General features: G+C 58.9%; 55 protein-coding genes and 1 pseudogene (2 of these 56 running past the window's edge). 24 read left to right on the top strand and 32 right to left on the bottom strand.

Translation table 11 applies throughout. The features are described 5' to 3' along the window. The 3 genes from FHT78_RS10805 to FHT78_RS10795 all read right to left on the bottom strand — a co-directional run. A protein-coding gene (locus FHT78_RS10805; protein ID WP_183743297.1) for a BadF/BadG/BcrA/BcrD ATPase family protein crosses the window boundary here: on the bottom strand, positions 1–784 show its 5' portion. The gene continues 179 nt to the left of window position 1, outside the view; the window shows 784 of its 963 coding nt (coding positions 1–784); its start codon is at positions 782–784; its stop codon lies beyond the left edge, outside the window. Beyond that, positions 781–1,575: a DeoR/GlpR family DNA-binding transcription regulator gene (locus FHT78_RS10800; RefSeq protein ID WP_183743295.1), complete on the bottom strand. Its 795-nt coding sequence runs from the start codon at positions 1,573–1,575 to the stop codon at positions 781–783. The genes FHT78_RS10805 and FHT78_RS10800 overlap by 4 nt, the downstream gene beginning before the upstream one ends. A 197-nt stretch (positions 1,576–1,772) precedes the next feature. Then, complete coding sequence (locus FHT78_RS10795; protein WP_113146033.1) at positions 1,773–3,089, bottom strand: alpha-glucosidase/alpha-galactosidase; 1,317 nt, start codon at positions 3,087–3,089, stop codon at positions 1,773–1,775. A 102-nt stretch (positions 3,090–3,191) separates the two neighbouring features. Here FHT78_RS10795 and FHT78_RS10790 point away from each other — a divergent pair, with 102 nt between their 5' ends. From FHT78_RS10790 to FHT78_RS10765, 6 genes are all read left to right on the top strand, one after another. Next, the gene (locus FHT78_RS10790; protein WP_183743293.1) at positions 3,192–4,046 is read left to right on the top strand and encodes a helix-turn-helix domain-containing protein; all 855 of its coding nucleotides are present in this window, start codon (positions 3,192–3,194) and stop codon (positions 4,044–4,046) included. Positions 4,047–4,239: 193 nt separating this feature from the next. Beyond that, a complete protein-coding gene (locus FHT78_RS10785) occupies positions 4,240–4,998 on the top strand; it encodes a FadR/GntR family transcriptional regulator (protein ID WP_183743291.1) in 759 nt (252 codons plus the stop codon). 23 nt (positions 4,999–5,021) lie between these two features. Further along, a complete protein-coding gene (locus FHT78_RS10780) occupies positions 5,022–5,996 on the top strand; it encodes a sialic acid TRAP transporter substrate-binding protein SiaP (protein ID WP_183743289.1) in 975 nt (324 codons plus the stop codon). Between the two features lie 61 nt (positions 5,997–6,057). Further along, positions 6,058–6,630 carry a TRAP transporter small permease gene (locus FHT78_RS10775; RefSeq protein ID WP_183743287.1) on the top strand — a complete coding sequence of 191 codons (573 nt, stop codon included), beginning with the start codon at positions 6,058–6,060 and terminating at the stop codon, positions 6,628–6,630. 4 nt (positions 6,631–6,634) lie between these two features. Continuing rightward, the gene (locus FHT78_RS10770) at positions 6,635–8,041 is read left to right on the top strand and encodes a TRAP transporter large permease (protein WP_183743285.1); all 1,407 of its coding nucleotides are present in this window, start codon (positions 6,635–6,637) and stop codon (positions 8,039–8,041) included. A gap of 9 nt (positions 8,042–8,050) precedes the next feature. Next, positions 8,051–9,085: an L-idonate 5-dehydrogenase gene (locus tag FHT78_RS10765; protein ID WP_183743283.1), complete on the top strand. Its 1,035-nt coding sequence runs from the start codon at positions 8,051–8,053 to the stop codon at positions 9,083–9,085. 4 nt (positions 9,086–9,089) lie between these two features. Here the strand turns inward: FHT78_RS10765 and FHT78_RS10760 are convergent, their stop codons facing one another. The 5 genes from FHT78_RS10760 to FHT78_RS10740 all read right to left on the bottom strand — a co-directional run bounded on the left by FHT78_RS10760 (position 9,090) and on the right by FHT78_RS10740 (position 13,902). Beyond that, complete coding sequence (locus tag FHT78_RS10760) at positions 9,090–9,851, bottom strand: SDR family oxidoreductase (RefSeq protein WP_183743281.1); 762 nt, start codon at positions 9,849–9,851, stop codon at positions 9,090–9,092. Between the two features lie 13 nt (positions 9,852–9,864). After that, positions 9,865–10,677: an ABC transporter permease gene (locus tag FHT78_RS10755; protein ID WP_183743279.1), complete on the bottom strand. Its 813-nt coding sequence runs from the start codon at positions 10,675–10,677 to the stop codon at positions 9,865–9,867. Beyond that, positions 10,677–11,543, bottom strand: a complete 867-nt coding sequence (locus FHT78_RS10750; protein ID WP_183743278.1) for an ABC transporter permease — start codon at positions 11,541–11,543, stop codon at positions 10,677–10,679. The genes FHT78_RS10755 and FHT78_RS10750 overlap by 1 nt, the downstream gene beginning before the upstream one ends. A gap of 81 nt (positions 11,544–11,624) precedes the next feature. Then, complete coding sequence (locus FHT78_RS10745; protein ID WP_183743276.1) at positions 11,625–12,788, bottom strand: spermidine/putrescine ABC transporter substrate-binding protein; 1,164 nt, start codon at positions 12,786–12,788, stop codon at positions 11,625–11,627. 22 nt (positions 12,789–12,810) lie between these two features. Then, on the bottom strand, positions 12,811–13,902 hold the full coding sequence (locus FHT78_RS10740) for an ABC transporter ATP-binding protein (protein ID WP_183743274.1): 1,092 nt from the start codon (positions 13,900–13,902) through the stop codon (positions 12,811–12,813). 192 nt (positions 13,903–14,094) lie between these two features. Between FHT78_RS10740 and FHT78_RS10735 the strand changes: the two genes are divergently transcribed. Continuing rightward, a complete protein-coding gene (locus FHT78_RS10735; protein WP_183743272.1) occupies positions 14,095–14,898 on the top strand; it encodes a helix-turn-helix transcriptional regulator in 804 nt (267 codons plus the stop codon). Positions 14,899–14,925: 27 nt separating this feature from the next. On the opposite strand, the gene FHT78_RS10730 is transcribed toward FHT78_RS10735, so the two are convergent. Then, positions 14,926–15,951, bottom strand: coding sequence for a fatty acid desaturase (locus FHT78_RS10730; RefSeq protein ID WP_183743270.1), 1,026 nt, complete (start codon positions 15,949–15,951; stop codon positions 14,926–14,928). Continuing rightward, positions 15,948–16,148, bottom strand: coding sequence for a DUF4167 domain-containing protein (locus FHT78_RS10725; protein WP_183743268.1), 201 nt, complete (start codon positions 16,146–16,148; stop codon positions 15,948–15,950). Before FHT78_RS10725 ends, FHT78_RS10730 begins: the two co-directional genes overlap by 4 nt. A gap of 461 nt (positions 16,149–16,609) precedes the next feature. Here FHT78_RS10725 and FHT78_RS10720 point away from each other — a divergent pair, with 461 nt between their 5' ends. From FHT78_RS10720 to FHT78_RS10710, 3 genes are all read left to right on the top strand, one after another. After that, the gene (locus tag FHT78_RS10720) at positions 16,610–17,530 is read left to right on the top strand and encodes an MYG1 family protein (protein ID WP_183743266.1); all 921 of its coding nucleotides are present in this window, start codon (positions 16,610–16,612) and stop codon (positions 17,528–17,530) included. 241 nt (positions 17,531–17,771) lie between these two features. Next, positions 17,772–18,197: a DUF309 domain-containing protein gene (locus FHT78_RS10715; RefSeq protein ID WP_246715229.1), complete on the top strand. Its 426-nt coding sequence runs from the start codon at positions 17,772–17,774 to the stop codon at positions 18,195–18,197. A gap of 33 nt (positions 18,198–18,230) precedes the next feature. Beyond that, on the top strand, positions 18,231–18,617 hold the full coding sequence (locus FHT78_RS10710; RefSeq protein WP_183743264.1) for a hypothetical protein: 387 nt from the start codon (positions 18,231–18,233) through the stop codon (positions 18,615–18,617). A 49-nt stretch (positions 18,618–18,666) separates the two neighbouring features. On the opposite strand, the gene FHT78_RS10705 is transcribed toward FHT78_RS10710, so the two are convergent. The 3 genes from FHT78_RS10705 to FHT78_RS10695 all read right to left on the bottom strand — a co-directional run bounded on the left by FHT78_RS10705 (position 18,667) and on the right by FHT78_RS10695 (position 20,345). Further along, entirely contained in the window at positions 18,667–19,044 is a 378-nt protein-coding gene (locus tag FHT78_RS10705) for a hypothetical protein (protein WP_183743262.1), read from the bottom strand. A gap of 264 nt (positions 19,045–19,308) precedes the next feature. Then, positions 19,309–19,818 carry an Hsp20/alpha crystallin family protein gene (locus FHT78_RS10700; protein WP_183743260.1) on the bottom strand — a complete coding sequence of 170 codons (510 nt, stop codon included), beginning with the start codon at positions 19,816–19,818 and terminating at the stop codon, positions 19,309–19,311. 50 nt (positions 19,819–19,868) lie between these two features. After that, on the bottom strand, positions 19,869–20,345 hold the full coding sequence (locus FHT78_RS10695; protein ID WP_183743519.1) for an Hsp20 family protein: 477 nt from the start codon (positions 20,343–20,345) through the stop codon (positions 19,869–19,871). Positions 20,346–20,559: 214 nt separating this feature from the next. On the opposite strand from FHT78_RS10695, the gene FHT78_RS10690 reads away from it, so the two are divergent. Continuing rightward, positions 20,560–20,781, top strand: a complete 222-nt coding sequence (locus FHT78_RS10690) for a hypothetical protein (protein ID WP_183743258.1) — start codon at positions 20,560–20,562, stop codon at positions 20,779–20,781. Positions 20,782–20,819: 38 nt separating this feature from the next. Here FHT78_RS10690 and FHT78_RS10685 read toward each other — a convergent pair whose 3' ends face one another. From FHT78_RS10685 to groES, 4 genes are all read right to left on the bottom strand, one after another. Continuing rightward, positions 20,820–23,024 (bottom strand): amylo-alpha-1,6-glucosidase, encoded by a 2,205-nt coding sequence (locus FHT78_RS10685; protein WP_183743256.1) that lies wholly within the window; start codon positions 23,022–23,024, stop codon positions 20,820–20,822. 21 nt (positions 23,025–23,045) lie between these two features. Continuing rightward, entirely contained in the window at positions 23,046–24,140 is a 1,095-nt protein-coding gene (locus FHT78_RS10680) for a glycosyltransferase family 4 protein (RefSeq protein ID WP_183743254.1), read from the bottom strand. Positions 24,141–24,643: 503 nt separating this feature from the next. Continuing rightward, complete coding sequence (gene groL / locus FHT78_RS10675; RefSeq protein ID WP_183743252.1) at positions 24,644–26,272, bottom strand: chaperonin GroEL; 1,629 nt, start codon at positions 26,270–26,272, stop codon at positions 24,644–24,646. Between the two features lie 51 nt (positions 26,273–26,323). Then, the gene (groES, locus tag FHT78_RS10670) at positions 26,324–26,638 is read right to left on the bottom strand and encodes a co-chaperone GroES (protein ID WP_183743250.1); all 315 of its coding nucleotides are present in this window, start codon (positions 26,636–26,638) and stop codon (positions 26,324–26,326) included. 281 nt (positions 26,639–26,919) lie between these two features. Here groES and FHT78_RS10665 point away from each other — a divergent pair, with 281 nt between their 5' ends. Together FHT78_RS10665 and FHT78_RS10660 are read left to right on the top strand one after the other, a co-directional pair. Then, entirely contained in the window at positions 26,920–27,192 is a 273-nt protein-coding gene (locus FHT78_RS10665) for an usg protein (RefSeq protein WP_183743248.1), read from the top strand. A 97-nt stretch (positions 27,193–27,289) separates the two neighbouring features. After that, on the top strand, positions 27,290–27,580 hold the full coding sequence (locus FHT78_RS10660) for a hypothetical protein (protein WP_183743246.1): 291 nt from the start codon (positions 27,290–27,292) through the stop codon (positions 27,578–27,580). A 76-nt stretch (positions 27,581–27,656) separates the two neighbouring features. Here FHT78_RS10660 and FHT78_RS10655 read toward each other — a convergent pair whose 3' ends face one another. After that, positions 27,657–28,496, bottom strand: a complete 840-nt coding sequence (locus tag FHT78_RS10655; protein WP_183743243.1) for an oxidoreductase — start codon at positions 28,494–28,496, stop codon at positions 27,657–27,659. A 212-nt stretch (positions 28,497–28,708) separates the two neighbouring features. Here FHT78_RS10655 and FHT78_RS10650 point away from each other — a divergent pair, with 212 nt between their 5' ends. Continuing rightward, positions 28,709–29,590 carry an AraC family transcriptional regulator gene (locus tag FHT78_RS10650; protein WP_183743241.1) on the top strand — a complete coding sequence of 294 codons (882 nt, stop codon included), beginning with the start codon at positions 28,709–28,711 and terminating at the stop codon, positions 29,588–29,590. Positions 29,591–29,783: 193 nt separating this feature from the next. Here the strand turns inward: FHT78_RS10650 and FHT78_RS10645 are convergent, their stop codons facing one another. From FHT78_RS10645 to FHT78_RS10630, 5 genes and pseudogenes are all read right to left on the bottom strand, one after another. Then, the gene (locus FHT78_RS10645) at positions 29,784–30,755 is read right to left on the bottom strand and encodes a GDP-L-fucose synthase (protein ID WP_183743239.1); all 972 of its coding nucleotides are present in this window, start codon (positions 30,753–30,755) and stop codon (positions 29,784–29,786) included. Beyond that, complete coding sequence (gmd, locus tag FHT78_RS10640) at positions 30,748–31,851, bottom strand: GDP-mannose 4,6-dehydratase (RefSeq protein WP_183743237.1); 1,104 nt, start codon at positions 31,849–31,851, stop codon at positions 30,748–30,750. The genes FHT78_RS10645 and gmd overlap by 8 nt, the downstream gene beginning before the upstream one ends. A gap of 180 nt (positions 31,852–32,031) precedes the next feature. After that, a complete protein-coding gene (locus FHT78_RS10635; protein WP_246715251.1) occupies positions 32,032–34,311 on the bottom strand; it encodes a polysaccharide biosynthesis tyrosine autokinase in 2,280 nt (759 codons plus the stop codon). A gap of 120 nt (positions 34,312–34,431) precedes the next feature. Beyond that, positions 34,432–34,896: pseudogene (locus FHT78_RS29325) on the bottom strand (O-antigen ligase family protein); the annotation flags it as partial. Positions 34,897–35,470: 574 nt separating this feature from the next. Continuing rightward, positions 35,471–36,589 (bottom strand): glycosyltransferase family 2 protein, encoded by a 1,119-nt coding sequence (locus FHT78_RS10630; RefSeq protein WP_246715228.1) that lies wholly within the window; start codon positions 36,587–36,589, stop codon positions 35,471–35,473. A gap of 549 nt (positions 36,590–37,138) precedes the next feature. Between FHT78_RS10630 and FHT78_RS10625 the strand changes: the two genes are divergently transcribed. Further along, positions 37,139–38,722: a hypothetical protein gene (locus tag FHT78_RS10625; protein ID WP_183743231.1), complete on the top strand. Its 1,584-nt coding sequence runs from the start codon at positions 37,139–37,141 to the stop codon at positions 38,720–38,722. A 55-nt stretch (positions 38,723–38,777) separates the two neighbouring features. On the opposite strand, the gene FHT78_RS29635 is transcribed toward FHT78_RS10625, so the two are convergent. The 8 genes from FHT78_RS29635 to FHT78_RS10595 all read right to left on the bottom strand — a co-directional run bounded on the left by FHT78_RS29635 (position 38,778) and on the right by FHT78_RS10595 (position 46,514). Beyond that, positions 38,778–38,912: a hypothetical protein gene (locus FHT78_RS29635; protein WP_281412842.1), complete on the bottom strand. Its 135-nt coding sequence runs from the start codon at positions 38,910–38,912 to the stop codon at positions 38,778–38,780. Next, positions 38,909–39,199 carry a hypothetical protein gene (locus tag FHT78_RS10620; RefSeq protein WP_183743229.1) on the bottom strand — a complete coding sequence of 97 codons (291 nt, stop codon included), beginning with the start codon at positions 39,197–39,199 and terminating at the stop codon, positions 38,909–38,911. Before FHT78_RS10620 ends, FHT78_RS29635 begins: the two co-directional genes overlap by 4 nt. Before the next feature lie 35 nt (positions 39,200–39,234). Beyond that, a complete protein-coding gene (locus FHT78_RS29630; protein ID WP_281412840.1) occupies positions 39,235–39,357 on the bottom strand; it encodes a hypothetical protein in 123 nt (40 codons plus the stop codon). Between the two features lie 124 nt (positions 39,358–39,481). Then, positions 39,482–41,692, bottom strand: coding sequence for a polysaccharide biosynthesis tyrosine autokinase (locus FHT78_RS10615; RefSeq protein ID WP_183743227.1), 2,211 nt, complete (start codon positions 41,690–41,692; stop codon positions 39,482–39,484). Next, positions 41,689–42,831, bottom strand: coding sequence for a glycosyltransferase family 4 protein (locus tag FHT78_RS10610; protein ID WP_183743225.1), 1,143 nt, complete (start codon positions 42,829–42,831; stop codon positions 41,689–41,691). The genes FHT78_RS10615 and FHT78_RS10610 overlap by 4 nt, the downstream gene beginning before the upstream one ends. Continuing rightward, a complete protein-coding gene (locus tag FHT78_RS10605) occupies positions 42,825–43,925 on the bottom strand; it encodes a glycosyltransferase family 4 protein (protein ID WP_183743223.1) in 1,101 nt (366 codons plus the stop codon). The genes FHT78_RS10610 and FHT78_RS10605 overlap by 7 nt, the downstream gene beginning before the upstream one ends. Next, positions 43,922–44,872: a glycosyltransferase gene (locus FHT78_RS10600; RefSeq protein WP_183743221.1), complete on the bottom strand. Its 951-nt coding sequence runs from the start codon at positions 44,870–44,872 to the stop codon at positions 43,922–43,924. Before FHT78_RS10600 ends, FHT78_RS10605 begins: the two co-directional genes overlap by 4 nt. A gap of 649 nt (positions 44,873–45,521) precedes the next feature. After that, the gene (locus FHT78_RS10595) at positions 45,522–46,514 is read right to left on the bottom strand and encodes a phytanoyl-CoA dioxygenase family protein (protein WP_246715227.1); all 993 of its coding nucleotides are present in this window, start codon (positions 46,512–46,514) and stop codon (positions 45,522–45,524) included. Between the two features lie 206 nt (positions 46,515–46,720). Here FHT78_RS10595 and FHT78_RS10590 point away from each other — a divergent pair, with 206 nt between their 5' ends. The 5 genes from FHT78_RS10590 to FHT78_RS10570 all read left to right on the top strand — a co-directional run bounded on the left by FHT78_RS10590 (position 46,721) and on the right by FHT78_RS10570 (position 52,311). Further along, positions 46,721–47,578 (top strand): WecB/TagA/CpsF family glycosyltransferase, encoded by an 858-nt coding sequence (locus FHT78_RS10590; RefSeq protein ID WP_183743219.1) that lies wholly within the window; start codon positions 46,721–46,723, stop codon positions 47,576–47,578. A gap of 15 nt (positions 47,579–47,593) precedes the next feature. After that, positions 47,594–49,087 carry a sugar transferase gene (locus FHT78_RS10585; RefSeq protein ID WP_183743217.1) on the top strand — a complete coding sequence of 498 codons (1,494 nt, stop codon included), beginning with the start codon at positions 47,594–47,596 and terminating at the stop codon, positions 49,085–49,087. A gap of 44 nt (positions 49,088–49,131) precedes the next feature. Then, a complete protein-coding gene (locus FHT78_RS10580; protein ID WP_183743515.1) occupies positions 49,132–50,184 on the top strand; it encodes a UDP-glucuronic acid decarboxylase family protein in 1,053 nt (350 codons plus the stop codon). Positions 50,185–50,277: 93 nt separating this feature from the next. Then, positions 50,278–51,225, top strand: coding sequence for a glycosyltransferase family 8 protein (locus FHT78_RS10575; RefSeq protein WP_348644727.1), 948 nt, complete (start codon positions 50,278–50,280; stop codon positions 51,223–51,225). Positions 51,226–51,318: 93 nt separating this feature from the next. Continuing rightward, positions 51,319–52,311 carry a glycosyltransferase gene (locus FHT78_RS10570; protein ID WP_183743511.1) on the top strand — a complete coding sequence of 331 codons (993 nt, stop codon included), beginning with the start codon at positions 51,319–51,321 and terminating at the stop codon, positions 52,309–52,311. A 247-nt stretch (positions 52,312–52,558) separates the two neighbouring features. On the opposite strand, the gene FHT78_RS10565 is transcribed toward FHT78_RS10570, so the two are convergent. Further along, positions 52,559–53,347, bottom strand: a complete 789-nt coding sequence (locus tag FHT78_RS10565) for a response regulator transcription factor (protein ID WP_183743215.1) — start codon at positions 53,345–53,347, stop codon at positions 52,559–52,561. Positions 53,348–53,902: 555 nt separating this feature from the next. Here FHT78_RS10565 and FHT78_RS10560 point away from each other — a divergent pair. The 4 genes in view from FHT78_RS10560 to FHT78_RS10545 are tightly spaced (each overlapping or abutting the next) and all read left to right on the top strand, a layout consistent with a single transcriptional unit that may run on beyond the window. Further along, positions 53,903–54,409, top strand: coding sequence for an acyltransferase (locus tag FHT78_RS10560; RefSeq protein ID WP_183743213.1), 507 nt, complete (start codon positions 53,903–53,905; stop codon positions 54,407–54,409). Continuing rightward, complete coding sequence (locus FHT78_RS10555) at positions 54,406–55,443, top strand: Gfo/Idh/MocA family oxidoreductase (RefSeq protein ID WP_183743211.1); 1,038 nt, start codon at positions 54,406–54,408, stop codon at positions 55,441–55,443. Before FHT78_RS10560 ends, FHT78_RS10555 begins: the two co-directional genes overlap by 4 nt. Next, on the top strand, positions 55,440–56,543 hold the full coding sequence (locus FHT78_RS10550; RefSeq protein WP_183743209.1) for a DegT/DnrJ/EryC1/StrS family aminotransferase: 1,104 nt from the start codon (positions 55,440–55,442) through the stop codon (positions 56,541–56,543). The genes FHT78_RS10555 and FHT78_RS10550 overlap by 4 nt, the downstream gene beginning before the upstream one ends. After that, positions 56,533–56,626: the beginning of an acyltransferase gene (locus FHT78_RS10545; protein WP_183743207.1), read on the top strand. It continues 626 nt past the right edge of the window; 94 of the gene's 720 nt are visible here — the first part of the coding sequence; the start codon lies at positions 56,533–56,535; its stop codon lies off the right edge, out of view. Before FHT78_RS10550 ends, FHT78_RS10545 begins: the two co-directional genes overlap by 11 nt.

Below are 56,626 nucleotides of genomic sequence, written 5' to 3'. Positions count from 1 at the left end.
GGCTGGAAAAGGTGCCGCCCGCATAGGTCCAGTCGGTTCCGCTCTCGCAATGGCCTGATATCGCCCGGTGGTGCTTGGCAAGCTCGTCGGCCGCCTTTTCGATCAGGCCAATCGCCCCTTCGTCACCCTGCTGGGCAATTCGGTCGACGAGGATCGAGAGCGCGGCAATACCGGCGCGCGGCCTTGCGAGCCCGTCGATCCAGCTGCCGAGCGCATTGATCGGATCGGAAATGTCGAGCTTGAGGTGATCATAAATCGCCTCTGCCAGCACAGTCGGTTTGGCACGCCCATCAAGGCTCTGGCTGATGAGATGCAATGCTGCGCGGCCGATCCAGTAGCTGCTGCCCTCGTCGCCGATCACATCGCCCCAACCGCCGACGCGTGCGGAGGCACCTGTGCCGTTGCGTGCCCAGGACATGGAACCGGTCCCCGACAGGACGAGTATGCCCGGGCGCCCGGCAAATGCGCCGAGATGGGCGGCGTCAACATCGTTGAGGACAGTTCTGCGGATATCCGGGAAGGCTTCATCGATGCATCGCTTCTGGAGAGCGGAAAGATGCGCAACTTCACCATAAGCAGGCAAGGCAGCGCCAACGGCGGCCAGTCCCGGCTCATTGCGGAAAGGTTCGATATACTTCTCCAGTTCCCGCCGCCAGTCCGGGTTGTCCATCGGATTGACGCCGCCGCCAAGCGCGGTGCGCAGAATCCTGCCGTCTTTGTCGGCCAGAGTGACGAGCATCTTGCTGCCGCCGCCGTCGATGCCAAGGATCAGCTCGTCGCTCATTCTTTTGCTCCGAGCTCGGCATAGGTTGCATCGACACCGAAATTGGCGAGTTCGGAGCGCCATTGAGGCGTCAGGCCCTTGTCGGTGATGAGTTTTGCCGCATTCAGCGGCGCGACCTTGTAAGTCGCCATCGTCCCGAATTTCGAGGAATCAGCGAGAACATAACCATCGGCAGAGCGGGCGAGCATGCGCCTGTTCAAGCTGGCTTCCGCGCTGTCGACACTATAGATCGCCCCATCCGGGCTGATGGCGCTGGCACCCAGAAAGAGCTGATCGAACCAGATCGTTTCCAGCATTGCTTCAGCCTGCGGGCCGACGAGAGAGGCATTTTCACTGCGCAGATGGCCGCCGAGAAGCACGACTTCGAGATGCGGAATGTTCAGGAATTCCTGAGCGACGATCAGGCCGTTGGTGAAGATGCGCAGTGGCATCGGATTGATGCGGATCAGGCGGGCGAGCTGAAGCACCGTCGTGCCGGCATCGAGGAAAATCGCCGTGCGCGGCAGAAGCTTTTCATAGGCCGCGTTCGCGATCGCGCGCTTGGCCGAAAGATGACGCTTTTCACGCTCCTGGAAGGCCAGTTCGACCGAGGACCCTTCGGCGATGCGGGCTCCGCCGTGCACCCTGTCGATCGCGCCGTCCTGCTCAAGAACCTGCAGGTCGCGCCGGACTGTTGCGAGCGAAGCGCCGACCGCATCGGCCAGATCCTGAATGGTCGAAAAGCCGTTCGCATAGAGATGGCTGCGGATGGCATCGAGCCGGTCAGTTTTCACGCCGCCAGTCTGATTCACGGATCGCCCCCTGCTGTTTATCCTTTATTTGCGTCAACGTTCCCACTCAATACGATCAATGTCAATCAAGATTCTGATCGTTTGTGATCTTTTTGCGGACCGCGACGGGGATTTAAAAGACAAACAAAAGCACGCCCTCCCGAGGGATGGCGTGCTTCTTGACGACTAGCATTCTGGTGGTCGCGGCTCTGACGGCCTCAGTGGTATTTCGGCAGCAGATCGCCGTGTGCTTCGATCAGGTCGTCAACCAGGCCCCAGATCTCATCCGGCGACAGTTCTGCCGATGTATGCGGATCAAGCAGCGCGGCCTGATAGATGCGATCGCGCTTGCCTGTCAGCGCCGCTTCCACGGTCAGTTCCTGAACCGAGACACTGAGCTTCATGACCGCGGCAAGCTGCGAGGGAATTCTGCCGATGCGGGTCGGCTGGATACCGTTCCGGTCCACATGGCAGGGCACTTCCACGATACATTCGGGCGGCAGGTTCTCGATCAGGCCATTGTTGGGAACGTTGCCGTAGATCAGTGCGGGGTTACCTGTGACGGCAGCGTTGATGATGCCTGCGGCATATTCATTGCTGCGGCAGACCTCGATCGGCTTGTCGCCTTCGAGATCGCGGCGCAGGGCATGCCATTCGGAAATCTGCCGCTCACAGCGGCTTATATATTCGTCGAGCGGGATGTTGAGCTTGTCGATGAGCTCGGGACGGCGGTCCTTGATGTACCAGGACGTATATTCGGAGAAATGCTCGCTGGATTCCGTGACGAAATGGCCGAGCCGCTTCAGCACATCGAAACGCACCCGGTCGTCGTCCGGCACGCGTCCCTCGCCGGTGAGGGCCTTCAGGCGGGGATAGAGATCTTCGCGCCGGCCATCGGCATGCAGCTTCTCGTATTTCAGGAAGAAGGCGACGTGGTTGATGCCAGCCGAGATGTAATTGATGTCTGCAATGTCTTCGCGAAGGCAGGCGGCGAGATGAGCGGCGGTATGTTGCACGCTATGGCAAAGGCCGACCGTACGGATACTGGGTGCCAGCTCCTTGATCGCCCAGCAATTGATTGCCATCGGGTTCACATATTGCATCAGCAGCGCGTCGGGGCAGACCTCTTCCATGTCGCGGCAGATCGCCTCCAGCACAGGAATGGTGCGAAGTCCGCGGAAGATCCCGCCGATGCCGAGCGTATCGGCAATGGTCTGCCGCAGCCCGTATCGCTTCGGTACGTCGAAATCCGTGACAGTCGCAGGCTTGTAGCCGCCGACCTGCATCATCAGGATGACGAAATCCGATCCGCGCAGTGCCTCGCGACGATCGAGGGTTGCCTCGACTTTGACTTTCGTCAGGTCGAGCGCCTCGCAGATGCGTCGCGCCACGATCTCCGACGTCTTCAGCCGCTCCGGGTCGATATCAAAGAGGCTGATCACATAATCACTGCCCGAGGGTGTGGAGAGCACATCCCCCAGAATGTTCTGCGCAAAAACGGTGCTGCCCGCACCCACGAGGCAAATCTTCGGCATTTCGATCTCCGCAATTAAAACCGTCATACTGGTGCCTCTTCCAAATCAGAATTTCTTCCTGTTATTGGAGGGAGTATTCCCGGATCGAAGCGCAGGAAGGACATGACGGACGATCATTTCAGCAGGAGCGGCGAGTGGGCGGGATCGCCGCGGAGTTTCCTGATCGAGCGCCACACGGCCGATGCCATGAGTGCAGCGCATTGGCACGACCATGTCGAGATCAACCTGCTTCTCGATGGCGCCATGACCTATCTCTTCAATGGCCGGCAGGAGCGGGTCGAGGCCGGGCGTCTTGTCCTCTTCTGGGCGGCCATTCCCCATCAAACAATCCTGGTGACGCCGGAGGCGCCGCTCATCTGCGTCTACCTTCCGCTCGTCGATTTTCTCGCGCTCTCCATCGACAAGAAGGCGAGACAGGCGATCATGCAGGGTGCCTTCGTCGTCGAGCCCCGCCGCCGCGAGACGACGCCGGCCACGGTCTCTGCCTGGGTCGAGGAGTGGGACAGGGGCGATCCCGTCCGGCGTCAGCTGATCGCCGACGAGGCCAAGCTCAGGGTGCGCAGGCTCATCCTTGATCACGCCGATGATCGAGGCTCGTCCGCTACAGCCGCTGCGACCCCGGTAAGTCCCGCCATCCGCCACTCAGAGGTACTGACCGACCTGATCAACCGGCATTTTTCCGAACCGCTCAACCTGGTGGATCTTGGAAGACGTGCCAATGTGCATCCAACCACGGCCAACCGGGCGTTTCGAGATGTGCTTGGCATTTCCGTGATGGAATATCTGACACGATATCGCCTCGCGCGAGCGATGCAGCGACTGGCCGAGACGGAGGACTCGATCCTGGAGATTGCCCTCGACTGCGGCTTCGGCTCCAGCAGCCGGTTTTACGACATCTTCAAACAGCGAACCGGCACGACACCGCGACAGTTCCGTCTGTCGCTCGGTAAGCCGTAGCGTGGATCCTGATCGGAGCGCGGTCGAGGAATGGCAAATCCGGGCACGATCTGCTTCCTCCTATCAATTGAGCAGCCTGGTCTGAGTGCATGCGTCCGATTGACGCACAACTTTCCCGATGATAGTTTGAGGTTAATTGGTCAGGCCAGTTGACCAGTTGTGCGCTTGAGGAGAAGCGCGCCGGGAGGCCACAATGTTTTCGGCAGTTGAATCACGCCGCCTCTACAGGCAGGTGGCAGACCAGATTCGTCTGATGATCATCCGAGGCGAACTCGCTGTCGGCCACAGGCTGCCGGCTGAGCGCGACCTTGCGGAGCGGCTTTCGGTTTCGCGCCCCACGCTTCGCGAAGCGCTCATCGTGCTGGAAGTCGAGGGTTACATCAATATCCGCATGGGCTCCGGCATCTATGTCACACGCAAATCTGCGGCCGAAGCGATCAGTAACTACCGTGAACCGGTAGAAGGGCCCTTCGAACTGCTGCAAGCCCGCGCGATCATCGAGTGCGCGATCTCAGAGGAAGCTGCAAGGAACGCTGGTCCACAGGACATTGCCCTTCTCGACAAGGCGCTGAACGCGATGAGCGGCGTGGTTGAGGACGCGCGCGCCGTTCTTGTCGCCGACCGCGCCTTTCATACCGGCATTGCGGCAATCGTCGGCAACGCGACCTTGCTCCGTGTCACCGGCGAATTGTTTGACATGCGCATGACGCCGTATTTCGAAAAGCTTGCCAGCCATTTCGAAGGACCGGTGTCATGGCGCACCGCGCTGGAAGAACACCGGGTTATCCGCGACGCGATCGCCGCTGGTGATACGGCAGGAGCGAAGGCCGCCATGCGCACGCATCTGACGAATTCGCAGAAGAGATTTTCCGAAAGCTTCGGGGAGGAGTTTTCGGGCGAGGAGGGGCGCGGCCATCCGGCCGGGCCAAACAAGGGAAACGCAGGCATTTAACGAAATCTCAGGAGGAGAGAGCGATGAAGCTGAAACTGACGACGATACTCTGCACCGCCGCCGCAATCATGGCGACGACGGCAATCGCCCATGCTCAGACCGCGCTGAAATGGGCGCATGTCTACGAGACCTCGGAACCGTTCCATACGGATTCCGTCTGGGCCGCCGAAGAGATCAACAAGCGCACCAACGGCCGCTACAAGATCGAGGTCTATCCGGCTTCGCAGCTCGGCAAGGAAGCCGATATCAATCAGGGCCTGAAACTCGGGACGGTCGACATCATCATCTCCGGTTCGAGCTTTGCTGCCCGCGACTACAAGCCGATCGGCGTGACCTACTTCCCTTATATTTTCCGCAATCCTGAACACCTGATCGCCTACACGAAGAGCGACGTCTTCAAGCGCCTCGCCAAGGGCTATGAGGACAAGACCGGCAACCATATCGCCGCCGTCAGCTATTACGGGACGCGCCACACAACGTCCAACAAGCCGATTGCCAAATGCGCCGATATGCAAGGCCTGAAGATCCGGGTGCCTGATGTTCCTGCCTATCTAGCCATGCCGCGGGCCTGCGGCGCCAACACCACGCCGATCGCCTTTGCGGAAGTCTATCTGGCGCTCCAGAACGGCACGGTCGAAGCTCAGGAAAACCCGCTGACGACGATCGAGGCCAAGAAGTTCTACGAAGTCCAGAAGAACATCAGCCTGACCGGTCACATCGTCGATCACCTGAATACGGTGATCTCGAAGACGCTCTGGGCCAGCCTTTCCGATGAAGACAAGAAGATCTTCGGCGACGTCATGCAGGAAGCCGCTGAGCGCACGACCAAAACCATTGAGGGCAAGGAAAATGGCCTGATCGCCACCTTCAAGGAGAAGGGCCTGAGCGTCACTGAAGTCGACAAGGCCGATTTCGAAAAGGCGGTGATGGAAAAGGTCAAGTTCGAGGACTTCGGCTACGATAAAGCAGATTGGGAAGCGATCCGCGCCATCCAATAAAAGCCCAAGGGCGCGCGGGAACGCTGCGCGTCCTTCTTCCGCAACCGGAACAAGGCCGATCATGTCGCAAGAAACGCATACTCCAATCACTGCCGAGGAAATCGGCCACGAGTTCGAAGGGCATGCGCCCACCGCCAATGTCTCGGATTACGCCATCGAGGACTGGATAACGCTGATCGTCTTCTGGTTGATGGCCGGTTGCGTCTTCCTGCAGTTCTTCACCCGCTATGTTCTAAACAATAGCTATGCCTGGACCGAAGAGATCGCCGTCAACTGCCTGATCGGCGTCGTTTTTCTTGGCGCCGTCATGTGCGTGCGCACATCGCGCCACATCCAGGTGGACGTCTTCTACCATTACATGCCGGCAGGCCTTGCGCGCCTTCTCGCGACCTTCGTCGATATCGTCCGCATCGGCTTCTTTGCCTATGGTTGCTATCTGATGTGGCGTTATGTTCAGATCGTTGCCGACGAGCAGATGGTCACCGTCGATCTGCCACGCAACATCGTGTTCTACAGCGTGCTTGCGGCCTTCGTGCTGATGCTGATCCGCGCGGTGATCGTCTTCATCGCCAATATGCGCCGCGGCTATTCCGTTCTGGAGCGCCCCGAAGAATTCCACGCCGTCGAAGGATGACCTGATGCTGCTCTTGCTTGGTTCATTTCTGCTGCTGATGCTGATCGGCGTGCCCGTCGCAATCTCGATGGCCGTCGCATCGGTTCTCTACATTGTCCTCTATGGCATTGCCCCTGACATCATCGTCGCCCAGCGCATGATCGCGGGTGTCGAAAGCTTCCCGCTACTCGCTGTTCCTTTCTTCATCCTTGCCGGCAATCTGATGAATTCTGCCGGAGTGACCGGCCGCATCTATTCCTTCGCCGTCGCGCTCGTCGGCTGGATGAAAGGTGGTCTCGCGCAGGTCAACATCATTGGCTCCGTCATCTTCTCCGGCATGTCGGGTACGGCGCTTGCCGATGCAGCCGGCATCGGCACGATCGAGATCAAGGCGATGAAGGATCACGGCTACCCGGTCGAGGCTGCGGTTGGGGTGACGGCGGCATCCGCGACGCTTGGCCCGATCTTCCCGCCGTCCTTGCCCTTCGTGATCTACGGCATGATGGCGAATGTCTCGATCGGCGCTCTTTTCATGGCTGGCATTTTGCCCGGCATCGTCATGACGTTGCTGATGATGATCACAGTCGCCGCCTTTGCTTATGTGAAGCGCTGGGGTTCCGATGCGCCGTTCGACGTCAAACAGTTACTTTCGGCCGGAATGGAGATTATCGTCGTCCTACTCGTACCGTTGACGATTTACCTGATGACGCGATCCGGCGTATCGATGAACGCTGCGGCGGGTATTGCCCTTGCCGTGCTTCTGGTGCTCGATTGGTATTTCCGTTTTTCCGCCGTCATGGCGCTGATGACGCCGGTCATCCTGATCGGCGGCATGACCATGGGCTGGTTCACGCCGACGGAGGCGGCCGTCGCCGCTGTCCTCTGGTCCCTATTCCTCGGCCTTGTGCGCTACCGAACGATGACGCTTTCGACGCTCGCCAAGGCAAGCTTCGACACGATCGAGACGACGGCTTCGGTTCTCTTCATCGTCACTGCCGCCTCGGTCTTCGCATGGCTGCTGACCGTCAGTCAGGCCGCGCAGCTTCTGTCCGATGCGATCCTATCCATCACTGACAATAAGTGGATTTTCCTGATCCTGGTGAATCTGCTGATGCTCTTCGTCGGCTGCTTTCTCGATACAATCGCGGCCATCACCATCCTCGTGCCGATCCTTCTGCCGATCGTTGCGAAGTTCGGCATCGATCCGGTGCAGTTCGGCCTCATCATGACCCTGAATCTGATGATTGGCCTGCTTCACCCTCCGCTCGGCATGGTGCTTTTTGTACTGTCGCGGGTGGCGAAACTATCCGTGGAGCGCACGACGATGGCGATCCTGCCCTGGCTGGCGCCGCTCTTCATCGCCCTGATCCTGATCACCTTCGTTCCGTCCGTATCGCTTTGGCTGCCACAGCAGCTCGGGCTCCTGAAGTAGGAGGTTGCGATGCAGACCCGGCTGGCAAGGCTTTATGCGAAGGGGGATCTCAGGATCGAGACTGCTCCGGTTACAGCTCCCGCTCCGGGCGAGGTGCTTTTGAAGATGGCGGCCGCAGGGATCTGCGGCTCCGACCTGCATTATTACCAGGACGGCGGCTTCGGACCGGTTCGGGTCCGCGAGCCGATGATACCAGGTCACGAGGCCGCCGGAACGGTCGAACTGGCAGGCGAGGGGGTGAGCTTGGAGCCAGGCACGCTGGTGGCGGTCAATCCAAGCCAGCCGTGCGGTGCTTGCGAATATTGCAGCATCGGAATGCCGATCCACTGCCTGAAAATGCGCTTCATGGGCAGCGCAATGCGCCTGCCGCATGAGCAGGGCATGTTCCGGGAATGGCTGGTGGTGCCGGCCAGACAATGCGTCGAAGTCGGAACCTCGACAACGCCTGCTGAAGCGGCCTGCAGCGAGCCCCTCTCCGTTTGCCTGCACGCCGCATCGCGTGCGCCGGGCATTGCCGGCAAAAAGGTCCTGGTGACAGGCGCCGGACCGATCGGTTCCCTGATGGTTGCCGTTGTCAGTCATTATGAAGCCAGCGAAATCGTCGTCACTGATCTTGCCGATGCGGCGCTCGCGCGGGCGAAAGCCATGGGCGCCAATCGCACGATCAATGTGGTGCAGGATGCAGCCTCACTTGCCGAATTCCAGGCGGGAAAAGGCTATTTCGATCTTGTCTTCGAATGTTCTGCTGCCGCCCCGGCCATTCATAGCGCCATTGCGGCGATCAGGCCTCGCGGCACCATCGTTCAGGTCGGCGTTACCGGGGATGTGCCTCTTCCCCTCAACGCCATCGTCGGCAAGGAGTTGCATATCCACGGAACACAGCGGTTTCACGAGGAATTCGCGACGGCCGTCGACCTGATTTCACGTCGGAGGATCGATGTGCGGCCGATCATCAGCCACAGCCTGCCGCTCGACGATGCCGTTTCAGCCTTTATCATTGCCGGCGATCGTTCGCTGGCTTGCAAGGTACAGCTCACCTTCTAGTCGGTCAGACGATTGTCTCGCCGCCATCGACGACGAGGATCTGGCCCGTCATATAGGAGGAGCGGTCCGATACCAGGAACAGGATCGGTTCGGCGATTTCCGAAACATCAGCCCAGCGGCCGAGCGGCACCTTTTCAGCGATATAGCTTTCAATCTTGCCGCGCCCACCCATCTGCGCGATGAACGGCTCATTGAACGGCGTGTCGACCCATCCGGGGCAGAGCGCATTCACGCGAATGCCGAATTTTGCATAGTCACCGGCCATCTGCCGGGTCATGGCGATGACAGCATGTTTGGTCGTCGTATAGGCGATCATCTCGCGGTCGTAGAGCACACCTGATGATGAGGATGTGTTCAGGATCACGCCTTTGCCGGCTTTCTTCATGATCGGCATGACGAAACGCGCCGCCATAAAATGTGCCCGCACGTTCAGGCTCCAGGACTTGTCGAAGCCTTCGATCGCAACCTGTTCCAGATCACCCGCCACCTGTGCGCCCGCGTGATTGTGCAGAATGTCGATCCGGCCGTGGCGTGCGGCAACAGCGACAATGCCGGCTTCAAGCCCGCTGTCGTCGGTCACATCGACCACCAGGCTTTCGGCGCTACCGCCTGCCTCGGCGATCAGGCTCACGGTCTCTTCGGCATTCGTGAAGTTGATATCCGCAACGACGACATGGGCGCCCTCGCGCGCCATGATCTGCGCGCCGGCGCGACCGATGCCCGAGCCTGCGCCCGTGACGATTGCAACGCGATCTTTCAGTATCATGGCATTTCCCCGGTCAGTTTGTCGTTGTCTTTTCACGCATCAGGAAACGCGCGATGAGAATGAGGGCAAGCGAGGCGACGAGCACCATAGTCGCGATCGCATTGATTTCAGGCGTCACGCCGCGGCGAATGGAGGCGAAGACATAGATCGGCAGCGTCGTATTCGAGCCGGCCACGAAGAAGGCGATGATGAAATCATCAAACGAGAAGGTGAAAGCCAGCAAGAAGCCCGCCAGGATCGACGGCATGATCTGCGGCAGCACGATCTGCCGGAATGTTGTGAATGGCGTCGCGTAGAGATCGCTGGAGGCCTCGACGATATCACGTCCGAGGCTCGCGATGCGGGCTTTCACGATCATCGTCACCAGTGCCATGGTGAAGAGACCGTGCGCGGCAATGATCGAGCCGTAACCGAGCGCGAGCTTCGGCGGCTGGTCGCCCGGCCAAAGGGCGGCGATGACGGGGTTGATGAAGCCGAAGACCTCGACGAGGGCAACGAGTGTTGCAATGCCAATGACAACACCGGGCACGACGATCGCCGCTGCAAAGAGCCCGTCGAAGACGGCGCGCGTCCGGGCGCCTAGCCGCTCCATGCCGATGGCAGCCATGGTTCCGAAGATCGCTGCCAGCGCGGCACTGGTGACCGCGATGATCAGGCTGTTGCGCAACGCTTCCATCAGGAACGTATTCGACAGCGCCCGGCCATACCATTGCGTCGAGAAGCCAGTGAACTCGCTGGCATTGCGGCCCGCGTTGAAGGAGAACAGCACGACGAGCGCGATCGGCGTGTAGAGAAACAGATAGACGAAAGTGACGAGCGCGCGCATCAGATGAGATCCACCTGCCGGGTACCGGCAATGCGCCAGGCAATGCGCATGGCGACAAGCAGCACGATGACAACGACGGCAACCAGTGTGACGGCAATCGCCGATCCGAAAGGCCAGTTGCGCGACTGCAGGAAGAGATCGACAAGTGCATTGCCGATGAAGAAGACTTTGCCGCCGCCGAGAAGCTGCGGGATCAGATATTCACCGAGGAGCAGGATGGTTACCAGCGCAACGCCGGTCATCACGCCCGGCAGCGACAGGGGCAGGGTGATGCCAAAAAAAGTGGAGAATGGTCTGGCGCCAAGGTCGGCCGAGGCTTCGAGCAGCCGGCGATCCAGCTTTTCCAGGCTGACATAGATCGGCATGATCATCAGCGGCAGGTAACCGTAGACGATGCCGAGCAGCACGGCGCCGGGCGTATTGATCAGCCTGACATTTTCGATGCCGACAAATTCGAGCAGGTGCGGAATGCCGCGCGCGCCGAGAAGGTACATCCAGGCATAGGTGCGCACCAGCAGACTGGTCCAGAAGGGCACGACGACAAGAGAGACCAGAAGGAGCCGGCGCTGCGGGCTTGCCTTGACTGCGAGGTAATAGGCGACCGGATAGGCGACGATGAGGCAGGCAGCCGCCCCAATCGGCGCCAGGATGAGCGTATTGACGAAGGCGGCCGAGCGCGCGCCGAGATTGGCGAACTGTTCGAAGGTGAAAGCCGCCTGATAGCCGCCTTCCGGCGCCCGTTCGCCGAAGGCGAAGACGATGATGGCGATGAAGGGCAGCACCAAAAAGACGAACAGCCAGACACTGGCCGGGCCAACGAGGGCCGCGGTGATCAGGCGCCGTTTGGTGGCGTGGGGCAGGGGCATGGCTTGGTCTTCATCCACCGGATCACGAAGCTGAACCGGCTTCCACGCTGCGGGCTAGGGAAACCGGGATGCAGGATAGACTTACGCCGACTTGAAGCGCGCCATCAGTTCCGCGCGACCCGGATCGGTGAGTGTCACGGCGGCGCCGAATTCCAGTGGCGTGAGCGCTGCTTCGTCCGGATAGACGATCTTGTTCGATGTGACCTCCTTGGGCAGCAGCGCGATGACGCGGCTGTCGGTGGTCGGCGCGCCGTTGGCGATGTGCTCCTTTACCGCATTCTGCGGGTCCATCAGATAGTTGAGCAGTGCGTAACCCGCGGCCTTGTTGGGCGCATCCTTCGGAATCGCATAATAGTCGGTCCAGATTTCACCGCCGTCGGTGCCGAGGATATAGGCAAGTTCCGGCATGTCGCGGTTGAGCTGCGCCCCGTCATTGGTCCAGCACATGGTGAGCCATGCATCAGTCGAACGCATCGACGGCTGGTAGTCGGAGTTGATGGCGAAGAGATGCGGCTTGACCTTGATCAGCAGTTCTTCTGCCTTGGCAAGTTCGTCGGCCTTGATCGAATTGAAGTCGTAGCCGAGCGAGACAAGCGCGCTGCCGATTGTCGTCAGCTGATAGTCATGCACCATGGCGCGGCCATCGGCTTCGGTCTGGGCGATCTCGAAGAAGTCCTTCCAGCTGGAAAGCTTGGTCTTGATCTTGGACGTGTTGACAGAGAACCCGGTCGTGCCCCAGTTCTTCGGCACGGCATAGGTCTTGCCGTCGATCTGGCCTTCCTTGGTGAAGCGCGGGCTTTCGGTTGCCTGGCTGAAATTCGGGATCTTCGACAGGTCGAGCTCGTCGATCAGGCCGAGTTTGTGATGTGTCGAAATCGTATAGTTGGTCGGCACGAAGAGCGACCAGCCGGAAGCGCCGGCCTGTAGCTTTGCGAGCATTTCCTCGTTCGAACTGAAGACGTTGACCTCGACGGCAACGCCGGTTGCTGCCTTGAAATTCTCGAAGGTTGCCGGGTCGTGATAGTTCGGCCATGTGGCGATCGACATCTGCGTGCCCAGATCTTCGGCCGCATAGGCAGGCGTCGACAGTGCGCCCGGGAAGCGCGACAGTACGGCGGTCGCAAGACCGAGGCCGGTGACCCCGAGGAAGTGACGGCGGCTGACGGAACCGCGCTTCAGGCGCATGAATTCGTCCATGAACCCTTCGGCGGAAATGGGCAGATTGTCCTTATAATCCTTGCTCATGATGCTGTTCCCTTGTTTTGGTTTATGCATTCGATGCTGGAAAGACATGGATGGCGGCAGGGTCGAAACCGAGGAAAACTTCCTCGCCTGGCTCCACGAGATCACTCTCGTTCATGCTGCGGCGGTCCACCGTGATCAGGAAATCGCCGAGCCCGGGTACGTTGACGGCATATTCCGCGGACGAGCCGAGGAAGATGCGATGCGTCACGGTTCCCTTGAACGACGTGCCTGATGGCGCAGCTTTGCGCGTCAGATGGATTGCCTCGGGGCGCAAAGCAGCGATGACTTCGCCCGACGCGAGCTGCTTGCCGGAGGCGATTGCTGAGCCATCCGCCAGCCTGAGCGTCGTACCATCGGCTTCCATTGCCGCAGCGATACGGTTCGTCTTGCCAACAAAATCGGCGACGAAAAGATCTGCAGGGCGGTCGTAAACTTCCTGCGGGCTGCCGAGCTGACGGATGCGCCCGGCACTCATGACGCAGACGACGTCGGCCATCGAAAGCGCCTCTTCCTGGTCGTGGGTGACGAGGACGAAAGTGATGCCGAGTTCGCGCTGCAGGGTCTGCAGCTCGATCTGCATGGCCGACCGCAGCTTCTTGTCGAGTGCCGCCAGAGGTTCGTCGAGCAGCAATACCGAAGGGCGGTTGACGATGGCGCGGGCAAGCGCCACACGTTGTTGTTGCCCACCCGACATTTCATGGATGCGCCGCTTGGCAAAACCGCCGAGCCGGACCATTTCGAGCGCCTCGGCGACGCGCCGGTCGATCTCCTTTGCCGCGATCTTCGGTCGCATCTGCTTAAGCCCATAGGCGACGTTCTGCTCGACGTTGAAGTGCGGGAACAGCGCGTAGTGCTGGAAGACCATGTTGACCGGGCGGCAATAGGCCGGAACTCCGTTCATCTCGCGCCCGTCGATCAGCACGGTGCCTTCGCTCGGCTGTTCGAAGCCGCCGATCATGCGCAGGCAGGTCGTCTTGCCGCAGCCGGAAGGTCCGAGCAGCGCCAGGAACGCTCCCTCCGGTACAGTCAGGTTGATGTCCGTCACGGCGGTCACGGCGCCATAGTTTTTCGTGACCGAACGGAACTCGATATCGTTCGTCGAAGCGGATGCCACGTCTGTTCCCTGCGGTTGGTTCGGAGTGGCAGTCTGTCGCTGCCTTATTGCCACCGTCGTTAAGGAAAGAGTAAGCCTGAGCTTCCTGCGCGGTATATACCCCGAGAGAGGTATTTAGGCGCATAACGTTTCGTGGAAGGTGTATATCCGGTCTGCGCGAATTTGCGTGGAACGGCAGAGGGAAAGGGCTAGATGAGCATAGACCTGGAAACGCTGTTTGCCGCCTTCAATGCAACGGTCGGCAAGGCCGCCATGACCGATGTCACTTTCGGCGACACCTTCCGCCAGATGATGGCCGCGCTCGTGCGCTTCGACTATGTCGTCGTCTTCGCCTATCGCGGCAAAGAGCGGCCGATCGATCTCTACAGCACCTTCGACCGCGAGGAGCACGTTGTTTTCGTCACACTCTATCAGGCCGGTCCTTATCTGCTCGACCCCTTCTATCATACCGCTCGAGAACGTCGTGAAGGAGTCTTCAGGATGCGCGAACTGGCGCCGGACAGGTTCTTCTCCAGCGAATATTACCGCACCTATTACGTCCAGACCGGACTTGCCGAGGAAATCGGCTTCTTCGTGCCCGTCGATGGCGATATTACTGTCGTGTTGTCGCTGATGCGGCGCGAAAGGACCGGCGTTTTTCCGACCGCCGAATTCGCGACGCTGAAAAAGGTCGAGCCGCTCGTGGCCAGTATGGTGAAACATTACTGGGCTGGGCTCGCGCCGCGCTTCGTTGCCCAGCTTGCCGCAAGGGGTAAAAGCCGCCGTAAAAGCGAGGTCATGCCACGCGCTGACACCGTCTGGCACGATCTCAACCTTACGGGTCGGGAAACGGCAATCGTCGAACTGGTGTTACAGGGCCATTCGTCGGAATCGATCGGTCTCAAGCTCAATATTTCGACGGGAACGGTGAAGGTCCACCGCCGCAACGTCTACCGCAAGCTCGGCATCTCCTCGCAGACGCAATTGCTCTCGCTCTATCTGAAAAATCTGAGCTGACGATTGGGGTGCGTACCCGGACAGTCGTCAGGCGCTTACCTCTGCCTCACGCAGCGAAATCAGCCGTCGTGCCGTCTCATCCCAGAGGATGAGCTTCACGCAGCCGAGGCTGTCACGCATATTGATGCGCCCAAGCTTCGCCAGCTCCGGATAGTCACGCAGCACTTCCGGCAGCCTGTAAAACGGCACTCGGCTCGACAGATGGTGGACATGGTGCATGCCGATATTGGCGGTGATCCATCGCAGCGGGCGCGGCAGATCGTAATGCGAGGCACCATGCATGGCGGAATGGGGAAACGTCCATTCCGGAGGCGTGGACCAGTGGGTGTCTTCGAATTGGTGCTGGACATAGAACAGCCAGACACCCGCCGCTCCTGCAAGCAGAACGATCGGCAGATGGATCAGCAGAAAGGGAACGATGCCGACGGCCCAGATGAGAAGAATGGCAAGCGCAGCGATGCCGGCGTTGGTCGCCATCGTTGAAACCCAGGGCAGCGCCCCGGAGCGCATCATACCGAACGGCAGTCTCTGTTTGAAGAGAAAAAGATAGGCAGGACCAATGCCGAACATGACCAGCGGATGCCGATAGAGGCGGTAGGCCAGTTTTCCCCGACGCGTCAGGGCACGATATTCCGCGACCGTCAGCGTGGCGATATCACCGACACCTCTCTCGTCCAGATTGCCGGCTGAGGCATGGTGTTCCGCATGCGCACGGCGCCAATAGTCGTAGGGGGTGAGTGTGAGGACGCCGATAAGGCGCCCCGTCCAGTCATCCCACTGACGTCGTCCGAAGAACGAGCCGTGTCCGCAATCATGTTGTAGCATGAAGAGCCGTAGCAGGAATCCGGCTGCCGGGACGACGAGGATTAAGCCGAGCCAATAGCCGAAGTGGATCGTGACCCATGCTGCCGCCCAAAGAAGGATAAACGGGATCAACGTCACGGCCAGTTCGTACAGGCTTCGGCCAGTATTGGGTTTTCGGTAATTCGAAAGAATCTTGAGCCAGGCTTTTTCGGCACCGGCGTCTTGGCCGGCCGTCATCGTTGCGTTCATAGTCGGTCGGCGTCTTTCTGTTGGGCAGCGCTGCGGAAGAAATGTTCGGCATGCTGGTAGTCATTTTCTGCGCCGATCCGGTCGCCGGCCAAAGATTTCAGCTCGGCAAACTGAAGGTATTGCTTGTGTCGATCCAGCAGGCGCTGCCTCGATGGTGTAGCACTTCTTTTGGGGTGGGCGAAATGGTGATTATTCATGATAAATCCGAACCACGAGGGTTCGCTCCTGATTGTCTGAAAATGATTGCTTGAGTGCTCTGCGCAGCTTGCAACTGATGCGCTGTCTTAGGAGACTGCGGCAAGCTGCGTTAGCGATCAGCGAGGCGGCGTTTCCGCTGGCAGATGGGGTTGTTCTGATCTGGTCTGTATGAGATCCACGCGCAGAAGCTATACTCCATTGCGGCTGCTACAAATCGCTGGTGGGAAGGTGGCAAGCGCGCGTCGGCAATCGGGCAACGGAGCCTGCATCATCGAGCATACAATATCCTCGGATGTTTACGACATTACTGTAGCATTGTGGCTGCATCACGTCCGCGAAGCCTCCAAGCTATCCAGATCGAAAGAATTCTGTCGCTTCCCGCACCTGCTGTTGAGCTCGCTACCAACGCAGGGTATCAGGACGAGCGACAAAGTCCCGGTTCCGAGAGACGCATCTGACAATGACCCCTTCATACCTGGTTACGCATTCTGGCGGCTTCCACGCCGATGAGCTGCTTTCGAGCGTCATCCTGACTCGACTGTTCCCTGAGGCCAAGATCATTCGCAGCCGAAATGTCGAATGGACCACACCGGCCACCGATCGCATCATCTACGACGTCGGTGGGCGGTATGATCCCGCCGCAGGCATCTTCGACCACCATCAGCGTGGTGCGCCCGTGCGTGAGGACGGGCGGCCCTACAGTTCCTTCGGTCTGGTCTGGAAACACTATGGAACTGATTATCTTGCAGCTCTGGGAGTGCCCGAAGCGCATGTTTCGTCGGTGCATGCCTCTTTCGACGCCAAGTTCGTCTTGCCTGTCGATCTGACCGACAATGGTGTGCTTGATCCTTCCATCGCAGGCGAGCTGGCCGGCCTTACGCTGCCGGCCTTGCTGGAAACTCTGAAACCCGTTTTCGATGTCAAGATTCCCGAGGCCGACGACCGGGCGTTCCATGCCGCCCTTTCGATCGCGCGAAGCTTCGTCGAGGCCGGTATCGCGACGCAGGATGCCAAGCTGCGTGCCGAAGCGCTCGTTCTCAAGGCGATCGACGAAACAGGCGAGGGGCGCGTCCTCGAACTGCCGATGGGCATGCCTTTTCGCGCGGCGATCGTAAGAGCCAAGGCCGATCATCTGCTTTTCGTCGTTCACCCGCGGGAAAACGATTGGTGCGTGACCGGTATCCGCCGTGCTGACGAAGGCTTCGAGCTGCGCGCCGACCTGCCCGCATCTTGGGCGGGCCTGACCGGCGATGAACTCGAACGTATCTGCGGCGTCGAAGGAGCGACTTTCTGCCATAAGGGTCTGTTCGTCGCGGCAGCAAAAACTCGAGAAGCAGCATTTGCGATGGCACAAATCGCCGTAGAACAGGCGCTATCGTAGGACGTCACGCATCAACGACGCCCCTTTGGGCTTGTGAGGATCCAATGGTGTGCGATGAAGCGATTTGTCTGGCGGCTTGCGTACAGCTTCGCTTGCGATCATCGTTTTCGGCGTGATGACGGTTCAGGTTATGCAGCGTCCTCGTCTACTGCCGCAGCGGAGCTTTCCGCGTTACGCCTATTTGCCAGGCCGGATGCCTCATCCTGTGCGGGATCCGGCAGGACATAGTTATCGGGTCGAGATGGAGCCAGTTCTTCCCACACTCGATTCCGACGAATTCGCGTGGGGCGCGGATCTTTTCAACCATGGTTATTACTGGGAAGCGCATGAGGCCTGGGAAGGGATCTGGCACGTCGCGGAAAGAGGCACTGCGCTGCGCACCTTGCTCAAGGGGTTGATCCTGCTTTCCGCCGCCGGCGTGAAGACCCGCGAAGGCAAACGCGCACCGGCTCTGCGTCATGCCGGTCGTGCTGCCGGACTGTTTCGTCAGCTATCGAAAATCCCGCATGACGCCTTTTCGCAGGCGCTCGGAATGTCACTGACGACGCTTGCCGATAAAGCGGAAGCATCGGCAAGGGCCGCGCCAGTGTTGCGGATGACCACGCCGGGACAGCCGGAGCCAGTCTATGATTTCATTCTTGGAGATCCACTAAGCTTTGCGCCATAAAGGGTTTATTGGCAGCTCTGGCTGAGACAACATATGGGCGATCGCTATGAGCCTGGTTTTCCGATGATGATGGCATTCCTCAACCTGATGATAGTCAGACGCGTGATTGCAAAAGGTCTCCTGCTTCTCGCATTCTCCAGTTCGTGCTGCGGGCCATCGTTGGCTGCAGATGGGAAAGCAGATGTGTCAAAACTGCCGGAGGACGTGCGCGCTTTTATGGAGCGGCGCAATGGATGCGATCATTACCGCGGCGAAGATTCCTCCGACGCGGAGCGCAGGACGCAAATTGATAGGGAACTGCAGCGACTCTGCATCGGAACCGATGCAGAACTTGCCCGACTGAAGCGCGTCTATGCTGGAAATAAGGCCGTTCAGCATACGCTTGACGACTATGAAGTGGACATTGAAACGGGAGACTAGCTCGCCGATCGGCGAGAGCCGACCGACAGCGTCCATCATCAGCCTCTCATCAAACTTCCATCACGTCTTCAAACGCTTCCGGGAAACTCTGACGTGCCACTTTCTCGTTGATGATCAGCATTGCCGCATAGGACATCGGGTCGAAATCCTTGTCGACAGCCACCACTTCTCGTCCAAAGAGCAGGTTGAGCCGAGCCGCGTCCAGATTGCCGCGCTCGAAGGGTTCCGCCCCGAAATAATGCCAAAGCGCATGCAGGAAAGCTGCGTCGACTCGGTGTTCAGCGGTGCCTGGCCGGGCGCGACGAGGCAGAGCCTTAATCGGCGTCACACCCTTTGGGTTGGCGCGGCGAATGGTGAATTGAATGCCGCTCCCCGGCATACCCGATGGAAAGCCGCGGTGTTTCGTCATATCGGGAAGATTGGCCACAGCTGACTCCTTCGCAATGGATTTGTCCAATGTCGGGTTCGTCGATCGCAATACCCGCAGCCACACGAATAACGACGTAGGCGTTGCTTTACGAGCACGGCAAGGCTCTATCCATGGAATATTCCTGTCCACATGGCCTCGGGCCTGAATTTCGGCGTGCAGGCGGATCGCGCTGTTCATTCTTCAGGCAAGATAGGTCTTCCCGAATCGGGACGATGACGCCGGCGGCTGCCGTAAGGCACGCCGCCAGCAAAGTCGTTTCGATCAGCTCTTGATGGCGATGCGCTTGACCTGCGACTGCGCCTTCTCGGTTTTCGGCAAGGTCACCGTCAGCACGCCGTTCTTGAACCGGGCATCGATATTATCTTCCTTGACCTCGACGCCGAGCGGAATGCGGCGCTCGAAGCGACCGTAATAGCGCTCAGAGAATCGACGGTCCTTGTCCTCGGTTTCCGACTGCTTTTCGCCTTTCAACGTCAGCACGCCGTCGCTGAGCAGGACTTCAATGTCCTTCTCCTCAAGCCCGGGCACTTCAGCCGTCACCTTGATCTCCTTCTCGCTATCGGAGATCTCGACGGTCGGCCATCCGCCGCCAAAGCCTGTCGTGCCACTCAGAGACGGCAAGCCGGAACCGAAGCCACGGAAGACGTCATCGAACAGCCGGTTTACCTCGCGATGCAACGATAAAAAAGGATCGCGATCGTCGTCGCGAAACAGGCTGGGAACCTGGTTGCCGGTGTTGCGGCTCCAGGGAATGAGATCACGGACACTCATAATTTTCTCCTTTCTGTTGATTGGGCACAGCTCTCCCGTCGGCGGAAGGCTCAAGCCGCTTGTTTCTCAGCGTCGATCTGTTTTGTCTCGGCCTTGGGCAGCGCCTGGTCGGTCTTGATCTCGATCTGACGTGGCTTCATCTCTTCAGGGATTTCGCGCTTGAGATCGATGGTCAGCAGACCATTGACGAGACCTGCGGTCACGACCTTTACATGGTCGGCGAGCTCAAACCGGCGCTGAAAGCTCCGCCCGGCGATACCGCGGTGCAAATATTTCACCTCCTCGGAATTCACCTTCTGACCAGAAACCACGAGCATGTTCTGCTCTTGTGTCATTGTCAGCTCGTTCTGCGAGAAGCCCGCGACCGCCATTGCGATGCGATAGTCATCCTCGCTCGTCTTGACGATATCGTAAGGCGGCCAGTTGTCGATGGTGTCGATGCGGCTTGCTGTTTCGAGCGCAGTCAACATTCGGTCGAAGCCGACGCTTGACCGGAAGAGGGGAGAGAAATCGAGGTTTGTCCTCATAGCCATATCCTCCTTATAAGCAACATGGATACAAGGAGACGCCAAGAGCGACAGGCGTCTCCTGGACTTGTGCCGGTTCCTTTTGGCGACCGACAATGCTAATATAATTCAGTGACTTGCTGTTTCAAGGGACCGGAATTCTTCGATAAAAAATTGATTTTTAGGGCAGTGTCACCACATCCGAGCGTAAGTAGCTAACAGAGGAGCAGTGGATATGACAATGACTTCAGACGATGTCATCGCCGTGCTTGGCCCTGTCGATAAAGCACTTGTAGCCGAGGTCATCGCGACTGGTGCAACGCAGGCTGAACTCGCTGAGGCATTTGCGTGGGCCAGCAATGACGAGGCCCTGATAGGCCAAGGGCGGCGCTTGGCTACGGGCAGGGTTGCTGCGCTCGTGGATCTGCTGACGTCGGATGAAGAGGAACTGGAATAGGGAAGGCAGACACCAGCCTTCCGAAGATCGTGGTTCATCTACACTATTGTAAGCACCCGCACGTCGCCCCTGCGTTCGACGACATCGACCACCACTTGGCGACCGGAGCGGCGGATGGCGACATCAGCCGAGCCGTTGCCGATAGATAGATGCCGCAAGAGCACTTCATCCAGGAAAGAGGGCAGCTCTGGCTCAAGAAAACTGATCTGCAGAGCGTTCGGATCGAAATCGAGCCCTAGGCAGGATTGCAGCAGCGAGAGGGGTGCTGCGGCTGCCCACGCCTGGGGAGAGCAGGCAACCGGATAGAAGGTCGGCCCCTGTGCCCGCCGACGCGCAAAGCCGCAAAAGAGTTCTGGAAGCCGCCGCAGCTCGATATAGGTCGATGCGGCGAAAAGGCCCTCGAAGATCCGGGCAGCCTCAGTGCGGTAACCGTAGCGGGCAAGCCCGCTGGCAATCATGGCATTATCATGCGGCCAGATCGAGCCGTTGTGGTAGCTCATGGGATTGTAGCGCGCCTCGGTCGAGGGGATGGTGCGGATGCCCCAACCGCTGAAGGAGGAGGCACCCATCAGCGTGCGGGCCACCTTTACAGCCCTTTCGGGATAGGCGATACCGGTAAACAGCGCATGGCCGGCGTTGGAGGAGCGGACCCTGCAAGGCTGCTTGTCTGCATCGAGCGCCAGCACATAGGTGCCGAGTTCTTCATCGAAAAAGGAGGCATCGAAGGCGCGGCGCAAGCCTTCTGCCCGGGCAAGGAAGCTTGCAGCCCGCTCCGACCGGTCGAGCAGCCGGAAGATTTCGGCTGCCGCCTGCCAAGCGCCATAGACATAGGCCTGCACCTCGGCGATGGCGATCGGTCCCTTCGCCAATGCGCCGTCGGCATGGAAAACGGAGTCGTGGCTGTCCTTCCAGGCCTGATTGACTAGGCCTTCTTCGGTCAAGCGCCCATATTCGACGAAGCCGTCGCCATCGCGATCTCCGTGCTCGTCGATCCAGGCGAGCGCCGCCTCGATATGCGGCAGAAGACGAGAGACAGTGGCGACATCGCCGGTCCGCCTGACATATTCGCCGGCGAGCATTACGAAGAGCGGAGTAGAATCGATGCTGCCATAATAGCGGCGGAAAGGAACTTCGCGTAGTTCAGCCATTTCTCCGGCGCGGACCTCATGCAGAATTTTCCCTGGCTCGGCGTCGGAGGCGGGGTCGATCTCCGTCGCCTGGTTGATTGCGAGATGTCCAAGAACGCCGCGGGCGATCTGGGGATCGAGCCAAAGCATCTCAAGAGCGGTAATGATGGCGTCGCGCCCGAAGACCGTACTGAACCAGGGGATCCCGGCATACGGATATGGCCCTTCAGGCTTGTCGGTCATCAGCATGTAGAGGTCGGCAATGCTGCGACGCGCGACCTCGTTGAAGATCCCGTTTGATGTTGCAATCGAAGCCGCGCGTGAGGACGAGGCGCGCAATGCCCGGCGAGCATCCCGCAGGGCAAAGAAGAAGGAACGGTGGCCGCGGTGTTGGGTCGCCGTCCGGTCGCAACCGATCTCTATAAACAGCGACCGCGTCTCGTGTGGCGCTAGGAAAAGATCATAGACGACATGATCGCTGCCAAGTTGGTACGGCTGCGGATCGAAGGATAGCCGCGTCGACCGTTTCCGGTTGTCCAAGCCTATATAGGAGAGCAGGATCGCATCCCGCTCCGTGATAGCTGGAAGATGTCGTCCCCTCCTAGCCCTTACCGTTCCCCGCACCTCGAACAAATCAGCGAAATCAGCTCCAAATCCGATCTCTATCCGGACATGCTGCGGTCGCTCGTCATAGTTCTTGACCGTCAGCCGCTCGTAGCAGCCCGCATTCCAGAGGAAGCGGGTCCTGCGCAGATGGATCAGGTCATGGCCAAGCGTGAGCTTGCCCTTGTCGTCGAAGTGATCGGGATTGGTCAGGTCGCACCTCAGGGTAGCGTTGTCGTCGCGCAGAGTCGACGACAACAGCATTGGTCGCTTGCCGTTGATCGTCAGATAGAGATGCGAGAGATAGCGTGTATCCCCGTGAAACAGGCCTTCCGGGCTGCCAGGCCCGGAAAGCACGTCGCCGTTGTGATCGAAGACGGCGAAGGTGTCGCCGTGTTTAAGGGTGCGGGGTCGCCTCTCCTGCAGAGATGCTGTCGCAGGAATAAAAAACTGTGCGATCGGCGCTGACGGGCTCGCCCATGTAACGGCCGGATTACTGCCTGTTGCAACCATCGAAATGGCTCCTCCGTGCGGTTAGGCAACGACTTTCAGGTCGAGCGACTGGCCGTTCGCCCGGCGAACAGACGCGGCCCTGGTACGAACGCCCGGCAGGTCGTGGTAGATGCCGAGATAGTCCCGCGCCATCCGTTCGGCTGTGAAACGCTTCTCAAAGGCTGCTCGGACCTTACGACGATCAAGCCGCAGCAGCCATTCGATATTTTCTGCGGCTTCCTGAACACTGTCGACCAGCACACCCGAGACGCCTTCGTCGATCACTTCAGGAGCGGAACCGCAACGGAAGGCAATAACCGGCGTGCCGCACGCCATGGCTTCGATCATGACCAGCCCGAAGGGCTCCGGCCAGTCGATCGGGAAGAGCAGCGCGCCGGCATTGCCGAGGAAGGCTGCCTTCTGATGCTCGTTAATCTCGCCGATGAATTCGACGTTCGGATGGCTTTTGACCATAGGCTCGATAACGGTTTGCCAATAGGCTTTGTCGGCATTGTCGATCTTGGCTGCCATTTTCAGCGGCATACCGACCTTTGCGGCGATCTGGATGGCACGGTCCGGTCGTTTTTCGGGAGATATGCGACCGAGGAAGGCAAGGTAATTACCTTTCGGCTTTTCCGTGAACGGCAGCAGGTCGCGAGGCAGGCCATGATAAACTGTTCCAGACCATCTGACCGGCGGCATCGGGCGGCGCTGATCATTGGAGATCGAGACGAGGGGAGTATCGGCAAAAGCCTCGTAGAAGGGCTTGAGATCAGGCAGGTCGAGACGCCCATGCAGCGTGGTGACCGTACGATCGGCGAAGTCCCGGATCAGCGGGAAATGCAGGAGATCGATATGAAAATGCAGGACGTCGAACTCGTGTGCGCGCCTGCGGATCTCCTCCAGCATCACAACCTGATGCGGCAGGTGGTCCCTGACCGCCGGGTTGAGCCTGAGCGCGACATCCGAGCACGCCACGAGCTTGGCGTTGGTGATCGAATCGCCGCTGGCGAAAAGCGTGACGTCATGGCCTTGGGCGACAAGTTCTTCGGTGAGATAAGAGACAATCCGCTCGGTCCCCCCGTAAAGCTTGGGCGGAACGCTTTCGGCGAGCGGTGCGATCTGAGCGATCTTCATCGGCAAACCTCCTCAATTGAGCAAAGAGTCCTCGGGAAAGAACCGCCTCTGCATCCTTAAAGGCACGCAGCGGCCGGATAGGATGTCTAGGTTTCGAATGATTGTCGGCGACATCCTCCTTTCCGGTAGCTGCACAGGCCAGGGCTACCTAACCCGCGAACTCGCAGCGGGTTCCCCCGACGAGGCCTTTGGATGTCGAAGAAATGGGATGAAATTATCCCTTGAGATAGGCGATCGTTCTTCTCGGGTGCCCATGAAGCGAGTACGGACCGTTTCGCATCATTGCCGGCGTCAGCAAACGCCTCGGCAGGGGCCTCGACATGCATAGTCGGGTTAAGCGGATACGCGGTACCGATCACTGTCGCGGTTTTCCGCCCTATCGGTCTGTTTATATCTTCCTTTCTCATCGCCTGGCTCCATTGATCTCGACCGATGGAACTTGGTTGGTTTCGATGCATGTGGGAGGTCCGCCCCGGCAGACGGCGCGGACCTCCGCAATCGCTTTAGAAGTCCATACCGGGGCCGGCGGGCATGGCCGGCGCGGCATCTTTCTTGGGTTTTTCGGCGATCATGGCTTCCGTCGTTACCAGCAGGCCGGCAACCGAAGCGGCATCCTGAAGCGCGGTACGCACGACCTTGGCCGGATCGATGACGCCTTGCGCATAGAGGTCGCCGTATTCCCCGGTCTGGGCGTTCCAACCGTAGGAGAAGTCAGTCTTCTCACGCAGCTTGCCAACGATCACCGAACCTTCTGCACCGGCGTTTTCGGCAATCTGGCGGGCAGGCGACTCAATCGCGCGGCGGACGATATCGACGCCGACACGCTGATCGTCGTTGGCTGTGGGTAGATTGTCGAGGGCCCTGACGGCACGCAGCAGCGCAACACCGCCACCCGGCAAAATGCCTTCCTCGACAGCCGCACGGGTTGCATGCAGCGCGTCGTCGACGCGATCCTTCTTTTCCTTCACCTCGACTTCCGTCGAACCGCCGACGCGGATGACGGCAACGCCGCCAGCGAGCTTGGCAAGACGTTCCTGCAGCTTTTCGCGGTCGTAGTCGGAGGTGGTTTCTTCGATCTGGGCCTTGATCTGGGCAACGCGACCGTCGATTTCGGCCTTCGATCCGACGCCGTCGATGATGGTCGTGTTCTCCTTCTCGATCGCCACCTTCTTAGCGCGGCCAAGCATATTGAGCGTGACGTTCTCGAGCTTGATGCCGAGGTCTTCGGAGATGACCGTGCCGCCCGTCAGGATAGCGATGTCTTCGAGCATTGCTTTGCGGCGATCGCCGAAGCCCGGAGCCTTGACGGCAGCAATCTTCAGGCCGCCGCGCAGCTTGTTGACGACGAGCGTAGCAAGAGCTTCGCCTTCGACGTCTTCAGCGATAATGAGGAGCGGCTTTCCCGACTGGACGACAGCTTCGAGGATCGGAAGCAGCGATTGCAGGTTCGACAGCTTCTTCTCGTGGATAAGGATATAGGGTTCCTCGAATTCGACCCGCATCTTGTCGGCATTGGTGACGAAGTATGGGCTGAGATAGCCGCGGTCGAACTGCATGCCTTCGACGACTTCGAGTTCGGTTTCACCGGTCTTGGCTTCTTCGACCGTGATCACACCTTCGTTGCCGACTTTTTCCATGGCCTCGGCGAGATAACGGCCGATCTCGGCATCGCCATTGGCGGAGATGGTGCCGACCTGGGCGATCTCGGAGTTGTTCGAGATCTTGCGCGCGTTTGCCTTCAGTTCCCTAACGACCGCATCGACGGCAAGGTCGATACCGCGCTTGAGGTCCATCGGGTTCATACCGGAGGCGACAGCCTTGGCGCCTTCCTTGACGATGGCCTGTGCGAGAACCGTGGCGGTCGTGGTGCCGTCACCGGCAAGATCGTTGGTTTTGGAGGCGACTTCGCGCAGCATCTGCGCGCCCATGTTTTCGAACTTGTCTTCAAGTTCGATTTCCTTGGCGACCGAAACACCGTCCTTGGTGATGCGCGGCGCGCCGAAGGACTTGTCGATAACCACATTCCGCCCTTTCGGGCCGAGCGTGACCTTTACCGCATTAGCCAGCACATCGACCCCTCGCAGCATGCGATCACGGGCATCGGTATGGAACTTGACTTCTTTTGCAGCCATTTTCTTCACTCCTTTGATAGGCAGCTATTTGACTGATGGTTGGAAAGCGCCTTAGGCCGCCTTTTTGTGCTCGGCCTGGGCTTCGATGACGCCCATGACATCGCTTTCCTTCATGATCAGAAGGTCTTCCCCATTGATCTTGATCTCGGTGCCGGACCATTTGCCGAATAGAATGCGATCGCCGACCTTGACGTCGAGCGCCTGGATCTGGCCGGCATCGTTGCGCGCGCCGGAGCCGACGGCGATTACCTCGCCTTCCTGCGGTTTTTCCTTGGCGGTGTCGGGGATGATGATGCCGCCTTTGGTCTTTTCTTCCGATTCGACACGGCGGACGAGAATGCGATCATGAAGCGGTCGGAACGACATGTTTTCCTCCGATGGACAAACAATGATGATGTTGTTCCCCTGGCCGGACCGGATGACCAGTCCGGGCGGGTGCAAAGACCTCGGTCGAGCGTTTTGCGCAAAATGATCTGGTTTTGCATTTTTTCGATTTCAAGAGGGCGAATGAAAAAAATTAGCACTCGCACTTACTGGCTGCTAACACACTGGAAAGGAACAGAAAACCTGAATCAGACGTTCACAATTCCGTTGATGGCCGCAAAAAATTGCGCCACCTTTTGACTGTCATGAAACGGAGATGAAGCATGCGATTTTCATCGGATCTCGAACGTCAATTGAATGGCTACGGGCTCACCACCGCTCACATTCTCTACCGCATTCCCGATTTTGAATCACTTCTGCAGACCTACGTCTGGCAGGATTACGATCTTGCGCCGGATTTCCCTGAGATGCATAAGTTTCTGGATTTCTGGCAAACCAATCTCGATGGGCCGCTGCATTCGGTCCGCTATTCCCACCAGCGCCTGATAGGGCCGAACGAATGGCGCCGTGTCGAAGGCGAGTTCAAGCTGCACTGAGACTTGAAACTGGATTTTTATCTTCCTAGCTCTTCTTGCGACCGAAGCCGATGAGTTCGGTCGCTATCTCATGTCTTTTTGGAATGGGTGACGGAACGTGGAAGAGAAGATCAGTGTCATCAAGAACCTTAGCGTTGAGGAACGCGAAGAGACCCTCATCGATATCGCGCGGATTCTGGAGGACACAGCACGGGAGGCCTTTGTCGAAGGCAACAAGCATTTTGCGGTGCTATCCAACAACATGGCCGCGGCAATCCGGATCAACGCCGACGAGCTTGCGCGCGATGACGTTCGAAATGCTGAGCGCGTGCTGCAGCAGGCAACGACAATGCTTTCAGAATTCAAAGCCGCCCACCCCTATAGATTGGTGAGCATGGCCGTTCACTAGCGAATTGTGGCGTATGGGGTGGAGCGAGCCCCAAAATCGGCCGGCGTCTATGACGCCGGCCGAATGTTGTCGTAATTTAGTTCTGCGGAAAGTCCGTGCTAACAGTCACGTGTTGCCAGGCGTCGAAATTCTTCCGCAGAACCTCCAGGCGTCCCTGCGCGAGCTTATATGCATCCGAACCGAGGAGGAGCCGGAGAGGAGGCTCGGCTGCGTCGACTGCCTTGATTATGGCCGCCGCGCCGCGAACTGGATCGCCCGGCTGTTTGCCTGAATATTCACGCGCGGCCCTGCGTCGGGCGCCCGCTGTTTCGGCGTAATCGTCGATCACGGTCTTGGATTCGATCATGGAGCGACCAGCCCAATCCGTTCGAAAGCCGCCTGGTTCCACGATTGTCACCTTGATGCCGAGCGGCCCGACTTCCTGCGACAGAGATTCCGAAAACCCCTCAACGGCGAACTTGCTGGCATGATAATAACCGGTCGCCGGAAACGCCATCAGACCACCAACCGAGGATATGTTGATGATGTGACCGTTTCGGCGAGCGCGCATCCGGGGCAGGGCCTTTCGTGTCACTGAATAGAGGCCGAAGACGTTGGTTTCGAACTGACGGCGAATTTCGGCGTCTTCGCCTTCTTCGATGGCGGAGAAGTAGCCGTAGCCAGCATTGTTCACCAGCACGTCGATATGACCAAAGTGCGCTTCGGCGCCGGAAACGGCCGTCTCGACTGCCTTCTCATCGGTTACGTCGAGTGGCAGCGCGATAGCGTTGCCGTCATATCTTCCAACGAGGTCTTCGAGATTTTCCGGGCGGCGAGCGGTTAGCACAGCGCGATCGCCGCGCTCCAGCACCTGCTTGGCAAGCTCGTAACCAAAACCGGTCGAGCAGCCGGTTATGAACCAAATCTTCTGTGACATGGGATTGCCTTTCCTGTTTCAAACTTCCTTGGCTCGGCAGACAGGAACCGTAACGCCACCGCCTGCGAAGCTGAACGCCGCTGAATTTGGCAACAAGCCCCCTTTGAAACTACGGCAATCATGCCAATATTTTGCACCATCCTGCCAAGCAGTCCGCTCCAGCCTTTCCGTATCGGAAAGTACGTATCAGACACGGAGCAATGGAGATGATCGTGAAACAAATCGTTGAAACGATGTGCGGCATCGTCGAGTGTCACGCCGATAAGCTGCGTACGCCGACAATCATTCCGGGTCTTGTGCTCCACCAGATGCAGACAAGCATCAATCCGATCCACGCTTTTTATCATCCACGGGTGTGCATCATCTTGCGGGGAGGCAAGACAGTTAGTCTCGGCCACGAGCGGTTTCACGTGGACCAATCGACATTCCTGCTCGTCACCGTCGATTTACCTGTCGCATCACAGGTGTTCAAAGCCGATAACGGAAAGTCTCACCTTGCCCTCACTTTGGACCTCGACCGGACGATGCTTGCCGATGTCCTGCAACGCCTTCCACCGCATCAGACGCCGACCAGCCCTCCGGCCGGCATTATCGCTTCCGAGCTTACAAGATCGCTGCTTGAGCCTTTCGCGAGATTGCTGAATTTGCTGGACAACCCGGACGAGGTTGAATTTATCCGGCCCTTGATCGTTCAAGAGATCCATTATCGGCTTGCGCGGACCGGTCTTAGCGAGAGGCTCGGCCAATTCGCCTGGAGCGGCTCCCACCTGTGGCAGATTGGAAAAGCAACGAGTTGGATCAAGGCGAACTACAAGGAGCCCATGAGGATCGAGGAACTTTCCGAAATGGCAGGGATGAGCGTCACGTCCTTCCACCGCCATTTCAAAGCCGTCACATTGATGACGCCGATACAGTACCGAACTCAGGTGCGCCTGCAGGAGGCAAGACGTATGCTGATTTCAGAACGCGCTGCGGCCGGCACGGCGGGCGTCGCGGTAGGCTATGACAGCCAATCGCAATTTAGCAGAGACTACAAGCGAATGTTCGGGGCGCCTCCGGCGTCTGATGCCGCTCGCCTCGTCAGGACAATATGACGATACGTGCGCCGTGGAACATTGCGCCGACCTCGATCCGGCACCGAAGCGTGATCGGCATTGAAGAAAATCTGAGGTGCCGAGAAAAGTTTTCGTGCCGACCGCCAGCGTTTCGTTGACCAGGGCCGCGGGGCCGGCCAATGAATCCGTTGACGATCAGCCGCGTCAGTTAGGTGGCAATGGCCGGCTGCACTCACTCCGCAGCCTCGATTTGGCGCTTGAGATAGTGCCCATTCAGGAAAGAGTGGTAGGCATCGGCAATGCCCTCCTTCAGGACGATCTTTGGAGACCAGCCAAGCCTGCGAAGTTTGTCGGCACTCATGAGTTTGCGTGGCGTGCCGTCCGGTTTCGTGAGATCGCGGGTGATCTCGCCTTCGAAGCCGACAACCTCCGCAACCAGCTGCGCCAATTCGAGGATGCTAATGTCTTTTCCGGAGCCGACATTCACATGGCTTTCGGCGGAATAGGTCTTCATCAGATAGACACAGGCATCGGCGCAATCATCGACATGGAGAAATTCTCGCTTTGGTGTGCCAGTGCCCCAGATGCGCATTTCCTTATCGCCGTTGGCCTTCGCCTCATGTGCCTTGCGGATCAGGGCCGGCATGACATGGCTTGATGCGAGATCAAAATTGTCGCCTGGCCCATAGAGATTGGTGGGCATGGCCGAGATGAAATCCGTGCCGTGTTGCTTTCGATAGGCAGCGCAGAGCTTCAATCCGGCAATTTTGGCGATCGCATACCATTCATTCGTGGGCTCGAGCGATCCGGTCAGAAGCGCAGCTTCGACAATCGGCTGATCGGCGAACTTCGGGTAAATGCAGGACGAACCTAGAAACATCAGCTTTTGGACGCCAACTTTATAAGCGGCGTGGATGATGTTCGCCTCGAGAATCAGGTTGTCGTAAAGGAAGTCGGCCGGATAGGTATCGTTGGCGAGAATGCCGCCAACCTTGGCAGCGGCCAGGAAGACGGCATCGGGACGGTTCTTCGCCATCCATGCCTCCACCTGATCCTGCCGCCTCAGATCGACTTCGGCGTGCGGGACCGTCAAAATCTCGCAACCCTCGGACCCGAGGCGCCGCACGATCGCAGAGCCCACCATGCCGCGGTGGCCGGCGACATAGACCCTCTTTCCGGCAAGGCTGTAGATGACATCAGGCATGAACCAAGCCCTTGTTCGCACCGACCGACGGAACATTGCGGGCCATGACTTTCAAATCCTCGCGAACCATTTCCGAAACCAGCTGGTCAAGAGTGATCTCGTGTTTCCAGCCGAGTTTTGTATGCGCCTTTGTCGGATCGCCAAGCAGAAGGTCGACTTCAGTGGGGCGGAAGTAGGCGGGGTCGATTTCTACCACGCATCGGCCGGAGAGCTTGTCATATCCCTTTTCGTCGATACCCTCCCCACGCCAATCGATCGGCATGCCCAGCCTGGCAAAGGCCTTCTCGACAAAGGAGCGAACGGTGTGCGTTTCGCCGGTCGCAAGAACATAATCCTCAGGTTCGTCCTGCTGCAGCATGAGCCACATGCCGCGGACATATTCTCGCGCATGTCCCCAGTCGCGCTTAGCATCCAGATTGCCGAGATAGAGCCGGTCCTGCAGGCCAAGATGGATGGCTGCGGCCGCCCGAGTGATCTTGCGCGTTACGAAGGTTTCGCCGCGGATCGGGCTTTCGTGATTGAACAGAATACCGTTCGAGGCATGCATGCCATAGGCTTCGCGATAATTGACGACGATCCAGTAGGCATAGAGCTTGGCAACGGCATAGGGGGATCGAGGGTAGAAGGGCGTCGTCTCGTTCTGTGGAACCGTCTGCGCTTTGCCGTAGAGTTCGGAGGTGGATGCCTGGTAGAAACGGGTCTTCTTGGTCATGCCCAGCAGGCGAATGGCTTCAAGCAGCCGCAACGTGCCGCCTCCATCCGCGTTGGCGGTATATTCCGGCGTCTCGAAAGAGACCTGGACGTGGCTCTGTGCGGCAAGATTATAGATTTCGTCGGGCTGCGTTTCCTGGACGACCCTTATGAGGTTCGTTGCATCCGTCATATCGCCGTAGTGCAGGATGAAACGCGGATTGTCGACATGAGGATCCTCGTAGAGGTGTTCGATGCGATTGGTGTTGAAGGACGACGAACGCCGCTTGATGCCGTGAACAATATAGCCCTTATCCAACAGCAACTCGGCCAGATACGCACCGTCCTGACCCGTTACGCCGGTAATTAGTGCAACTTTCCTGTTCTGTCTCATTCCGGTATCCATGATCGCTCTCCAACTCGAATACGAACGCTGTTTCTGACAAGCTGATGCTGCAAGGGACGGGCGCTGCGCCGCGTCAGTCAGGCGGAATGCCTTGCCGAATACATCGACGGGGCGGTGCCTTGCAGCTTGAACGGGGGGCTCCGGCCTTACCTGCCATGCGGGGGAGCGAAGCGTTTTGCGTCATTTTTGCATCCCCAGATACGGGTGCAGCCAACGCAAGGTGAACCATGCCGCGATCGGCGATATCTCGAAATTCTGATATTTCATCAACGACCTTGCGTATAATTCGGAGTCGCGGAAATTGTATTTGGCGTGACGTTTAGGTTTGACGTTGTTGATGGCGACGACGATGTCGGCATTGCGGGCGCTCCTGAGCTGCTGCAGGCAGAATTCTGCGGCCCGGCGGCTGGTCTTTGCCCATTGCACGACCATCAGCGTTCGCTCGGCAAGCGCCGTCAGATGCATCGTATCGGCCGAGGCGAGCACCGGGGCGCTGTCGAAGATAACGATCTGGCCTCTGGCGCGGGCCATCTCGATGATCTCGGCCAGGTCGGCCGACCGCATGCGCCGCTGCAGACCGGGATTGCCGGCCGGGATGAAGTCGATGCCGCTCGGGTGGTGATGGACGATGTCCTCAAGAGCTGCCTGCCCACTCAAGAACTCGTTCAGCCCCTGCGTCAGGCCGGACCTGAACAACGTGTCGAGATGTCCGCGCCGGATGTCGCTGTCGACGAGCAGCACCGGCGTGCCGTTGGCGGCGAGTTCGATTGCCAGCGATCCGGCCACCAGCGACTTGCCTTCGCCGCTGTGGGCCGAGGTCACGGCAATACTGTTCGGCAGCTTTCCGCCATTGGTCTGTTTGAGCGAGATCATGATGGTGCGGATCGCTTCGTCGAACATGCCGATCTGCGTTTGCCCGAACAGCCTTGAAGGGTCTCTGCGGTCTTTGCGTCGCAAGTGCGGTACGAAGCCGGCCGGCACGATGCGCGCCATACCGGTGATCTGGTCGAAGCTGCGCACCGTCCTGTCCATCATCTCGACCACGAAGGCAGCCGTTACCGCAACCGAGATGGAAGCGAAGAAGGCACCGATCAGATAGAACAGCCGGCTGCGTCCCTGGGGGGTGAGCGGCACTGCAGCCGGTGACAGAACCTCCAGTTCGGCGCCCGGCAGCATGGCCTGCCCGACGAGGCCGCGGCGCTGCTCCTCGAGCTTGTCGAGGGCCGTCTGCTCCTTGTCGGCGATGCGCTGCAGCCGCGTAAGCTCGGTCTGCGCCAGGAAAGAGCGGGAGCGCTGCTCATAGGCGGCCGTCAGGGCCGATCGGACCGTGCGATCCTCGTCATCCAGAGCGGTCAGCCTGGCGCGCATGGACTGCAGGTACCGGTCGACCGCCGTGCTGAGATCGGCGCGGGACCTGTCGATTTTTGCCCGCAGGTCGACCACGGCGGGAGCGTCGGTGCCATAGATGTCGAGAAGGCGGGCCAGATCCTGCTGCTGGGTCCGCAGGTCGGCCTGCATCACGCCGATGCTGTCGGGAACGGATTTGGTCTGGGCGGCAAGCGAAGGATCGTCGGCCGCTTCCAGCGCGGCGATCGTATCCTTGATGTCGGCGCGGCTTTGTCCGATCTTCGCCTGCCGGTCGCTCAGCTCGACGATCGCCTTGATCTGTTCGCTCTGATCATCGTCATTTTGAACGACGCCCATCGTTTGCTGATAGGTGTCGGCAGCATCGCGGGCGGCTTTGGCGCGATCCTGCTGTTCGGCGATGCGCTGGCCGATCCATGCTTGCGCCGTGTCCAGGCTGGCGCGGATACTGTCCTTGCGTTCTTCGAGATAGATGCTGATGAGCCGGTTCGGGACGGCGGCTGCGAGTTCCGGATCGCCGGCCGTAAAGCCGATCTGGACGACGTCGCTCTGGCCGTCGCGCCACACACTCAGCGCCTTGTAATAGGCCTGGATGATCGGCTCGACATTGTCTCCTGCCGGCTGCGACGGCTTATCGCTGCTCACCAAGCCGCGCAAGGTTGCCCTGATCTCATCGACGACGGAGGCTTGGCGCAGGGCCGGGTTGAACTCCGGCCGCTCGTCGAGCCGCAAGTCGCCGATGACCCGCTCGGCCACGCTTCTCGACAGAAGCCGCTCGGTCTCGGAGGTGACGTTGAGCGGCGCATCGCCGCCGGCATCGCCGCTGCTCAGCGCGGTTGCCAGGGGCTTGTGGATCATCAGCCGGGACCCGGCATGATAGCTCGGCTGCAATCCCGAGATCAGCACGATCGACGCCGCCATCAGCACCGCCATCACAGCAACGATCATCACCAGCCGCCGACGCAGCAAACGTAACCCGGAGGTTAGATCTCTCGCTTCGGTGGGAAACCGGATCGCGAACATAATCACGGCAGTCGCAAACAGGACGAAGAGAATGCTATTCTGAGTGAGGATGATCGTTTCCGTGAGGTTCATCACCAGGAACATGATGACCAGTACGTTCAGCCACAGCCAGCCTTCCTCGGGAGCGTCACATAGCAGCGCCGCTCCCTGCCGCACTGCGCGGGCGATGGTCCAGACCAGGGGGATGAAGCCCAGGAGCCCGAGACTTAGCAATGTGTCGCGAAATCCATTATGGGCGTGCGGCGCCGGCCACCCCGCCGCGGCTCGGACGTGCCAGCCATCGGCGTTGGAGTCGGCCCAGAAGGCCTGATATCCGTACCCGAACAACAACCGCCTTCCAATCGCGTGATCCACTTCCCGCCAGAGCGGAACACGGCCGGTCAGCGTCGCATCCTTGCCCAGCGCTTCGAGCATGGGAACGAGCAGTTCGCTGAGGCCTACAAGGACCAGCGCGACCAATTGCAGACAGACTAGCACGAGGGTCACCCGTCCGAGATCGCGGGTCTTTGATAGAGCAAGGAAGAAAACCGTGGCCACCACCGCACTGGCCAGCGAGGTCATGGCCGTCATCGACTGAGACGCGACAAGGCAAACGAGACTGGCGCACAGCAGCGGTATGCTGACGATTCTCAGCCCCGCCCGCCGATCCGCTGCCATCACGCTGCATGCGAAAGTCGCGATTGCGGCGTTCCACCCGAGCGCGTTCTTGTTGTCAAAGACCCCTCTCAGGGAGCTCTCGCCCACGGTGAACGCGCGACTGGGCCATGCCACAGCCATCAAAAGACTGAACGCCATGCCGGAGCCGAGCACCACGACCGTCAGCAATAGGAATTGCCGCGGCGTGAACAGGATGGCGAGAAGATACGCAAGCGATACCGAGAGAACGAGCGCGACGCCCCGCTGCAGGGTGAGAGCGGGGCTGGGCGACCACAGCACCGAGACAAGCGGTAAAAGGAGGAGCACAACGAACGGCAGGCTGCGGCGGATGGCGACCAGCAGCTCTGCCTGATTTCGAGCCAAGAGCCCAAGAGAAATCATATAGATAGGCATCCCAAGCAGGCGAAGAGTCGCCATTTCACTGGCATCCAGGTAGCCATCGCGATCGATCAGAGGGAAAACGCAACCGCTCAGAAGGAGCAGCGCAATGATGACACCGACGCATTCCATCGAACGCCAAGGCATGAGGACACTGGGGCTGTAGATTGCCGGGTAGCAAGCCTTATCCACCATGTCATTCTGCCGGATATTGGCTGCTCAACTGGCCTTCCGGCGGTCTCGCGCTCGCCACTGCGGAACTTGCGGCGATGCCGACCCGTCGCACAGAGCCGGCGGTGGCGGGGGCGCTGCGCCTCGCCTGATCGGCAACGGTGCCGCTATCCGACACGGCAGCGGCTCGGCCCGTCAGATGCTCCACCAGATAAAGCGGCCGTTGCCGGACCTCGACAGCGATGCGGCCGACATATTCGCCAAGGAGCCCGACGGAGATCATGTTGAATGCGCCGAACACCAGGATGACCACCATTATCGATGCATAACCAGGCGCATCGACGCCGAATATTAGCGTTCGCCCGATGATGATGGCCGCGTAGAGTTGCGCCAGAAAAACGACGACGAGGCCGACATAGGTCCAGATCCGCAGCGGCATCGTCGTCGATCCGGTGATCCCGTCCAAAGCGAAATTCCACAGGCGCCAATATACCCATTTCGAGGTGCCTGCCGTGCGTTTCGGCCGGTCGTATTCGACCGTCGCCTGCGTGAAGCCAACCCAGGAGAACAGGCCTTTCATAAAGCGGATGCGCTCCGGCATGCCGTTCAGAACATCGACGACGCTGCGGTCCAGCAGTCGGAAGTCGCCGACATTGTCCTGGATGGGATAATCGGCCATTCGATTATAGAGGCCGTAAAAAGCCGTGGCGCTCCAGCGCTTGAGCCAGGTGTCGCTGCCGCGCCTCTTGCGGCGTGCGTTGACCACCTTTGCGCCGCGCATCCAGGCGCTTACCATATCAGGAACGATGTCCGGCGGGTCCTGCAGATCGACGTCCATCGGGATGATTGCGTCGCCGCGGGCATGGGCAAGGCCGGCGGCCAGCGCTGCGTCCTTGCCGAAGTTTCGCGACAGGCAAATCAGGCCGACATCCGATCGCTGCGCCACGAGGCCTTCGATGATCTCTACAGTGCGATCTCTGCTGCCGTCGTCGACGAAGAGAATCTCCACCTGCCCGCCTGATCCGAGAGCGCTGCGGATCGCGTTAGTCTGTGCATCCAGAGCCTGGAGAAAGAGCACAATCGTCTCCTCCTCGTTAAACACCGGCACCACGATACTCAGTACCAGGCCTTCCGTATCGGACATGCCTCGGGGCGAAAGATCAGTTGTAGCAATTGGCCATGTGCGGGGGAGTTCCGTGCTGTGCGGCAACATTTCAAGCCCCCGATGTGATGAAATGGGTTGGACCATGCGTGCCAGCGACCGCACGACGATCGGCGCTCAGCCGATCGAGCAACTGCAGGCACATGCCGAATAGGGATCGGGCCTGATAAAAGTCTTCGCCGAGACAGCGGAGCCGCCCACAGGTGTTTTGAGGAAGCCGCTCGATCCGATCACTCTTTACAATAGTCTTACTCTTGACCATGCCCGGCTCCATCCAGCTTGCCGAACTTGCAAGCTTCAAGGCTCATCGAACTTCTCTCGGAATCTCCGTCTATGATGACGCACAAGCCTTTGTAGAAATGAACTTTATTCTTTATGCCGGCTGGTCGAAAGCGAGCCATAAGACGTACGCGTACCACTTTGTGCTGATTGTTGCTCGAACGGAGAAAGCGTTAGTCTTAGCGCTGATCTAAGCCGGGATAGATGTATTGCCGGCGGCGCGCTGGACACGGTTTTAGGACTTGTACGTGGATGGGCATATCTGACCTCGATCTGACGACGGGCGCGGAGATCGCCGCACCATCGAACCCGGTAAATAAACCAGGATCGTTTTCACAGAGGTCGCATCCGTCGTCGTGGCAGGTCATTTCGTGGGTTGCCATGGGTGCCACCTTGGGGGCGCTGTGTATCGCGATCAGCGGACAGAGCTACTGGATAGACGAAGCCAACACCGCCTGGCGCGCAGCGGAGCCGCACTTCGGGGCGTTTCTGGCCCGCATGGTCGCAGAGACCGGTTCAGATGCGCAGATGCCGTTTTTCCTCGTGGCGATCTGGGCTTGGGAGAAAATCGCAGGCGACGGCGAGATCGCTCTCAGGGTGATGAACCTGCTTTGGCTTATTCCTGGCCTCTACATTTTCGCTAACGCTCGGGTTGATCGCCTTCTGGTGGCCGGGACCAGCGCCTTCCTGTGGTACTACATCGATGAGGCGCGGCCCTATGGTATGCAGATCGGGGCGAGCCTCATGGTCTTCGGCCTGCTCGAGCGCGCGGTCGTTGCAGCGAGCGATCGCGGCGCAGAGGTCCCCCTTCTTAGCCGCTGTCAAGCATGGCTGCTCGCGTTCGGGCTTATCGCTCTTGCCGGAAGCAGCTTGCTCGGCGCGATATGGGCCGCAGCCGCGGTTGCCGCCGCCGCGTGCGCCGTATCCTGGCGCAGTCGCCGGCTTGCAGCCAGCCATCTCATCGGGCCGTCGGTTCTCCTCGTGGTCGTGATGGCGCCGCTCGGGCTCTATTATCTCTGGACGGTGATCGGAGGGGCAGGCGGCACCAAAGTGGCGACGACCGATGCGCGGACTCTGTTTTTTTCGGCCTACGAACTGTTCGGTTTTGCAGGCCTCGGGCCGGGCCGCACGGATCTGCGCACAGGGGAGGGGGCGATCGTCTTTTCTTACGTGGTTGCTCTGGCGAGCTACGCCATCCTGGTCGCGGCGGTTACGTTGGCGGGGTTGATCCAGGCCATTCGAAATATTCCGCCTCGCACGCTGGCAGCGTGCGCGATCGCCTTCACGTCCGCTGCTGCACTGATCCTGATTGCCGGATATATTCTGCATTGGCGCGTCGTCGGTCGCCATCTTGCGCCCGCAATCGCGGTCATCCTGGCGCTGCAGGCGGCGGGCGTGGCGTTGCTCTGGCGTAGGCCCGCCGGCAAGCTCGTGGTGCTTGGCTTTCTGATGATGGCATTGGCCTCCGGCGCGAGCATCAGGTTCGCTCCCCGCCACGCCAAGGACGACTATCGCTCCGCGGCCGGCGTCGTGCGCTCAGCTCTCGCTGAGGGTGATCGCGTCTGGTGGAATGCCGACGCGCTCGGCGCTCTCGTTTACAGCGTGCCGCTCGGCCGCGAGTGCGGCAGTGCGCTCTATGTCTCCGAGCCGCGGCCAGGCTTTGCTTCCACACTGGAGGCTCCAACCCTCATCGTCACCAGCAAGTCTGATATCTACGATCCGGAAGGGATCCTGACCGCGTTCCTGTCCGACCAACATTTTCAAATCACCGAGACCTTTCAGGCTTTCCAGATCTGGCGACGCGCGCCGTCGACGGATCCATTGCCTTGCCGCTAACCGCCTATATCACGCTCCGAGCTGCTGCTATCGACGCCACTGAGCTCACTATGAGCTAGCCGCCGTTGGCGAGAATGTTCTCGGCGACCGTATTCATCGCGGTGCCGAGCCAGAAACGTTCTCGGGCATTCGGCGGCGTGTCTGCATCGGAATCGGCCTCATCTGCTCCGATGTCGACCTTGCCGTTCACACGGGCCTGCCCGTCAGGGCGACGTATCCGAGCCCGAAAGCGGACGTTCCGGCATTGATGGCCGGCGAAGCCGGCTTCAGGTGGAAATTTTCCGTGGCCGGGTCGGAAAGCAGCGGATCAAACCCAAGCAGGTTCCCGTCGGCAGCGTCCGACGAACGGCCGTCCGAAAGTACCGACGCCTCGCGCGGAGTGCCGTTGAACGTGATATTGTTGTACCACTTCACACCCTTGTTCACGTAGCCGTTGGTGCTGATGTCGTTGATGGCTCGATTCCGGGTCCGCCGCACTATCCTTCGTTATCGATCTGCTCTGGTGCGTACCTTTACCACGACCTGATCGTCGGGCCTGAGTTGGCCTGCTTGGCGCGGCTGATCGTCTTCCATGGTGCTGACAAGCTGCCTTTGGCGATGTCGCTTCCATCAGTGGCGATGTAATAGTCCGCCATCGCTCTTCTCCTGTCCCTAGTGTGCTGATCCCGCGGGTACTGGCTGCGATGATTGATGGCGTTCGCCTGCTGCCTAAGCGACGGCGGGCGATAAGGTCTATTAAACCATTGGTAATATTCAGATTTACGCTTTGATATCGTGATATTTCATCAACGACCTTGCGTATAATTCGGAGTCGCGGAAATTGTATTTGGCGTGACGTTTGGGTTTGACGTTGTTGATGGCGACGACGATGTCGGCATTGCGGGCGCTCCTGAGCTGCTGCAGGCAGAATTCTGCGGCCCGGCGGCTGGTCTTTGCCCATTGCACGACCATCAGCGTTCGCTCGGCAAGCGCCGTCAGATGCATCGTATCGGCCGAGGCGAGCACTGGGGCGCTGTCGAAGATAACGATCTGGCCTCTGGCGCGGGCCATCTCGATGATCTCGGCCAGGTCGGCCGACCGCATGCGCCGCTGCAGACCGGGATTGCCGGCCGGGATGAAGTCGATGCCGCTCGGGTGGTGATGGACGATGTCCTCAAGAGCTGCCTGCCCACTCAAGAACTCGTTTAGCCCCTGCGTCAGGCCGGACCTGAACAACGTGTCGAGATGTCCGCGCCGGATGTCGCTGTCGACGAGCAGCACAGGCGTGCCGTTGGCGGCGAGTTCGATTGCCAGCGATCCGGCCACCAGCGACTTGCCTTCGCCGCTGTGGGCCGAGGTCACGGCAATACTGTTCGGCAGCTTTCCGCCATTGGTCTGTTTGAGCGAGATCATGATGGTGCGGATCGCTTCGTCGAACATGCCGATCTGCGTTTGCCCGAACAGCCTTGAAGGGTCTCTGCGGTCTTTGCGTCGCAAGTGCGGGACGAAGCCGGCCGGCACGATGCGCGCCATACCGGTGATCTGGTCGAAGCTGCGCACCGTCCTGTCCATCATCTCGACCACGAAGGCAGCCGTTACCGCAACCGAGATGGAAGCGAAGAAGGCACCGATCAGATAGAACAGCCGGCTGCGTCCCTGGGGGGTGAGCGGCACTGCAGCCGGTGACAGAACCTCCAGTTCGGCGCCCGGCAGCATGGCTTGCCCGACGAGGCCGCGGCGCTGCTCCTCGAGCTTGTCGAGGGCCGTCTGCTCCTTGTCGGCGATGCGCTGCAGCCGCGTAAGCTCGGTCTGCGCCAGGAAAGAGCGGGAGCGCTGCTCATAGGCGGCCGTCAGGGCCGATCGGACCGTGCGATCCTCGTCATCCAGAGCGGTCAGCCTGGCGCGCATGGACTGCAGGTACCGGTCGACCGCCGTGCTGAGATCGGCGCGGGACCTGTCGATTTTTGCCCGCAGGTCGACCACGGCGGGAGCATCGGTGCCATAGATGTCGAGAAGGCGGGCCAGATCCTGCTGCTGGGTCCGCAGGTCGGCCTGCATCACGCCGATGCTGTCGGGAACGGATTTGGTCTGGGCGGCAAGCGAAGGATCGTCGGCCGCTTCCAGCGCGGCGATCGTATCCTTGATGTCGGCGCGGCTTTGTCCGATCTTCGCCTGCCGGTCGCTCAGCTCGACGATCGCCTTGATCTGTTCGCTCTGATCATCGTCGTTTTGAACGACGCCCATCGTTTGCTGATAGGTGTCGGCAGCATCGCGGGCGGCTTTGGCGCGATCCTGCTGTTCGGCGATGCGCTGGCCGATCCATGCTTGCGCCGTGTCCAGGCTGGCGCGGATACTGTCCTTGCGTTCTTCGAGATAGATGCTGATGAGCCGGTTCGGGACGGCGGCTGCGAGTTCTGGATCGCCGGCCGTAAAGCCGATCTGGACGACGTCGCTCTGGCCGTCGCGCCACACACTCAGCGCCTTGTAATAGGCCTGGATGATCGGCTCGACATTGTCTCCTGCCGGCTGCGACGGCTTATCGCCGCTCACCAAGCCGCGCAAGGTTGCCCTGATCTCATCGACGACGGAGGCTTGGCGCAGGGCCGGGTTGAACTCCGGCCGCTCGTCGAGCCGCAAGTCGCCGATGACCCGCTCGGCCACGCTTCTCGACAGAAGCCGCTCGGTCTCGGAGGTGACGTTGAGCGGCGCATTGTTGCCGGCATCGCCGCTGCTCAGCGCAGTTGCCAGGGGCTTGTGGATCATCAGCCGGGACCCGGCATGATAGCTCGGTTGCAATCCCGAGATCAGCACGATCGACGCCGCCATCAGCACCGCCGTCACAGCAACGATCATCACCAGCCGCCGACGGATCAAACGTAAACCAGACGTTAGATCAAACTCCTCCGATTTCATCTCCGTCTGAAAGCGGGGTTCGTAATGGACCGCCGGGAGCGGCACGTTGCGGTCTGGCGGAAAAGTCGAAATTGTCATTTTGCGCTAACCCTTGCTTGAGGTTGCGCGGAGATGGTTTCGTAGAGTTTTTCCATCGACCGCATATAGGCCTTCATACTGAAATGGTTGAGATAATGGGCGCGTGCCCTCGTCGAGAGGCGGCTGCGGACATCTGGATCCGCAACCAGTCTCGCAAGGGCCGCTGCCAAGGCATCCTTGTCTCCGACAGGGACGAAGACACCGGTTTCACCGTCGGAAATGACCTCTTCGTGCGCCCCAACGCGCGTGGTGACAACAGCAAGCCCGTGGGAAAGCCCTTCGAGCACCGCCATCGCCAAGCCTTCGGCATGCGAGGGCAAGACCAGGATATCGGCACGTGCACACAGCGCGCGCGCCTCGTCGGCGCCAAGCCATCCCGGCATGTCCACCAGGCCTGAAAGGCCCATATCCGTAGCCTGGCGGCGATAATCTTCGACAGGCCCGTCTCCTGCCAGCACGGCGCGCCAGCGAAGCTCTTTCATGACCGGATGGCTAAGGGCGAGCAGAAGTTCCGGAACGCCTTTGCGTTCGCTCAGCCGGCCGAGAAATATGATCAACGGCGGCTCGCCGGCACGAATGTTGTGTGCCCCGGGATCGGGGACACAATTGTGAGCGATCACGAGGCGGCGCTCGTCTACGCCCAGACGTGTCGCAAGCGTCACGCGATCACGCTCACCCAGCGCCACGACGCAATCAGCACGTTGAAACATCCGGCGTATCAGCGATTGTTGACGCGGCGAGCGTGCAGCAAAATCGCCGGCATAATCGTAGTCGTGTAGATGCAATATGTGAAAGCACCCGAGCAAATGGGCAGCTTCAGTCAGGATCAGCTTGCGGAAGGTGCTGCCGCGGCCTGCGACATGGATATGGTGAATGCGTTTCGGATCGACGACTCGATCCTTCGCCATTGTCAGGATTGCGCCCAGCAGACGCAGAGACGACGACGCGGCAGACCATCGAGGCCCTCTGGTGTCGGTGACGGCGTGTTCTGCCCCGCCTTCTTTCGCCGTGCTGGTCAGATATCCGATCAGCCTGCCAATACCGCCGCCGTTCTCGCAGCCACCCGGAACATAATGGCGGACCCTTGTCGTGTTCCGCACCACTGACGGATGACCATCCATAAGTACTTTCATCAGCATGATCCGACCACCTCGCGATAAAGAGCGGCTGCCCGGGCGCCGACCTGTTCGGGCGAGTTCGGTCCTGTGGCCCATTCGAGTGCCTTGGTGCCGAGATCGTTTCTAAGATCGTTATTATCCGCCAATGTACGGATCGCTTTCGCGAGCTCTTCCGCATTATCAGGCGGAACCACCATTCCCAGTCCGTTGGGCTGAACGGTCGCTCGCAATTCGCCCACGTCAGTTACGATAACGGGTTTGCCGAAGGCCGCAGCAAGGTTGAGCACGCCGCTTTGGGATGCTTCCGTGTAGGGAAGGACAACGATATCGGCATCGAGGAAGAGCTGGGCGACCTCCTCGTCTTCGATAAAACGGTTGCGAATGTCGTAGCGGCCAGCTTCACCCATGAGCGGCCGGAAGACCCAGGGATCATCGCCGCGGCCTGCGACCGTAATGCGCAGATTGGGGAGCGCATCCTTAAGTATCGCCTCGGCACGGATCAGTTGCTTCAAACCCTTGTAAGCGAAAATTCGCCCAAAGAGCAGAACGCGCACAGTTCCATCGGCGGCACGCCGCGCCAGCTTTTGCCGCCGAGCAAGTTCCGCATAGCGATGGATGGCGGGATGCGACAGGACATGCACGCAGTCTGGAGATTTTGAATATCGATCGAGGACCATCCGCTTCAGTCCCTCGCCATGCACGACGACATGCCCGGACTGTCTCACCATTAATCCCGGTGCCCAGCCGGGCAGCGTACGCGTATCGGAATCGCCGGGATGCAGTTCCACATCATGAACGGTGGTCACGAGCGGGACCGGTCGCCAGAACGGCACGGCAAAGTTCAACCACAGCGTAGTATTGCTCAAGAGATGAATGAGGTTCGGCTGCTCGTGCCGGATGAGGCGCGTGAGCTGATGCAGGAACCAGGGATTGGCAAGCGACCGATGTCGTGGCCAGTCAAGAAGGTGAAGGTCGACGGCCGGATCGAACCAGGAAGCAAGATGAGCATAGCGCCGGCGCGGGACGCCAAGGACGACCGGCATATGTCGCGCAACGCCGCTTGCGAAGGAAATAGTGTAGTCCTCCAGTTCGGAAACCAGCAGCAGCGCCTTCATTCCGCTGCCTCCGACAAGCCGATGTCTTGACCGGGGCGAGGGAGGTAATAAGCGCTACGCAGCGCGTCGCGGGTCCGCCGCAGCAAGTTTGGTTCCCCGGCGAAAAGCAGCCCTTCGACGGCAAGCTTGAGCCGGGTGCGCGCATTGACGCCATCCAAGCCTGCCGCTGCCATTTGGTAGGGATAGTGATCCGCCAGACTGAGCCTTGCCGGTAAATCGTGGAACGAGAGAAACCGGTTCGTCGCTTCGACGCTACGCTGCCAATGGGCCATTCGCCTTTTCAGCATGGAGACATCATCGATTGGCCGGTACCAGTTGTTACTGTGAATTCGGTAGAATCCAAGTGAGTCCGGCAAGGCGGCAACGTCGCCCAGAAACGGATAGATCCCAGTGAGCCAAGCGTCCGCGGAGATGCGGAACTGTTCGGGAATAGGACCCGCAGCATCCCATGCGCTGCGTCGTACCGAGATGGCCGACGTCATCGGGAAGGGCCACCAGCCTGCTGATCTCGTCAGCTGCGGCGACAGATCTCCCGAGCACAACGTCCGGGGAATCGGTTTGAGGGTCGGCGCGCCATCAATCGAAGTCGGCTGAAGCCGGTGGTAGACGAGCGAGACCTCGGGGTGTGAACGAAAAGTCGCCACCGTCGCCGACAGCTTGCCGGGTGCCCACCAGTCATCGGCGTCCAGAAAACAGAGGATGCCGCCGCTGCTGAACTTCACGGCGGTGTTGATCGCGGCCGCCTGTCCCGAGTTCTCCTGAACAATCACCCTCACGCGGCTGTCATAGGCTTCCAGAATGGAAAGCGACTCGTCGCTGGACCCGTCATCGACGACGATTATCTCGACGTCGGGAACCTCCTGGCCCAAGGCGCTGTCTATCGCACGTCCGACGAAGCGGCCGTAATTGTAATTGTTGATAAGGACGCTGATGCCCGGCCGCTCCATGACACCCTCTCAAGCGGCTTGTTGCCCGGCACCGTGGTGCAGCAACATGATCACGATCACGTCCGTAGGGATCTCCATGACGGTGTCCCTTTGCTCGACGGGGGGCTCGCTTGTAACTGAATAGGTCGCCGCTGCTAATGCCGGCGCGAGGGACATGTCCATCATGTACTGTGCAGAACCAGGTCCAGAACGCGAAACCATAGGAATCCCAACCCTCCAAGCTTCAACTATGAACAATCAGCCTGCGCCGGAATCATCGCCTCACGTCATCAGAAACTACCGCCCGGCCATGTCCTTCGCACTTGCATCTTTTCCAAGCTACCGGTGAATGGACACATGTAACATCTGCTCTTATTGGCAATCCCCTTGACTCTGGCCGCCACCCTTTGGGGGAGGGGTCGCCGAAAGCGGAAGTACGATGCAGTCCTCAGATAAAGGGTACATGCTTTAGACGTAGATGCTGTCGGCCCACCTTGCCGGTGGTTGACGCAATCATGATCGCGAAAGACTAATAGAGAACGCTGGGGCGTTCGGCACCGCTGGCGGCTCAGCGCGCGATCGGCATGACTGCGCGCCATTGTCGACGTTGCGCAGTCATGAAGTTGCTGAATTGTGGGCATTGGGATCAATCCCCGAAAGCTTCGCGTGGCTAGGCAGGCGCCCCGATGATCGGAGGAACGATGTTGTTGACAGCGAGTTGTGTCAACACGTCCGCACTGAGCGTCCCTCGAACGCCGGGATGGCGATGGCGGCCCTCTTCGGCATAGGAGTAGGTCTCCGCATCCGACGGACCGAATGTCATGAAAACCGCGACACGGTCGGGCGTTCTGCCGAGCCGTCGAATGATCGATCGCGTCACGGTGAATGCCTTCTGAACGTCCAGGCGAAGCAATGGACCGATCCGCTCGAAGATTTTGCGAAGGCCCCTGTCAAGCAGGGTCGGCATCTGCCCAGCATGTTCGATCCGCACGTCGAAGATGATCGCATCCCCCGCCCGCACTCCAAGGCCCTTCGCCGGCAGGCTCTGGACCAAGCCCTTGAGGTGGGATCTGGGCCGCACCTTCAAGGTGGCGTTCGAGTTTTCGTCCTGATCCTGCAGGTAGAATGCAATCTTGTAGACCTTGAAATTCTCGTCCGAGAAAATGCTTCCATCAGCGCAGCGAGGATGGTGAGGAATGTCATTGTGCCACGACGATGTCGTGTTGATCATGAGATCGCATTCGCCTGTAAGAACGACATCGAGCGGTCGGGTAATTTCCTTGAGGCGGTTGAGGATCGTATCGGAAGTCATAAATCTGGCAACTTCGTCTACAACATACATCGCGTGAAGCTGAAATTTGCCGCCGTACAAATACTTGCCACCTGACCTCAGATACTGTTTGGAAACGCGCCGTAATCTCTCCACCTGCTCAGGCGTCAGGACATCCCTGATGACGACGTAGCCATCAGAGGTCAAGTCGTTCTGCAGCCGATTGGTCGTGCCGGGCGTCTTTGAAGGTTCTCTGACCGGCACCCGTATTTCATCTGTTGAATTCACTTCTGTTGAATTCGCCATTGTCTTTCTCCCGGCTTTGTCGCGCTCAAACCTCCCCAGCTTTGGTTGCGCTAAAGCGACTGTCTTCTGCGGCAACGCGAAGGTCAAACCGCTCTTTTCGGGGTAATGCTTATCAAAAAGAGCAATCGTGCATACCCGGAAGGTGCCGCCTTACTTCGAATATCGTAATTCGTTCTATGCGGCGCGCAGAAATGTGAAGTCTTTCTACGTCCAATAGCTGGAGTTGAAAGTATGGAGGCAACGGGCTTGCCAGCATACTCTTGCTACAGGTTCAGTTGGCAAAAGCGTAGATCATGAGAAATTCACCAACAGACAGAAACCAAACTTCAACCCTTGATCCGGGGGACTCTCTGAAGTGGACGAATGTCCTTGGTGTTCGAGTTTCTGCGGTCAATCTCAAAAGCGCGACCGGACTTATCGAAAAGGCGATTGAAGACGGCAGGAGAGAGTATGTCTGCGTTCGCGACGCGCACGGCGTCGTGCGGTGTCAAAAAGATTCCAAGCTTCGGTCCATCCATAACCGGGCGTTCCTCGTCACTCCTGACGGCATGCCGTTGGTATGGGCACTGAAGCGCGCGGGTCATGCGGAAAGCGACAGGGTCTACGGACCGGATCTCATGTTATCCGTTTTCGGCGCCGGCATCTCCAAAGGGTTACGGCACTTCCTTTATGGAGCAACAGCCGAAACGCTCGAGCAGCTGCGGACGCGTCTTCTCGAAAAATTTCCGCAGGCACGGATCATTGGGTCCTATGCACCGCCTTTCCGCCAACTATCGATGCAGGAGGAAGCGGATATTGCCGACCGGCTCAATCGGTCGGGCGCCGATATCGTCTGGGTGGGGCTGAGCAGCCCCAAGCAGGAACTCTGGATGGCGCGTATGCGCGATCGTCTGGAGGTACCGATGCTCATCGGTGTCGGCGCTGCTTTCGATTTCCACGCCGGCCTCAAGCGGCAGGCGCCGAGGGCCATTCAAAGAAGCGGCTTCGAATGGGCGTTTCGTCTTCTATGCGAGCCGCGACGGCTGTGGCGGCGCTATGCGCTCGTCGTGCCGACCTTCATCTCCCTGACTGCCTTCCAGAGACTGGGGCTTCGGAAATTTCCGATCGAAGACGCCATTTCCGGATCGGGTGCGTCGGGACAAAGGCCGTAGAGGGGTAAAAGCATCATGTCCTCATTTGCGCCGTCAGCGATGACATCGGGTCCGTCGAAGGCATCCACCACAAATGAAATGGCGTCACGGGCAATTCCAGCAGGTTCCGTTCCGCCCATAGCAGGTAAGACTGTTGGTCCGCTAGGGCAGTCAGGGCTGACTATGCCTGCTTCGCTACGACGCCGGCTTCCTCGGCTTGCAACCTCGTCATTGATGATTGCCGGGGATATTGGAAGCTATCTGCTTATCTATTTTGTTCTCCTGACTTTTCTTCCCAGTGGTCCGGAGGGCGCGGTAGTAGAGCGTGCTTTCATCCTCGCAGCAGTGGCTGCGATCGTTCTTTATGCATCGGTCGGCCTCTATCCTGGGTATCGGCTGCACGACCACGAACATCTGCGGCGCCGCACGATAGCCGCCGTCAAAGTGGCTGCCCTAACGGCATTCGGAGCACTCATCTTACCGGAAGGGGAACGACTGCTGCTTGCCATCATTGGCTTCCTCGGCCTTGGGCTGATTGTTCAGCCGGTCATGCATTGGCTCGCCAGAGGCCTGTGCCGGAGACTTGGAATCTGGGGAGAGCGGGCAGTCATCATAGGGGGACGGAATCTCATTCCCGCGCTCATGGCGCATTTTAGGGACCACTGGCAGTATGGCATCAGGCCGGAGCCCTTTTCCCAGGACATGTTTGAAGCATCGTCTGAGGGCGGGCCATCCATTGCCCTGATTGCGGGGGACATCGGCTCGCTTATCCCCGATCTGGCGGCGATGCGCCAAAAATTCGCCGAGGTCGTTCTTCTGTCCGATACGCCGAGTCTCAAGGTTACCGGATTGCGGCCAGCGGATGTCGGCGGAGAGATCGGTATTCGCATCACCACCGGTGGGCGTTCGGTCAACACAGACCTGGTTCGTCGGGGCCTCGATCTCGCGATCGCCATTCCTGCAACGATCGTGGTTGCGCCCTTCATCGCGATTGCAGCAGCCGCGATCTATGCCATCGATCCCGGCCCCGTCTTCTTCCGACATACCCGGGAAGGACTGTCCGGCAAGCCGGTGCACGTCCTGAAATTGAGGACGATGTACCAAGATGCAGAACAGCGCCTCGAAGCGTTGTTCGCAGAAAACCCTGCCATGCGAGCCGAATGGTTGAGCCACTTCAAGCTCAAGGACGATCCGCGCGTCCTGCCGGTTATCGGACACCTCCTGCGCTCTTCGAGCTTCGACGAGCTCCCGCAACTGGCGAATATTATTGCAGGCGAGATGGCGATCGTCGGCCCGCGTCCGTTTCCGGAATATCACCTGCTCGCGATGGATGGTGAGTTTCGAGACAAGCGACGCTCCGTAACGCCGGGGCTCACGGGCCTTTGGCAGATATCGGAACGGAGCAACGCGGATATCGAACTGCAGCAGCAACTCGACGAGTTCTACATAGACAACCGGTCCTTGTGGTTCGACTGCCAAATTCTTCTCAGCACGATCCCTGCAGTCTTCAAACGCAGGGGAGCCTACTGACCATCCTCTTTTCACGAGGCAACCATCAACAACGGAGCACACCAATGCACGGACAAAAGCGAATTATGGTAACCGGCGGCACCGGGTTTCTGGGATCCTTCCTGTGCGAAAGGCTCTTGCGAGAAGGCAATGATGTCCTCGCGGTGGACAATTATTACACCGGCTCGCGCGACAACGTGCTGCATCTTCTCGACGACCCACGCTTCGAGATCCTTCGGCACGACATTACCTTCCCGCTTTATGTGGAGGTCGACGAGATCTACAACCTCGCTTGCCCGGCATCTCCGGTCCACTATCAGGTCGATCCGGTTCAGACGGTCAAAACCAACGTGCACGGGGCCATCAATATGCTTGGTCTCGCCAAACGAACAAAGGCGAAGATCTTCCAGGCCTCCACGAGCGAAGTCTATGGCGATCCGGCAGTCCACCCCCAGCCCGAAGAGTATCGAGGCAGCGTCAATCCCATAGGGCCACGGGCATGTTATGACGAAGGCAAGCGGTGTGCCGAAACATTGTTCTTCGACTACCATCGTCAATACGGCGTTGAGATCCGGGTGGCGCGGATCTTCAACACTTACGGGCCGCGTATGCAGACCAATGACGGGCGCGTCGTCTCCAATTTCATCGTTCAGGCGCTTCAAAACGAGCCGATCACCATTTTCGGCAACGGCACGCAAACGCGTTCGTTCTGCTATGTGGACGATCTGATCGAGGGCTTCATCCGCCTGATGGCTGCTCCGGCCGGCGTGACGGGTCCGGTCAATCTCGGCAATCCGGGGGAATTCCAGGTCCGGGAACTGGCCGAGATGGTCATCGAAATGACGGGGTCGAAATCAAGCATCGCTTACAAACCTCTGCCGGTCGACGATCCGACGCAGCGCAAGCCGGACATCAGCCGTGCAAAGCAAGACCTGGGCTGGCAACCGACGGTGAATCTGCGTGAAGGGCTCGAGAAGACGATCGCCTATTTCGAGTGGAAGCTGTCTGGCGGAGCCAGGAGCGTATCTGGCGTCCGGTCTCCGCAAATGGCCTACACCCCTCAGCCTGCTCCGGCCGTCGGCCTTCCTGTTCAGCAAGCCGTATCGATCGGGCCGTGAATAGCACCGTCGATCATCGCAGGGCGAAGCTCGGTTACGAGGGATGGTGCCGGAAACATGAATGTGCATAGCATACCAACAGGAGCCGCCCCCGTGGGCGCAAAGCAGCAGCTGGGGCCGATCGTCTTTGCGGTCGATGCGGCCTACGCTGTTCCCCTGGCGACCGCTCTCAGATCGGCCGCCGAGAACAACAGAGGCGCATGGCCCCTGGATATCCATGTTATTCATGAAGGACTAGGCGAGGAAACGAAGCGACGGATCTTTGATTCTCTGCCCGCAAACTCTGCAGTCATCCAGTGGCACCCCATAGGCACGTTGTCCTTCGCGAGCGGATTTTCCACACGCCCTGGCGTCTCGAAAATGACCTTCGCAAGAATTCTCCTGCCGCAGTTCCTGCCGGAGACCTGCAATCGAGCTTTATATCTGGACGGCGACATCCTCGTGCTGGGTGCGCTTGAACACTTGTGGAACATCGATCTGGGCGAGGCAGTAATCGGCGCTGTTTCGGATTACTGGTTGGACAATGTGGTGAGCAACGGATCGAGGGCCGCAGGTGACGTCCGGGTCGAACGCTATTTCAACGCCGGCGTTCTTCTTATCAACCTTGCAAAATGGCGAGCCGAGCAAATATCGGAACGATCTCTGGAGTATCTCGATCGCTTTCCGACTACGGAATATTCAGATCAGGATGCACTCAACGTCGCCTGTGACGGAAAGTGGAAAATCCTGGACCGCGCCTGGAATTTTCAGTTCGAGCCGACGCAGGTAATCGCCCGTCTCGCGCTCGAGCAGAAGCTCGCGATCGCTCATTTCGTGACCAACGTGAAGCCTTGGAAATCGGGTAGCTTGAGTCCGAACGCCGCATTCTACGATACGTTTCGATGCCGGACCCGTTTCGCGCTCACGCCGCGGCAGCGCGTTCAAAGTGGCTTGAAGCGAGCAGGCTCCCGGCTGCTTGCCCGATCCGCCTTGTTGAGAGCTGTATGGTCCTGCACCAAATCGGCCATGCGAGCGCCCACGGCTCAACGTCTGCGCGAATGAATCGGAAAGCGAGGAACGTATAAAAGCAGAACGATGCCGAGTTCGGTTTTTTGAAATGCCTTGAAGGAAACGATTGCCTGCGGAGGAATGAGTTTGCAACGTGTTGATGTCGTAATTCCCTGCTACAACTACGCTCATTTCCTGCAGGAATGTGTTGAAAGCGCTCTTTCGCAAGCTGGCGTCGATGTGCGCGTGCTCATTCTGGATGACTGTTCGCCGGATAATACGCCGGAAGTCGGATCAGCTTTGGCATCCCGGGACAAACGGGTCACCTATCGCCGGCATAGCGCAAACAAGGGTCACATCGCCACCTACAATGAGGGCATCGAGTGGGCGGGCGGCGACTTGTTCCTGCTTCTCTCGGCGGATGATTATCTCTTGCCAGGTGCGCTGGGTCGCTCGGCGGAGCTGATGCGCAATAACCCGGATGTGGGGTTCACGTTCGGGAACGCGCTCATAGCCGAGCCACACGGCATCATAACCAAGCGCGTCGACCCTCTTGGTAATAAGAGCGTGCCCCCCAAGCAGGTACTGTCTGGACCGCAATTCATGCGGTTGAGCGGAGCAAACAACCTGGTTCCGACACCGACGGCTATCGTGAGAACGGCGTTGCAAAAGCAGGTCGGCGGCTATCATAAGGAACTCCCGCATACCGGTGATATGGAGATGTGGCTGCGCCTCGCATCACATGCCGGAGTGGGCTATATCAACGAGAGTCAAGCAGTATATCGCCGACATTCCGCGAATATGTCTCTTCAATACTATGGGAAAACTATTCTTCCCGACCTCCGGCAAAGAAAAAAAGCTTTCGATATTCTGTTTCGCCAGGGTGCAGACAACCTCAAGAAAGATGAGAAACTAAGACGCTTTCTTACCAGAGATCTCGGGAAGGAGGCGCTTCGAATGGCCGGCCTGGCGTTCAATAACTTCGACGTCGCCACCGCCGTGGCTATTCAGCGCTTTGCCTTGGAGGTTTCCCCCGAGGTGCGAAATTCGTTGCCCTGGATCAAGCTGGTCTGCAAGCAAACCATCGGCCCGAAATACTGGTATGCCTTGAATTCCATAGGACGACGAGTTGCAGGATGAACGGACAGGGTCGGGTCGTTCATCCACAAGTACGAAAACCATGGTCGGTGGTTGCGCGTCATCGAAGATCGGTCGGAATGCGATCGTCAATAGCCGTGAAGGCGCTAAGACGTGCTGCCATTTTCGAGTGAGCGACAAGGGCTCCGAGGTGCAGCACTTTCAAATCACCCCGGGAGCGCATTTGCGCTCCCGGGGTGATTTGGGCAACAAAGTACAATATGCGAAGGGATCTGCCCCAACAACGGCCTCAGCACGGCGTCCTATTCGCGCTCGCGCCTGAAATACCACTCTGGAACAGGTCGTTGAGCTTGAACACAACTTCCGTCCTATTCGTTGCTTTGACCTTCTTCATAATGTTGCGAACATGGACCTTTACCGTGCTTTCTCGCAGATTGAGCTCGTAGGCAATGATCTTGTTTGCCTTTCCGCGTCGGAGCGCTTCTACGACCTCGGCTTGACGATCCGTAAAGATGCCGGCCAACGGACGAGCGGTGGTGTTGCTGGATTCCAGAAGGTGACGCATGGCAAATAGCGTGCTTGCGGGCACAAAAACCCCACCCGCCACTGACAATGCAATCAGCTCCATGCAAACGCTGATACTGACCGAAGCAGGTATGTAGCCCTTGGCCCCGTATTCGATTGCCCTCACGATTTGGCTGAAATCATCGCTGTCAGCCAATATGATGACTGGTATCGCTCCGAATTCCGAAGCAAGGCTCCTGATCTGCCCCGCAACGGCGGGTTCATCGATCTTCTTGCCGCCGATGTTCAAGAGGATTGCCGAAAGCGGCGGATATTCGTTGCACCTCCGCTTCCATTCCTCAACACTTTCGAACGCCAGTATAAGTAAATCCGTCTTGTAGGCCGCCATGCACTGCGCGAGGCATTGCCTGTCGAGTTCACGGTTGTCGAGGATCACCAAAGTGTGGCTTGGCCTCGACTGTAAGCTCAATCCGGTAGCGTTATTCTCTACCTTTAGTGGAAGAGCTGTTTTCTCCTGCCTGAAGTCTAAATTTGGTACAAGCGCTGAATTCACTGCTTCATCCTCCCCAGCCGAGTTTCCCTACGCCATAACAACAACCGAACACTCAAGCCCTTCAGATATGAGGGTTTGGCAGCACTAAAGTAGGAATTGAATACCACAGTTCCTGTTATCTTAAACTAGCTAATATAGGCTAAAGGAGCAGATTAGTTCCATCGTAAGGTGTAAATAGGACGTAATTCCTGGTATAACTTATACGATACTACGTCATCCGCGGAACGATTGATTGCGTTGTTCTTCGGTTACGGACCCGATTGCTAAATGCATGAAAATAATGCGCGCCCTCCACGCACAATTGGGGCAGCCCGAAGCCTATTCCACCACCAATGTTGATTGTTGGCTATGAACATCGGCGTACATCGTCATAGGTAGATACGTCTTTAGGCGGATGCGCTTAGACGTTTTGTTTCTTTACTCCAATCACGAAAACAATTCTCTTTGATTGGAAAGAAATATTTGTTTTCCGAGATGAAATCTTGGGCGCAATCATCTGATTGACGGTTTCTTCTAGGAATCAGGGTGTGTTGAGAGCGTAAGGGGTGCAGGCGTATGATTGCATCAAACGTAAAGCTGGATGATAGCAGCATCATCCATCATCGAGATCTTGTAAATCTCTATGGCTGCACGATCGGCGCGGGAACGCGCATCGGCACTTTCGTTGAAATCCAGAAAAACGTCCTCGTCGGGAAGGACTGCAAAATCTCCAGCCATTCCTTCATCTGCGAAGGCGTGACGCTGGAAGACGGCGTTTTTATCGGTCATGGGGTCATGTTCACCAATGACACCTACCCGCGCGCCGTCAATGCCGATGGCAGGCTGCAGACCGAAGCAGACTGGATCGTTCTCCCCACGCTGGTCAAGCGCCACGCGTCGATCGGCAGCAATGCCACCATTCTGCCTGGCGTAACCATCGGAGAGGCCGCGCAGGTCGGAGCGGGGGCGGTTGTAACGAAGGATGTGCCTGCGGGCGCCATCGTTGCCGGCGTGCCGGCCAGGATTATCGGTCGCGTTCACGACCGGTCAGTCAACATGCAGGCGTTGGGAGGAATGCGATGATCGGCATTGCGGTTGTTGGATATGGTTATTGGGGTCCGAATCTGGTTCGCAACATATCGGAAGCGGAAGGTGCGCAGCTCATTTCAGTCTGTGATCTCAATGTCGAACGGCTGGTGGCAGTTAAAAGCCGCTACCCCGCAGTGACGATCACCGATGATTTCGAGGAAGTCCTGCGCGATCCGAGAGTTGATGCCATCGCTATCGCGACGCCGGTCTTCACCCATTTCAAGCTCGCCATGCAGGCTATGATGGCCGGAAAGCATGTCTTCGTCGAAAAGCCGATGGCATCGACGACGGAGGAAGCCTCGCGGATGGTCGAAGAGGCCGCGCGCCGACGCCTCGTGCTGGCCGTGGATCATACTTTCGTCCACACCGGCGCCGTCCGCAAAATGCGCGAACTGGTCGAGAGCGGCTTGGGCGACATGTATTATTACGACTCGGTTCGGGTCAATCTGGGGCTTTTCCAGCATGATGTCAGCGTCATCTGGGATCTCGCGGTGCACGATTTGTCTATCCTGGACCATGTCGTACAGGAAAGGCCGGTGGCGGTTTCGGCGACGGGCATGAGCCATGTTCTCGGTGAGCCGGAAAACATCGCCTATCTGACGCTCTTCTTCGAGAGCAAGCTTATCGCGCATATCCACGTCAACTGGCTGGCACCGGTCAAGGTGCGCCGCACGCTGATCGGCGGCAGCAGCAAGATGGTCGTCTACGACGATCTGGAGCCCAGCGAGAAAATCAAAGTCTACGACAAGGGCATCACGCTGAACCCGAATTCTCAGGCCTATGGTGAGAAGGTGCATCAGATGATGGTCGGCTACCGCAGTGGCGACATGTGGGCACCCAAGCTCGATATGACCGAAGCGTTGAAGCGTGAACTGGATCAGTTCGTCGAGTGCATCGAGCAGAATTCGCGGCCGATTACGGACGGCCACGCCGGGCTGCGTGTCGTTCGCATTCTTGAAGCCGCAAGCCGGTCGCTCGCCCAGCGCGGTCGTGTCATCGAACTCGAAGAGGCGAGGCGCATTGCATGATCCCCTTCCTGGACCTCAAAGCACAGTATCAGTCGATCAAAAACGAAATCGACGCGGCAGTGCTCGGCGTGCTCGCCTCAGGGCAATATATACTGGGCGAGGAGGTTGTCCGTCTCGAGCAGGAGTTCGCTGACTATTGCAACGTCAAGCATGCGATCGCCGTCAATACCGGGACGAGTGCTTTGCATCTGTCCCTTCTTGCGGCGGGCGTCGGCCCCGGCGATGAAGTCATCACCGTGCCATTCACCTTTGTCGCGACGGTGTCGGCGATCTGCTACGCAGGCGCACGACCTATATTCGTCGATGTCGAACCCGCGACGCTCACAATGGATGCGGCCCAGCTTGAGGCGAAGATTACGTCCCGGACGAAGGCCATTATTCCTGTCCACCTCTACGGCCAGATGGCCGATATGGACGCGATCAAGGCGGTCGCCGACCATTACCGGATACCGGTCATCGAGGACGCTTGCCAGGCGCATGGCGCTCGCTACAAGGGCGCTCGTGCCGGCAGCATCGGTGCATCGGGCTGCTTCAGCTTCTATCCGGGCAAAAATCTCGGCGCCTGCGGTGAGGGAGGTATCGTCGTGACGAACAGCGACGATCATGCCAAGACGATGCGCATGCTGCGCGACTGGGGTCAGGAGCAGCGCTATCACCATCTGCTGAAGGGCTTCAACTACCGCATGGACGCCATTCAAGGCGCTATCCTTCGCATCAAGCTTCGGCATCTCGAAGATTGGACAGAAGCACGTCGGATGCATGGCCGGCGCTACACCTCGCTGCTTGCGGGAGCAGGGCATTTGAAGACGCCTGTCGAGGCAGCAGAGCGGCGCCACGTCTACCACGTCTATGCCATCAGAAGCCGCGATCGCGATGCGCTTCAGCGCGTGCTTACTGCGGAAGGCATTCAGTCCGGACTGCACTATCCGATCCCCGTTCATCTGCAGAAGGCCCATGCCGACCTTGGTTGCCAACCCGGTGATTTCCCCGTCTCGGAAGCCGCGGCACGTGAGGTCCTCTCGCTGCCGATCTATCCGGAGATGCCCGCGTGGCACGTCGATCAGGTGGCCGCTACGCTGGAATACGCCTATGTCAGCTAGTCATGCAGGTGAGGCTCGCATCGTGCAGGCGGTCCATGGCCGTCACGAAAGGCCGGCGGACCCTGCCTACCAGGCCGGGCTGG

The sequence above is a fragment of the Rhizobium sp. BK196 genome (assembly GCF_014193255.1).
Taxonomy (GTDB): domain Bacteria; phylum Pseudomonadota; class Alphaproteobacteria; order Rhizobiales; family Rhizobiaceae; genus Rhizobium.
Note: the sequence above shows the minus strand (reverse complement) of the source record. Positions and strands in the feature narration are given on the sequence as shown.

Bases quoted from the DNA above. Each gene is read 5' to 3' on its own strand.
- FHT78_RS10750 (WP_183743278.1), bottom strand. From the start codon at position 11,543: ATGCCCCTGCCCCACGCCACCAAACGGCGCCTGATCACCGCGGCCCTC.
- FHT78_RS10665 (WP_183743248.1), top strand. From the start codon at position 26,920: ATGCGATTTTCATCGGATCTCGAACGTCAATTGAATGGCTACGGGCTC.
- groES (WP_183743250.1), bottom strand. From the start codon at position 26,638: ATGTCGTTCCGACCGCTTCATGATCGCATTCTCGTCCGCCGTGTCGAA.
- FHT78_RS10725 (WP_183743268.1), bottom strand. From the start codon at position 16,148: ATGAATAATCACCATTTCGCCCACCCCAAAAGAAGTGCTACACCATCG.
- FHT78_RS10590 (WP_183743219.1), top strand. From the start codon at position 46,721: ATGAGAAATTCACCAACAGACAGAAACCAAACTTCAACCCTTGATCCG.
- FHT78_RS10745 (WP_183743276.1), bottom strand. From the start codon at position 12,788: ATGAGCAAGGATTATAAGGACAATCTGCCCATTTCCGCCGAAGGGTTC.
- FHT78_RS10755 (WP_183743279.1), bottom strand. From the start codon at position 10,677: ATGCGCGCGCTCGTCACTTTCGTCTATCTGTTTCTCTACACGCCGATC.
- FHT78_RS10605 (WP_183743223.1), bottom strand. From the start codon at position 43,925: ATGAAGGCGCTGCTGCTGGTTTCCGAACTGGAGGACTACACTATTTCC.
- FHT78_RS10695 (WP_183743519.1), bottom strand. From the start codon at position 20,345: ATGAGGACAAACCTCGATTTCTCTCCCCTCTTCCGGTCAAGCGTCGGC.
- FHT78_RS10550 (WP_183743209.1), top strand. From the start codon at position 55,440: ATGATCCCCTTCCTGGACCTCAAAGCACAGTATCAGTCGATCAAAAAC.
- FHT78_RS10730 (WP_183743270.1), bottom strand. From the start codon at position 15,951: ATGAACGCAACGATGACGGCCGGCCAAGACGCCGGTGCCGAAAAAGCC.
- FHT78_RS10625 (WP_183743231.1), top strand. From the start codon at position 37,139: ATGGGCATATCTGACCTCGATCTGACGACGGGCGCGGAGATCGCCGCA.
- FHT78_RS10655 (WP_183743243.1), bottom strand. From the start codon at position 28,496: ATGTCACAGAAGATTTGGTTCATAACCGGCTGCTCGACCGGTTTTGGT.
- FHT78_RS10630 (WP_246715228.1), bottom strand. From the start codon at position 36,589: ATGTCCGATACGGAAGGCCTGGTACTGAGTATCGTGGTGCCGGTGTTT.
- FHT78_RS10775 (WP_183743287.1), top strand. From the start codon at position 6,058: ATGTCGCAAGAAACGCATACTCCAATCACTGCCGAGGAAATCGGCCAC.
- FHT78_RS10645 (WP_183743239.1), bottom strand. From the start codon at position 30,755: ATGCCTGATGTCATCTACAGCCTTGCCGGAAAGAGGGTCTATGTCGCC.
- FHT78_RS10735 (WP_183743272.1), top strand. From the start codon at position 14,095: ATGAGCATAGACCTGGAAACGCTGTTTGCCGCCTTCAATGCAACGGTC.
- FHT78_RS10780 (WP_183743289.1), top strand. From the start codon at position 5,022: ATGAAGCTGAAACTGACGACGATACTCTGCACCGCCGCCGCAATCATG.
- FHT78_RS10680 (WP_183743254.1), bottom strand. From the start codon at position 24,140: ATGAAGATCGCTCAGATCGCACCGCTCGCCGAAAGCGTTCCGCCCAAG.
- FHT78_RS10760 (WP_183743281.1), bottom strand. From the start codon at position 9,851: ATGATACTGAAAGATCGCGTTGCAATCGTCACGGGCGCAGGCTCGGGC.
- FHT78_RS10710 (WP_183743264.1), top strand. From the start codon at position 18,231: ATGGGCGATCGCTATGAGCCTGGTTTTCCGATGATGATGGCATTCCTC.
- FHT78_RS10585 (WP_183743217.1), top strand. From the start codon at position 47,594: ATGTCCTCATTTGCGCCGTCAGCGATGACATCGGGTCCGTCGAAGGCA.
- FHT78_RS10610 (WP_183743225.1), bottom strand. From the start codon at position 42,831: ATGCTGATGAAAGTACTTATGGATGGTCATCCGTCAGTGGTGCGGAAC.
- FHT78_RS10785 (WP_183743291.1), top strand. From the start codon at position 4,240: ATGTTTTCGGCAGTTGAATCACGCCGCCTCTACAGGCAGGTGGCAGAC.
- FHT78_RS10795 (WP_113146033.1), bottom strand. From the start codon at position 3,089: ATGCCGAAGATTTGCCTCGTGGGTGCGGGCAGCACCGTTTTTGCGCAG.
- FHT78_RS10715 (WP_246715229.1), top strand. From the start codon at position 17,772: ATGGAGCCAGTTCTTCCCACACTCGATTCCGACGAATTCGCGTGGGGC.
- FHT78_RS10560 (WP_183743213.1), top strand. From the start codon at position 53,903: ATGATTGCATCAAACGTAAAGCTGGATGATAGCAGCATCATCCATCAT.
- FHT78_RS29630 (WP_281412840.1), bottom strand. From the start codon at position 39,357: ATGGCGGACTATTACATCGCCACTGATGGAAGCGACATCGCCAAAGGC.
- FHT78_RS10555 (WP_183743211.1), top strand. From the start codon at position 54,406: ATGATCGGCATTGCGGTTGTTGGATATGGTTATTGGGGTCCGAATCTG.
- FHT78_RS10615 (WP_183743227.1), bottom strand. From the start codon at position 41,692: ATGACAATTTCGACTTTTCCGCCAGACCGCAACGTGCCGCTCCCGGCG.
- FHT78_RS10690 (WP_183743258.1), top strand. From the start codon at position 20,560: ATGACAATGACTTCAGACGATGTCATCGCCGTGCTTGGCCCTGTCGAT.
- FHT78_RS10685 (WP_183743256.1), bottom strand. From the start codon at position 23,024: ATGGTTGCAACAGGCAGTAATCCGGCCGTTACATGGGCGAGCCCGTCA.
- gmd (WP_183743237.1), bottom strand. From the start codon at position 31,851: ATGGATACCGGAATGAGACAGAACAGGAAAGTTGCACTAATTACCGGC.
- FHT78_RS10635 (WP_246715251.1), bottom strand. From the start codon at position 34,311: ATGAACCTCACGGAAACGATCATCCTCACTCAGAATAGCATTCTCTTC.
- FHT78_RS10770 (WP_183743285.1), top strand. From the start codon at position 6,635: ATGCTGCTCTTGCTTGGTTCATTTCTGCTGCTGATGCTGATCGGCGTG.
- FHT78_RS10790 (WP_183743293.1), top strand. From the start codon at position 3,192: ATGACGGACGATCATTTCAGCAGGAGCGGCGAGTGGGCGGGATCGCCG.
- FHT78_RS10765 (WP_183743283.1), top strand. From the start codon at position 8,051: ATGCAGACCCGGCTGGCAAGGCTTTATGCGAAGGGGGATCTCAGGATC.
- FHT78_RS10600 (WP_183743221.1), bottom strand. From the start codon at position 44,872: ATGGAGCGGCCGGGCATCAGCGTCCTTATCAACAATTACAATTACGGC.
- groL (WP_183743252.1), bottom strand. From the start codon at position 26,272: ATGGCTGCAAAAGAAGTCAAGTTCCATACCGATGCCCGTGATCGCATG.
- FHT78_RS10580 (WP_183743515.1), top strand. From the start codon at position 49,132: ATGCACGGACAAAAGCGAATTATGGTAACCGGCGGCACCGGGTTTCTG.
- FHT78_RS10720 (WP_183743266.1), top strand. From the start codon at position 16,610: ATGACCCCTTCATACCTGGTTACGCATTCTGGCGGCTTCCACGCCGAT.
- FHT78_RS10700 (WP_183743260.1), bottom strand. From the start codon at position 19,818: ATGAGTGTCCGTGATCTCATTCCCTGGAGCCGCAACACCGGCAACCAG.